Annotated in this window: 57 protein-coding genes (2 of these 57 cut by a window edge); 42 read left to right on the plus strand and 15 right to left on the minus strand. The window is 38.7% G+C overall.

All coding sequences use genetic code 11. The annotated features are described in order from the left end of the window. On the plus strand, positions 1-681 hold the 3' portion of the coding sequence (locus F8B77_RS03755) for a hypothetical protein (RefSeq protein WP_244298192.1). It extends 33 nt beyond the left edge of the window; the window shows 681 of its 714 coding nt (coding positions 34-714); its start codon lies off the left edge, out of view; its stop codon occupies positions 679-681. Here F8B77_RS03755 and F8B77_RS03760 read toward each other — a convergent pair. Beyond that, positions 678-1,598, minus strand: a complete 921-nt coding sequence (locus tag F8B77_RS03760; RefSeq protein ID WP_151653847.1) for a LysR family transcriptional regulator — start codon at positions 1,596-1,598, stop codon at positions 678-680. The two genes, F8B77_RS03755 and F8B77_RS03760, sit on opposite strands and share 4 nt — an antisense overlap. A gap of 210 nt (positions 1,599-1,808) precedes the next feature. Here F8B77_RS03760 and F8B77_RS03765 point away from each other — a divergent pair, with 210 nt between their 5' ends. From F8B77_RS03765 to F8B77_RS03775, 3 genes are all read left to right on the plus strand, one after another. After that, a complete protein-coding gene (locus tag F8B77_RS03765) occupies positions 1,809-2,120 on the plus strand; it encodes an Mg2+ and Co2+ transporter (RefSeq protein WP_069594506.1) in 312 nt (103 codons plus the stop codon). Continuing rightward, entirely contained in the window at positions 2,117-3,148 is a 1,032-nt protein-coding gene (locus F8B77_RS03770; RefSeq protein WP_151653849.1) for an HlyD family secretion protein, read from the plus strand. The genes F8B77_RS03765 and F8B77_RS03770 overlap by 4 nt, the downstream gene beginning before the upstream one ends. A 156-nt stretch (positions 3,149-3,304) precedes the next feature. After that, entirely contained in the window at positions 3,305-3,832 is a 528-nt protein-coding gene (locus tag F8B77_RS03775; RefSeq protein WP_151654118.1) for a lipocalin family protein, read from the plus strand. Between the two features lie 61 nt (positions 3,833-3,893). Here the strand turns inward: F8B77_RS03775 and F8B77_RS03780 are convergent, their stop codons facing one another. Continuing rightward, positions 3,894-5,153 (minus strand): hydroxymethylglutaryl-CoA reductase, encoded by a 1,260-nt coding sequence (locus F8B77_RS03780; RefSeq protein ID WP_151653851.1) that lies wholly within the window; start codon positions 5,151-5,153, stop codon positions 3,894-3,896. A gap of 299 nt (positions 5,154-5,452) precedes the next feature. On the opposite strand from F8B77_RS03780, the gene speA reads away from it, so the two are divergent. Beyond that, entirely contained in the window at positions 5,453-7,363 is a 1,911-nt protein-coding gene (speA, locus tag F8B77_RS03785; protein WP_151653853.1) for a biosynthetic arginine decarboxylase, read from the plus strand. Beyond that, positions 7,363-8,289 carry an agmatinase gene (speB, locus tag F8B77_RS03790; protein ID WP_151653855.1) on the plus strand — a complete coding sequence of 309 codons (927 nt, stop codon included), beginning with the start codon at positions 7,363-7,365 and terminating at the stop codon, positions 8,287-8,289. Before speA ends, speB begins: the two co-directional genes overlap by 1 nt. An 80-nt stretch (positions 8,290-8,369) precedes the next feature. Here the strand turns inward: speB and F8B77_RS03795 are convergent, their stop codons facing one another. Next, positions 8,370-9,242 carry a M15 family metallopeptidase gene (locus F8B77_RS03795; protein WP_425277979.1) on the minus strand — a complete coding sequence of 291 codons (873 nt, stop codon included), beginning with the start codon at positions 9,240-9,242 and terminating at the stop codon, positions 8,370-8,372. Positions 9,243-9,648: 406 nt separating this feature from the next. Between F8B77_RS03795 and F8B77_RS03800 the strand changes: the two genes are divergently transcribed. After that, on the plus strand, positions 9,649-12,702 hold the full coding sequence (locus F8B77_RS03800; RefSeq protein WP_151653859.1) for a DUF748 domain-containing protein: 3,054 nt from the start codon (positions 9,649-9,651) through the stop codon (positions 12,700-12,702). Positions 12,703-12,800: 98 nt separating this feature from the next. Here F8B77_RS03800 and F8B77_RS03805 read toward each other — a convergent pair whose 3' ends face one another. The 3 genes from F8B77_RS03805 to F8B77_RS03815 all read right to left on the minus strand — a co-directional run bounded on the left by F8B77_RS03805 (position 12,801) and on the right by F8B77_RS03815 (position 16,630). Continuing rightward, positions 12,801-13,853: an aldo/keto reductase gene (locus F8B77_RS03805; RefSeq protein ID WP_151653861.1), complete on the minus strand. Its 1,053-nt coding sequence runs from the start codon at positions 13,851-13,853 to the stop codon at positions 12,801-12,803. A 33-nt stretch (positions 13,854-13,886) separates the two neighbouring features. Next, on the minus strand, positions 13,887-14,678 hold the full coding sequence (locus F8B77_RS03810; RefSeq protein WP_151653862.1) for an ABC transporter permease: 792 nt from the start codon (positions 14,676-14,678) through the stop codon (positions 13,887-13,889). A 104-nt stretch (positions 14,679-14,782) separates the two neighbouring features. Continuing rightward, positions 14,783-16,630 carry an SUMF1/EgtB/PvdO family nonheme iron enzyme gene (locus tag F8B77_RS03815; RefSeq protein WP_167512752.1) on the minus strand — a complete coding sequence of 616 codons (1,848 nt, stop codon included), beginning with the start codon at positions 16,628-16,630 and terminating at the stop codon, positions 14,783-14,785. A gap of 600 nt (positions 16,631-17,230) precedes the next feature. Between F8B77_RS03815 and F8B77_RS03820 the strand changes: the two genes are divergently transcribed. The 16 genes from F8B77_RS03820 (at position 17,231) to F8B77_RS03895 (ending at position 35,626) form a co-directional block, all read left to right on the plus strand. Continuing rightward, positions 17,231-18,010 carry a helix-turn-helix transcriptional regulator gene (locus F8B77_RS03820; protein ID WP_167512753.1) on the plus strand — a complete coding sequence of 260 codons (780 nt, stop codon included), beginning with the start codon at positions 17,231-17,233 and terminating at the stop codon, positions 18,008-18,010. A gap of 244 nt (positions 18,011-18,254) precedes the next feature. Then, positions 18,255-21,416 carry a bifunctional proline dehydrogenase/L-glutamate gamma-semialdehyde dehydrogenase PutA gene (gene putA, locus F8B77_RS03825; protein WP_151653864.1) on the plus strand — a complete coding sequence of 1,054 codons (3,162 nt, stop codon included), beginning with the start codon at positions 18,255-18,257 and terminating at the stop codon, positions 21,414-21,416. A gap of 14 nt (positions 21,417-21,430) precedes the next feature. Further along, positions 21,431-22,138, plus strand: coding sequence for an aldehyde dehydrogenase family protein (locus tag F8B77_RS03830; RefSeq protein ID WP_151653866.1), 708 nt, complete (start codon positions 21,431-21,433; stop codon positions 22,136-22,138). A gap of 149 nt (positions 22,139-22,287) precedes the next feature. Then, positions 22,288-23,784, plus strand: coding sequence for a sodium/proline symporter PutP (gene putP, locus F8B77_RS03835; protein ID WP_151653868.1), 1,497 nt, complete (start codon positions 22,288-22,290; stop codon positions 23,782-23,784). Positions 23,785-23,939: 155 nt separating this feature from the next. Further along, complete coding sequence (locus tag F8B77_RS03840) at positions 23,940-24,299, plus strand: glutaredoxin family protein (protein WP_151653870.1); 360 nt, start codon at positions 23,940-23,942, stop codon at positions 24,297-24,299. A gap of 737 nt (positions 24,300-25,036) precedes the next feature. Next, positions 25,037-25,942: a siderophore ABC transporter substrate-binding protein gene (locus F8B77_RS03850; protein WP_151653872.1), complete on the plus strand. Its 906-nt coding sequence runs from the start codon at positions 25,037-25,039 to the stop codon at positions 25,940-25,942. 84 nt (positions 25,943-26,026) lie between these two features. After that, entirely contained in the window at positions 26,027-26,962 is a 936-nt protein-coding gene (vctD, locus tag F8B77_RS03855; RefSeq protein ID WP_151653874.1) for an iron chelate uptake ABC transporter permease subunit VctD, read from the plus strand. Beyond that, positions 26,955-27,905 (plus strand): iron chelate uptake ABC transporter family permease subunit, encoded by a 951-nt coding sequence (locus tag F8B77_RS03860; RefSeq protein ID WP_151653876.1) that lies wholly within the window; start codon positions 26,955-26,957, stop codon positions 27,903-27,905. The genes vctD and F8B77_RS03860 overlap by 8 nt, the downstream gene beginning before the upstream one ends. 8 nt (positions 27,906-27,913) lie before the next feature. Beyond that, the gene (vctC, locus tag F8B77_RS03865) at positions 27,914-28,675 is read left to right on the plus strand and encodes an iron chelate ABC transporter ATP-binding protein VctC (RefSeq protein WP_045104150.1); all 762 of its coding nucleotides are present in this window, start codon (positions 27,914-27,916) and stop codon (positions 28,673-28,675) included. Positions 28,676-28,686: 11 nt separating this feature from the next. Continuing rightward, positions 28,687-29,481, plus strand: coding sequence for a siderophore-interacting protein (locus F8B77_RS03870; protein WP_151653878.1), 795 nt, complete (start codon positions 28,687-28,689; stop codon positions 29,479-29,481). Positions 29,482-30,076: 595 nt separating this feature from the next. Further along, positions 30,077-31,399, plus strand: a complete 1,323-nt coding sequence (locus F8B77_RS03875) for a paraquat-inducible protein A (RefSeq protein WP_151654124.1) — start codon at positions 30,077-30,079, stop codon at positions 31,397-31,399. Positions 31,400-31,409: 10 nt separating this feature from the next. Beyond that, complete coding sequence (gene pqiB, locus F8B77_RS03880) at positions 31,410-33,050, plus strand: intermembrane transport protein PqiB (RefSeq protein WP_151653880.1); 1,641 nt, start codon at positions 31,410-31,412, stop codon at positions 33,048-33,050. 2 nt (positions 33,051-33,052) lie between these two features. Beyond that, positions 33,053-33,622: a PqiC family protein gene (locus tag F8B77_RS03885; protein ID WP_151653882.1), complete on the plus strand. Its 570-nt coding sequence runs from the start codon at positions 33,053-33,055 to the stop codon at positions 33,620-33,622. A gap of 275 nt (positions 33,623-33,897) precedes the next feature. Further along, a complete protein-coding gene (locus F8B77_RS17485) occupies positions 33,898-34,059 on the plus strand; it encodes a hypothetical protein (RefSeq protein WP_167512754.1) in 162 nt (53 codons plus the stop codon). Between the two features lie 119 nt (positions 34,060-34,178). Then, entirely contained in the window at positions 34,179-35,165 is a 987-nt protein-coding gene (locus F8B77_RS03890; protein WP_244298193.1) for a zinc transporter ZntB, read from the plus strand. A gap of 203 nt (positions 35,166-35,368) precedes the next feature. After that, positions 35,369-35,626 carry an HP1242/YdcH family protein gene (locus F8B77_RS03895; protein ID WP_151653886.1) on the plus strand — a complete coding sequence of 86 codons (258 nt, stop codon included), beginning with the start codon at positions 35,369-35,371 and terminating at the stop codon, positions 35,624-35,626. 260 nt (positions 35,627-35,886) lie between these two features. On the opposite strand, the gene F8B77_RS03900 is transcribed toward F8B77_RS03895, so the two are convergent. The 4 genes from F8B77_RS03900 to F8B77_RS03915 all read right to left on the minus strand — a co-directional run bounded on the left by F8B77_RS03900 (position 35,887) and on the right by F8B77_RS03915 (position 38,374). Further along, positions 35,887-36,783, minus strand: a complete 897-nt coding sequence (locus tag F8B77_RS03900; protein ID WP_151653888.1) for a DMT family transporter — start codon at positions 36,781-36,783, stop codon at positions 35,887-35,889. Positions 36,784-36,884: 101 nt separating this feature from the next. Next, entirely contained in the window at positions 36,885-37,331 is a 447-nt protein-coding gene (locus tag F8B77_RS03905) for a copper chaperone PCu(A)C (protein WP_151653890.1), read from the minus strand. A gap of 48 nt (positions 37,332-37,379) precedes the next feature. After that, entirely contained in the window at positions 37,380-37,937 is a 558-nt protein-coding gene (locus F8B77_RS03910; RefSeq protein WP_151653891.1) for an SCO family protein, read from the minus strand. Continuing rightward, positions 37,934-38,374 (minus strand): hypothetical protein, encoded by a 441-nt coding sequence (locus F8B77_RS03915; protein ID WP_151653893.1) that lies wholly within the window; start codon positions 38,372-38,374, stop codon positions 37,934-37,936. The genes F8B77_RS03910 and F8B77_RS03915 overlap by 4 nt, the downstream gene beginning before the upstream one ends. A 117-nt stretch (positions 38,375-38,491) precedes the next feature. On the opposite strand from F8B77_RS03915, the gene F8B77_RS03920 reads away from it, so the two are divergent. The 4 genes from F8B77_RS03920 to F8B77_RS03930 all read left to right on the plus strand — a co-directional run bounded on the left by F8B77_RS03920 (position 38,492) and on the right by F8B77_RS03930 (position 42,189). Continuing rightward, a complete protein-coding gene (locus F8B77_RS03920; RefSeq protein WP_151653895.1) occupies positions 38,492-39,067 on the plus strand; it encodes a DNA-3-methyladenine glycosylase I in 576 nt (191 codons plus the stop codon). Beyond that, positions 39,067-39,204, plus strand: a complete 138-nt coding sequence (locus F8B77_RS17490) for a hypothetical protein (protein WP_167512755.1) — start codon at positions 39,067-39,069, stop codon at positions 39,202-39,204. Before F8B77_RS03920 ends, F8B77_RS17490 begins: the two co-directional genes overlap by 1 nt. A gap of 217 nt (positions 39,205-39,421) precedes the next feature. Then, positions 39,422-40,270 (plus strand): formate transporter FocA, encoded by an 849-nt coding sequence (focA, locus tag F8B77_RS03925; protein ID WP_151653897.1) that lies wholly within the window; start codon positions 39,422-39,424, stop codon positions 40,268-40,270. 323 nt (positions 40,271-40,593) lie between these two features. Next, a complete protein-coding gene (locus tag F8B77_RS03930) occupies positions 40,594-42,189 on the plus strand; it encodes an ABC-F family ATPase (RefSeq protein ID WP_151653899.1) in 1,596 nt (531 codons plus the stop codon). A gap of 104 nt (positions 42,190-42,293) precedes the next feature. On the opposite strand, the gene F8B77_RS03935 is transcribed toward F8B77_RS03930, so the two are convergent. After that, entirely contained in the window at positions 42,294-43,043 is a 750-nt protein-coding gene (locus F8B77_RS03935) for a phosphatase (RefSeq protein WP_151653901.1), read from the minus strand. A 143-nt stretch (positions 43,044-43,186) separates the two neighbouring features. Between F8B77_RS03935 and F8B77_RS03940 the strand changes: the two genes are divergently transcribed. After that, complete coding sequence (locus F8B77_RS03940) at positions 43,187-43,366, plus strand: hypothetical protein (RefSeq protein ID WP_151653903.1); 180 nt, start codon at positions 43,187-43,189, stop codon at positions 43,364-43,366. Here F8B77_RS03940 and F8B77_RS03945 read toward each other — a convergent pair. Both F8B77_RS03945 and F8B77_RS03950 read right to left on the minus strand, forming a co-directional pair. Next, positions 43,363-43,983: a LysE family translocator gene (locus F8B77_RS03945; RefSeq protein ID WP_151653905.1), complete on the minus strand. Its 621-nt coding sequence runs from the start codon at positions 43,981-43,983 to the stop codon at positions 43,363-43,365. The genes F8B77_RS03940 and F8B77_RS03945 overlap by 4 nt on opposite strands. A 108-nt stretch (positions 43,984-44,091) precedes the next feature. Continuing rightward, entirely contained in the window at positions 44,092-44,964 is an 873-nt protein-coding gene (locus F8B77_RS03950; RefSeq protein ID WP_151653907.1) for a LysR family transcriptional regulator, read from the minus strand. 102 nt (positions 44,965-45,066) lie between these two features. On the opposite strand from F8B77_RS03950, the gene F8B77_RS03955 reads away from it, so the two are divergent. The 3 genes from F8B77_RS03955 to F8B77_RS03965 all read left to right on the plus strand — a co-directional run bounded on the left by F8B77_RS03955 (position 45,067) and on the right by F8B77_RS03965 (position 48,344). Beyond that, positions 45,067-46,251 carry a multidrug effflux MFS transporter gene (locus F8B77_RS03955; RefSeq protein ID WP_425277983.1) on the plus strand — a complete coding sequence of 395 codons (1,185 nt, stop codon included), beginning with the start codon at positions 45,067-45,069 and terminating at the stop codon, positions 46,249-46,251. Between the two features lie 220 nt (positions 46,252-46,471). After that, the gene (locus tag F8B77_RS03960; protein ID WP_151653911.1) at positions 46,472-47,128 is read left to right on the plus strand and encodes a 2OG-Fe dioxygenase family protein; all 657 of its coding nucleotides are present in this window, start codon (positions 46,472-46,474) and stop codon (positions 47,126-47,128) included. Next, entirely contained in the window at positions 47,112-48,344 is a 1,233-nt protein-coding gene (locus tag F8B77_RS03965) for a cysteine desulfurase-like protein (RefSeq protein WP_151653912.1), read from the plus strand. The genes F8B77_RS03960 and F8B77_RS03965 overlap by 17 nt, the downstream gene beginning before the upstream one ends. Here F8B77_RS03965 and F8B77_RS03970 read toward each other — a convergent pair. Then, a complete protein-coding gene (locus F8B77_RS03970) occupies positions 48,311-48,637 on the minus strand; it encodes a c-type cytochrome (protein ID WP_151653914.1) in 327 nt (108 codons plus the stop codon). The genes F8B77_RS03965 and F8B77_RS03970 overlap by 34 nt on opposite strands. 290 nt (positions 48,638-48,927) lie before the next feature. Here F8B77_RS03970 and F8B77_RS03975 point away from each other — a divergent pair, with 290 nt between their 5' ends. The 10 genes from F8B77_RS03975 to F8B77_RS04020 all read left to right on the plus strand — a co-directional run bounded on the left by F8B77_RS03975 (position 48,928) and on the right by F8B77_RS04020 (position 56,382). Continuing rightward, a complete protein-coding gene (locus tag F8B77_RS03975; protein WP_151653916.1) occupies positions 48,928-49,539 on the plus strand; it encodes a sigma-70 family RNA polymerase sigma factor in 612 nt (203 codons plus the stop codon). After that, a complete protein-coding gene (locus tag F8B77_RS03980) occupies positions 49,532-50,206 on the plus strand; it encodes a ChrR family anti-sigma-E factor (protein WP_151653918.1) in 675 nt (224 codons plus the stop codon). The genes F8B77_RS03975 and F8B77_RS03980 overlap by 8 nt, the downstream gene beginning before the upstream one ends. 137 nt (positions 50,207-50,343) lie before the next feature. Beyond that, entirely contained in the window at positions 50,344-50,784 is a 441-nt protein-coding gene (locus F8B77_RS03985) for a nuclear transport factor 2 family protein (RefSeq protein WP_151653920.1), read from the plus strand. Then, positions 50,781-51,518, plus strand: a complete 738-nt coding sequence (locus tag F8B77_RS03990; protein ID WP_151653922.1) for an SDR family NAD(P)-dependent oxidoreductase — start codon at positions 50,781-50,783, stop codon at positions 51,516-51,518. The genes F8B77_RS03985 and F8B77_RS03990 overlap by 4 nt, the downstream gene beginning before the upstream one ends. Next, a complete protein-coding gene (locus F8B77_RS03995; protein ID WP_151653924.1) occupies positions 51,518-52,777 on the plus strand; it encodes an NAD(P)/FAD-dependent oxidoreductase in 1,260 nt (419 codons plus the stop codon). Before F8B77_RS03990 ends, F8B77_RS03995 begins: the two co-directional genes overlap by 1 nt. Then, complete coding sequence (locus tag F8B77_RS04000) at positions 52,774-53,523, plus strand: DUF1365 domain-containing protein (protein WP_151654126.1); 750 nt, start codon at positions 52,774-52,776, stop codon at positions 53,521-53,523. The genes F8B77_RS03995 and F8B77_RS04000 overlap by 4 nt, the downstream gene beginning before the upstream one ends. After that, entirely contained in the window at positions 53,513-54,766 is a 1,254-nt protein-coding gene (locus F8B77_RS04005) for an SAM-dependent methyltransferase (RefSeq protein WP_151653926.1), read from the plus strand. The genes F8B77_RS04000 and F8B77_RS04005 overlap by 11 nt, the downstream gene beginning before the upstream one ends. A 77-nt stretch (positions 54,767-54,843) precedes the next feature. Next, the gene (locus tag F8B77_RS04010; RefSeq protein WP_151653927.1) at positions 54,844-55,413 is read left to right on the plus strand and encodes a DUF2878 domain-containing protein; all 570 of its coding nucleotides are present in this window, start codon (positions 54,844-54,846) and stop codon (positions 55,411-55,413) included. Beyond that, positions 55,361-55,864, plus strand: a complete 504-nt coding sequence (locus F8B77_RS04015; protein ID WP_167512756.1) for a chalcone isomerase family protein — start codon at positions 55,361-55,363, stop codon at positions 55,862-55,864. The genes F8B77_RS04010 and F8B77_RS04015 overlap by 53 nt, the downstream gene beginning before the upstream one ends. Continuing rightward, positions 55,864-56,382 (plus strand): DUF3833 domain-containing protein, encoded by a 519-nt coding sequence (locus tag F8B77_RS04020; RefSeq protein ID WP_151653929.1) that lies wholly within the window; start codon positions 55,864-55,866, stop codon positions 56,380-56,382. The genes F8B77_RS04015 and F8B77_RS04020 overlap by 1 nt, the downstream gene beginning before the upstream one ends. 102 nt (positions 56,383-56,484) lie before the next feature. Here the strand turns inward: F8B77_RS04020 and F8B77_RS04025 are convergent, their stop codons facing one another. Beyond that, positions 56,485-57,432, minus strand: a complete 948-nt coding sequence (locus F8B77_RS04025) for a ChaN family lipoprotein (protein WP_151653931.1) — start codon at positions 57,430-57,432, stop codon at positions 56,485-56,487. Between the two features lie 181 nt (positions 57,433-57,613). Between F8B77_RS04025 and F8B77_RS04030 the strand changes: the two genes are divergently transcribed. Next, on the plus strand, positions 57,614-57,671 hold the 5' portion of the coding sequence (locus F8B77_RS04030; RefSeq protein ID WP_099047787.1) for a hypothetical protein. 80 nt of this gene lie beyond the right edge of the window; only the first 58 of its 138 coding nucleotides appear in the window; the start codon lies at positions 57,614-57,616; its stop codon lies off the right edge, out of view.

Here is a 57,671-nt window from a genome sequence, read left to right on the forward strand (position 1 = left end):
GTATTTCCAATTTTAACCCTATGTCTTATTAGTTCACCTTTTGCTCTTGCTAAAGAAAAACATCAAGATGACCCGACTAAAATCGTCACTAAACTTGGTTTTGGGTATAACGATGATTTAACTATTTCTGGTTCTATTGGGTTAGACCCTGTGCGAATGTTAAGCATGAGAACTTCTGCTGATGGCGATGATTGGCGTCTTGGTGGTTCATGGTTATTTCCGGTTGGTATTGTTAATGTCAATTTTAGTCGTACAGAGTATGACCATGGTGCCTATAAAAACAACTACAGCATTGGAACCTTTATACCATTATCCTATTTTGGTATAGAGCCTATGGGGTGGCAGATTTTTCCAATGGCAGGCTATGCTTACAACGATGGAGAATTCGCTGTTGAACAACATAATGAAATACAATCGGGTGATTATGTCTTGATGTCTAACTCAAGTCATAGTGGTTATTTAGGAGCGTTTGCATTAAAACCACTTACAGATACATGGAGTATTCTCGCTTTTGGTGGAGGGGCTTTAGGGTCTGATAATTACAGCAGTTATTGGGGAGGTGGTGGCCTTAGCTATAAGATAAATGAACACCAATCTTTTAATTTCTATGGGGTAATTAGCGAAGATGATTTTGGTCATAATGAAAAAGTAGGCTTCTCTTATACCTATGAGTTTAATTAATGCCTAGTCATCTTCGGTGGTAAAATATTATCCACTAATCGTTCTATCCAATTAAATTTCTCTGAATTCATGTACTTAGTATTGTAGATGAGGCCTATCTTCATCTCATGGCGTTTTAATTTATCTTTAACTTTCACAAGAGCGTATTTTGCTGGATCAAGCACTTCCATTAAGCTCTGTGGAGCGATGAAAAGCATATCTGATTCTTCAAGAGCCTTTAAAATCGGATTAACTTGCTGACAACGAAATTCAGGCTGATGGCTGATGTCTTTATTTGAATATTGAGGCGCTAACATGGTTTTAAAGTTAAATTCAGGGACGATTAATCCTGCCAGTGGGTAGTTAAAGACTTCTTGAAGGTCGATAGTCTGATTTGCCATTGGGTGGTTAATATTACAGATCCCAGCATAAGTAAATAAACCGACTGGTACTTGTCGTAACTCTTTGGAGATATCAATAGGATAATAGTTAAGAGCAAAATCAAGCTCGCCGTTAATTAAATCATCCGCAGTGGTTTGAGTAAAACTGTGCAGTTCAATACTGACATTAGGCGCATCTTTTTTAATTGCTTGGCAGATCTGATACCCATGAGTTTCAATCACAAATCCATTCATTGCGATCTTGATTTGTCCTGTTAGTTGTTTTGGCGAGAAGCTGTCGTTTTGTAAAGTACCTTCAAGCGCTTCGAAGATCTTAGGTAGACTGATCGCCAACTCTTCAGCTTTTGGTGTGAGTTTTAATCCGCGAGACTGTCGGATAAATAAAGGGTCATCAAATTCTTCTCGGATCTTGGCTAGAGTGCGACTTACCGCAGGCTGGCTAGTATTAAGTCGCTCAGCTGCTTTATTGGTGTTTTTTTCTTGCAGTAGCACTAAGAGTGTTTTAAGTAGATTAAGATCAAATTTGGCTAAATCCATTTTATGCCCTTATTGATAGGTATCGATTAACTATAAACTAACGTCATTCATTAGAAATATCAAATCTGTTATATCAGCAATACGTGTATGCCATTGGTAGAGCCCTCCATATTCGTTACCTTCATTACATCGAATTTAGATGTGCCATTTTAAGGAATAAGAGGGCTTTTAAATCTAAGGATAAATAGAATAACGACAATAGGTGTTCCAATGCAGATACATCCTACCAGTTTAGAGTTTGAAAACCTCCCTAGTGTTTATGCACTTCTCGATTCCATTATATTTATGTGGTTTATTGTTTTAGTTACGGTTGCCATTATTTCATGGGTAGCGGCTAAGATTTGGCATATTCATTCTATTCCAAAGCATTTGGCGAAAGAAAAAGGCTTAGCGCAGGCCAAATTGATTTTTTGGATGTGTATTTTAGGTCTAGTGTGGAAACCACTATGGGTGCTGGCAGTTCTGGCTATTGTCACCGATTGGGATAAAGTTCAAGCATGGTTTAAAGGGGCGCAATCATGAAAGAGATAATGTTGCCGTATATTTTAATCGTGTGGTTATTGTTTAAATTTAATGTATTAAAGCGAACTGCGGGGAATTACTTTGTCACCACTTTTGTGGGTGTAATTTTAGCACTAGCACTATTTTTTGGACATCGATTCTATTCGCCAGCGGATTTAACCAATTCGACGACAGTTAAAGCGCCTCACGCTGTGCTGTCTCCATCCGTTGGTCAGCATATTGATGAGATCTACATTGATCATAACCAGCATGTTAAGAAAGGCGATATACTTTATCTGCTTAAAGATGACAAAATTACTTCTGCGATAATCGAGGTTGAGTCTGCTCAATTAGAAGTAGAAAAAAGCATTGAAGCAAAGAAGGTCGCTTTACAGCAAGCAGAGCGTAATCATCAGCGAAACCTAGGAATGAAAGAACATGTATCAGTGCGTGATACGGAAGAATCACAAGACTTGGTTGAAATGTTAATCGCTGAAATTCATGTGTTAGAAGCCAAAGATTTAGGCTTAAAAGCACAACTTACGAATTTAAATTTTGAATTGGATCGTTTAACGATCACCGCGCCTTTTGATGGCATGGTGACACACGTATTTATTGCTGACGGTTCTCGTATCGGTTCACTTCACTTATGGGATACCAGTAAGAAGTTTGTTGAAATGCGTATTCCAGATCAATCGTATAAAAATATTCAGCCGGGGCAATTTAGTGAGTTTTTTGTAACGGCGTATCCGGGGGAAATCTTTAGAGCAAAAGTACACAGTGTAGTCAATGCGACTGGTGAAGCGCAAGGTAGCTTATTACCTCAAGAACAGTTTGTATCTCGTCATATTCAACGTGGTTCGGCACCAGTCGGGCGAACGGTGATTCTTGAAATAGACCAAGAAACGATGGATATGCTACCAATTGGAGCGACAGGCTCTGCATGGATAAGTGCCGAGAAGCCACATTCAATTTTAGGGTTTATGGATATTATTGGTGGAGCGACGGTAAGACTAACAGCTGCAAAATCTTATCTACAAGCTTTGTAGTTATATAATGTAGAGCAACACAATGTTAAAGAAGGCGAGTTAATTTCATTGAGTGAAGTTAGCTCGCTTTTTTATGTATGTACTGATTAACTAAGTGATCTTTTTACGCTAATCTGCCGTAATATTAAAAAGATAAAGTTAATGGAGCTAACGATGATGAAAAAACGTATAACAAAAATAGGTTTCATAGCAACAGTATTATTAATGCTAAGTGGTTGCTTAGGGATGCCAAAGGGCGTTGAACCCGTATCAGGCTTTGAATTAAATCGCTATTTAGGCAAATGGTATGAAGTGGCACGGTTAAATCATTCTTTTGAAGAAGGGTTGAGTAAAGTCAGCGCCGAATACAGCATGAATGAAGATGGAAGCGTTAAGGTCATTAACCGAGGCTATTCAAAAGAAGATAAAGAGTGGAATGAAGCAGAAGGGAGAGCGAAATTCATTGATGCAGAAGACCAAGGGTATCTTAAAGTCTCGTTCTTTGGCCCTTTCTACGGATCATACGTGGTGTTTGAATTAGATAAAGAAAATTACCAATATGCGTTTGTATCAGGCCCTGATCTTGATTACTTATGGCTACTCTCTCGAACAAAAGAAGTTGACCAAGAAGTGATTGAGCGTTTTGTATTAACGGCTCAATCACTTGGCTTTAAAACAAATGAACTTATTTTTGTTGAGCAATAATTAAATTGTCGCGTTAGTAAATGGATATTCTTGGGATCTAATAGGTATCCTTGCCTATTAACTACCGCGCTAACTTATGGTGCGCTCGTGAAAAATGCCCCGCACAAAACGCACCAACTATAGATAGCTCTCCAGCTAAACATAAAGCAGCACATACTTCCGCTAATGCTTGAGATTTACCAGCACCGTGCAATCCCATCAATTCTAAGCAGGCTTTTTGGCTTGGTAATCCAGTTCCGCCTCCAACTGTGCCTAGCATTAAGTTTGGTAAGGTAACACTAGCATATAAGTCGCCATTTTTATCCACTTCAATGCGAGTCATCCCAATGGCTGATTCAGCCACACACGCAGCATCTTGCCCGCAAGCGATATAAAGAGCAGCAAGTGCATTGGCATAATGAGCATTAATACCTATAGTTCCGCTGAGCGTCGCACCAACTGTACTCATTTGAGTGAATTGCATCATTTTCTCAGGGGTGGTGTGTAGGTATTTTTTTATTAGCTCAGCAGGAATATGCGCTTCAGCGGTCACTTTTTTGCCGCGAACACTGCGTAAGGTTTGGCTGCTTGCTTTTTTATCCCCTGATAAGTTGCCATCTAAGTAGGCATTTTCGGGTGTGATAGGGGAGTTCTCCATGATGTAGCTAAACACGGCATTGGTCGCTATGGTGACCATGTTCTGTCCTGAAGCATCACCAGTTAAAAACTCAAAGACCAAATAAACATGATTGCCTTCGATACTGATATTAATGTCGCTGAGTTTCCCGTGCGATGTGGTCGACTCTGCCAGTTGTTTGAACGTGTCGTACTGGGTTACGGCCCACGCTACGAATTGTCCTGCTTCAGCTAAACCAAAAAAAGCAAATGCAGGAGTACGAGTGACCCCTTCGTTTAATAGCATGGCACTTGCGCCACCACTTGCCGTTAGCAGTTGTGCCCCGCGATTATAAGAGGCCACTAAAGCCGCTTCTGTGGTGGCAAGAGGCACTAAGTAATCATCATTGGCAAATAAGCCATTCACGCGTAATGGGCCTGCAAGACCAACAGGCAGTTTAACCGTACCAATAAAATGCTCGATATTTTTCTCGTACACATGGCTTTGGGCCTGGGTGTGCGGGTCGAGTAATTCTGATTGCAGCTCAGGTTTGGCTAGCTTATCCCAACGGCGAGTTAGGTTTTTTTCTGTTAGATAAGGGCTAGGGGTGATTTTATTGATTGGTCTTTCAAAGTGAGGGTTGAGCGATTGCTCTAATTTATCTGCAGAGATATCGCCCCCTAAGATTGAAACATAGTCACGGCGGTGCAGATTCAGTTTTGGCATAAGAACATATTAATTACAGCAAATGTTGAATGAGATTCTACTGTTTCGTATCAGATAAACAAGGATAATGACAAAAAGCGTTACAGTTTTATCTCTCAATTTTGAACTAAGATAACGACAAATATTTTCGATTCTTACGATAAATATTCATTATTGGACTACGTTTAGATAATGTTAGTTAATGCCGTCGACAACTTGTTAGATTACAAGGATTGTTAGGGATAACACGCCCTAGGTTATGCTTCGATATTCCAACGAAGTATTTTCTTTTGATGGCCCTATATATGTGAGGTCGAGATTTGGAACATTCGGTTAATTTGGATCGTATCCGTGCTGAGTATAATGTAAAGCACTGGAGCCAAGGTTTTTACGGTATTGATGATAATGGTGAAGTGTATGTTTCACCGCGTAGTGAATCTGATCATCAAGTCCCATTAAGTCATATTGTGAATCAATTAGAGCAGCGAAATATCGGATTGCCTGCTTTGGTTCGTTTTCCCCAAATCGTTCATCAGCGCGTACATAATATTTGTAATGCATTTAACCAAGCGATTGATGAATACCAATATGAAAACCATTACCTTCTTGTTTACCCAATTAAAGTAAACCAACAAAAAGAAGTGGTTGATGAAATTCTTGCAAGTCAGGCGCAATTAGAGCAAAAGCAATTAGGTCTAGAGGCGGGCAGTAAGCCTGAGCTATTAGCCGTACTAGCATTAGCTCAAAAAGCGAGTTCAGTTATCGTATGCAATGGTTATAAAGACCGTGAGTACGTTCGCTTAGCGCTGATTGGTGAGAAACTTGGTCACAGTGTTTTTATCGTTCTAGAAAAATTATCAGAATTAGATTTAGTTCTGTCTGAAGCAAAGGCATTAGGTGTTAAACCACGCCTTGGTTTGCGTATTCGTCTTGCCTCTCAAGGAGCAGGAAAATGGCAAGCAAGTGGTGGTGAAAAATCTAAATTTGGTTTGTCTGCCTCTCAAGTATTAACGGTAATTAATCGTCTAAAAGCAGAAGACCAACTAGATATTTTAGAGCTTGTGCATTTCCACCTTGGTTCACAAATGGCGAACATTCGTGATGTTCGTAATGGTGTGAGTGAAGCGGCTCGTTTTTACTGTGAATTACGTGATATTGGCGCAAAACTAAAATACCTCGATGTGGGTGGTGGTTTGGCGGTGGATTACGATGGTACTCGTAGCCAATCATCTAACTCTATGAACTACGGTTTGGCGGAATACGCGCGTAATATAGTGATGACTATTGGTGATATTTGTCAGCTTTACTCACAACCAATGCCAGTGATCATTTCTGAATCTGGACGTTCGTTAACGGCGCATCACGCCGTGTTAATTACTAACGTTATTGGTACAGAAAGCTACACGCCAGAAGCAATAGAAGCGCCTTGTGGTGATGATCCTTTGCTATTACATAATATGTGGCGTAACTTAGAGCAGTTAGAAAATGGTGGCGATGATCGCGCATTAATTGAGATTTATAACGATACTCAATGTGACGTAGCAGAAGCGCATAATCAGTTTGCGACAGGCATGATTAACCTGCAACACCGTGCATGGGCAGAGCAAATATCATTACGCATTAATTATGAATTAAGCGTAAAAATGAGCACTAAGAACCGTTACCACCGCCCAATTCTAGATGAATTGAGCGAGCGTTTAGCGGATAAATTCTTTGTGAACTTCTCTCTGTTCCAATCGTTACCAGATGCATGGGGTATTGATCAGGTCTTCCCTGTGATGCCATTAAGTGGTCTTGATAATGCGGATGAACATCGCGCAGTTGTACTGGATATTACGTGTGACTCAGACGGTACGATTGACCAATATGTTGATGGTCAAGGTATTGAAACCACACTGCCAGTCCCGGCTTGGAATCCAGATGAGCCTTATTTGATGGGCTTTTTCTTAGTGGGCGCATATCAAGAGATCTTGGGTGATATGCATAACCTATTTGGCGATACTCACAGCGTTGTTGTTAATGTTGATGAAAATGGTGAAGCAAATATCGATTACATCAATGAAGGCGATACCGTTGAAGATATGATGCGTTATGTGCATATTGATGTGGATTTGATCCGTCAAAATTATAGAGATATGGTAATAGCTAAAGTGTCACAAGAAGAACAGCAAAGCGTGCTTGAAGAGTTAGAGCAAGGCTTAATGGGTTACACTTATTTGGAGGATTTTTAATGAACGATTTATTTACTAAAAAAGATTATTCATTGTATTCAAATGCAATGACCTTCATGCGTCGTCCATTGGTACAAAATCCAGTTGATAACGATGCGGATATTGTTGTATTAGGTGCACCTTTCGACATGGCAACATCAGGTCGTCCTGGTGCACGTTTAGGTCCAGATGCGATCCGTCGTGTATCAGTAAATCTAGCGTGGGAAGGCAAAAAATTCCCATGGGATTTTAATGTATTTGAACACACTAAAGTGATTGATTCTGGTGATCTTGTCTTTGATACGGGCGATGCAGAAGATCTAACCGTTCGTCTTGAAGCGGCGGCGGATGCCATCCTAAATAGTGGAAAAACTCTGTTAGGTTTAGGTGGCGATCACTTTATCACACTTCCATTACTACGTTCTTACGCGAAAAAATACGGTGAGATGGCATTAATTCATTTTGATGCTCACACTGATACTTATAGCCATGGCAGCCGTTACGATCACGGTACCATGTTTTATCACGCACCAAACGAAGGCCTGATCTCACCAGAGCATTCTGTTCAGATTGGTATTCGTACTGAGTATAAAAAAGAAAATCACGGTTTTAATGTGATTAATGCAATGCAAGCCAATGACATGAGTGCAGATGCCATTATAGAGCAAGTAAAGGGTATTGTAGGTGACAAACCAGTATATCTAACGTTTGATATTGATTGTCTAGATCCTGCGTTTGCTCCGGGTACAGGCACACCAGTGTGCGGTGGTTTAAATTCAGATAAGGTTTTAAAAATTATCCGTGGTTTGCAAGGTATTAATATGGTCGGTATGGATGTAGTAGAAGTATCACCAGCTTACGATCAAAGCGAAATCACAGCATTAGCAGGTGCGACGATAGCTCTTGAATTGTTATATGTTTGGACTGCGAACCGTTTAAACAAATAAGCATTATAAAAGCTAAGTAAGATATATAAACCCGCTGAATGAAAGTTCAGCGGGTTTATTCTTTTCAGGATCCAGGATTTTTATTTAAAACAGCGAGATTGTGAAACTTGTGCTTTCTTGTTTATCGCTTGCATAACCGCGTTAGGATTGGCTTTATATAAACGATTTAAAGACGTCGCTGTTTTTAATTCTGTTTGCAAATATGACGTGTAATCTTTGAATGTATTCATCTGCTTAGAACCGTAACTTTGTTGGCATGACTGAACCCAATCAACATAATGGTTAAAAAATATTGAGGCATCTTTGGTTGGCATCGCCGTCATTAAATACGCCATATCTCGGCTGGTTTGAAAGTGCTGAAAATCAATGGGGGTATCCCAATAACCACCCCAGTAGATGAATCCATTTTTAGCAAAAATATGGATTACTCCTTCTGCAAACCCCTTTCTGTCATTTTTTCCTAAACGTTGTAACATTCGGTTTGAATATTCGTGGCCTTTTAATGGTTTGAATGTTGCGGTTCCCCATGATGTAAATTCAACAAATGGATTTTGTAACGGGTTAATATCAATAGCAACACCATAAGCATGTAAAGAGAGGGAAGATTTCCCTGCAATCGGTCGGTAGTTAAATGCTGAGGTGTTATTGGCATCCATGGATTTAACATCATTACCAGCGTAATACTCGATAGGTTTGGCTTGAGCTATTGGGAAGCCTTGCTGATACAAGGTATCAAAAATACGGTTAACATGAGGAGCTACAGCATCCAATACAACCAATTTACCTGTCGTTGTTTTTCCATCAAACGTGTAATGTTTAAAGGTGACATTACGTAAACGGTCACATTGAACTGGCGCTTTAGTCGACATAACGCCATTGCCGATCATGGCTTGGCATTGAGATGAACTAAGTGGAGTTACACTAGCCCAAAGTGGGGTGGAGAAAACAGCCATAGCCACTGCACTTATTATAGAGATTATTTTCATTTATTTAGAATACCTAACCATGAGCGGGGGAAATTATGTTATGTGTTGATAATAAATGCATAGCAGGACTATGGCAGTATTTATTTAGGGATTGAGAGTAAATAATGCACCATTTAGAATGGTGATCTCGCTTCAAAGTTACTTTTGTCGAATTTTGATCATCGATAGAAGGAGATTGGTAGACATCAACAAATACTAGGGATAAAATTTTGTTGATTTACTTAGGGATAAGTAATTATTCTCTTCATTATGCCATTGATGGCTTTTTTAGTTAATCAGGGAAAGATGCGTATCTGGATAAGTTTTAGTGTTAAAGAATATCCAGATGAGTATCTAATCCTTGTCGATATAGACGTAGGAGTATAGAGTCATAATGTCGAACAAATTCAAAACAGCAATTGCAACGTTTCGTGCTTTTCCTCGACGTATTCGCTGGAGTACGTATGCATTAAGTGCTTATCTTTTATATGCCGCATTGTTTGGTTTACTGGTTCCTTATATTGCTAAGCAGCAGGTTCCAGAGCACCTATCTAAACTCATAGAACGCCCAGTGATGTTAGCTGATGTGACGTTTAACCCTTTTACTCTTCAGTTAGATTTAGATCAGTTTTCTATCCAGAGCATTGAGTCTTCAGATTCTTTTGTCAGTTTTGAAAATGCCAGCATTCAAGTTAATTTTTGGGAGTCCATTTTTAATGCCGCTATCACAATTGAATATATTGCATTAGATAAGCCTTATATTGATATTGAACGCCTAAATAACACAGAACAGCTGGTATTTAATTTCAGTGATATTTTAGATGCCGTAAATCGCAATTGGGTTTCAGAAGAAAAGCCTGAACCCAAGATACAAGAGCCCACTGAACGCCATAAGGCACTATTCCCTGTACTGATTAAACAAACCACTCTAGCACAAGGTAATGTTCGCTTCGTTGATGGTGTTACAACAACAGAATTAGCGTATCCCGATATCAATTTCACGTTAGGTACGTTTTCTACTCAAGGCTTATTAACAGATGCAGAGCAAAAGAATAACTACCATGTACAAATTACCGATGCAGATTCGGGCAAGGTAGAGCTGAAAGGCCAAGTGCAATTAAAACCACTAGAAGTGGTTGGTGATATTAATGTTCAGCAGGTTCAATTACCACGCTTATGGAGCTTTATTGAAAAAGACATTATTGCCAAATTAACTTCGGGTAATGTGAATTTTTCATCGAACTATCATCTGGCTCAAACCATAGGTGATACCAAAAGTGATGATACGATGAGCATCACTAGCGACAATGGCCTATTCTCCATTCATAATCTAAATTTTAATGCAGAAGATAAATCTATTGTTTCTTTGCCTGATTTTTCAGTGAATGGCATAGCGGCGAATGTAGAGAAGCAAACCGTTAATATTGTTTCTGTTACTTCTCATGGCTTAAATGTGTCAGCAAAAGTAAACGATAAAGGGGCCGATCTTGTTACCTTATTTACCCCTAAATTTATTACAGAAGAGTCAAAAGAAAAGAAAGAAGAACCTGTAGAAAAAGAGCCAAAATCAACTGTTGATGCACCTTCATGGTTAGTGACACTTGATGGCGTAGAAATTAAAGACTATCAGTTAAACGTCGAAGAGAAAGTCATTACCAAAAAAGCTAATCAATGGCAGATATCTCCAATTAACTTAACGACAAGTCAGATTGTGAGTGATCTTTCTAAACCGATTGATTTTGATTTCTTTGCTTCAGTAAATAGCAAAGGTGATATCAGGGTTAAAGGTCAAGCCGATGCCAAACAACAAGCCGTATTGGCTGATATTGATGTTAAATCATTGAAGTTAGAACAATTCCAACCTTATTTAGCAACCGCTGTAAATGCAACCTTAACCAAAGGGGAAGTGAGTACGCAAGCTAAGTTAGACGCCAATGCAAAAGGTAACGTTGAGGTTAGCGGTGGTGTTCAAGTAAATCATCTTTCGATTCGTGACAATAAACTAAGAAAACCGTTCGTAAAGTGGCGCTCATTAGCGGTCAATAAGTTTGATTTTGATTTGCAAAAAAACAAATTAGCAGTCGATACGTTAAGTTTACGCCAACCTTATGCGAGAGTGGTGATCAATAAAGACCGAACCACCAATATTGGCGACTTAATTGTGACACAGCCGAAAGTCCAAAAATCGACAACAACATCCAAGAAAAAGGATACAAAACCGTTTGATTTGAGAGTTAGAAAAATTGCGTTCAATAATGGTTCAGCATTCTTTGCAGATAACTCCCTTACGCCGAATTTCTCTTCAGGCATTGAGCAATTAAAAGGCAATATCGGCCATGTATCGAGTATTCCAGGTACAAAAGCAACGGTTGATATCAGCGGTAATATTGAAAGATACGCACCGGTAAAAGTGAAGGGCGAAATAAATCCATTGCTTAAACAGCCTTACTTGGATCTTGATGTCATATTCCAAAGTGTAGAACTAACCACGGTAAACCCTTACTCTGGCACGTACGCAGGTCATTACATTGATAAAGGCCAATTAACGCTAGCGCTTAACTATAAATTAGAAAACAACCAATTAAAGGGTGAGAATCACGTAATTATCGATCAATTACAGTTAGGTAAAGCCAGTGACAGTGATTTAGCAACTTCACTACCGTTAGAGTTAGCGATCGCTTTATTGCAAGATAACGATGGAGTGATTGATTTGGGGGTTGAAGTAACTGGAGATGTAAATGACCCTGAGTTTAGCCTTGGTGCGGTGATTTGGAGCACTATTTCAAACATTATAACTAAAGCAGTAACTGCGCCATTCTCGTTTATTGCAGGCCTTGCAGACTCAGATGAAGAATTGAATGTGATTGCGTTTAAATTTGGTGCGAATACGTTAACGACTGAAGAGCAAGATAAGTTAAAAACACTGGGTACTGCACTAGAAACTCGTCCGAAGTTAAAGCTAACCGTTGGAGGAGCAGTCAATGCACCAGAAGACAGTAAAGCGTTAGCCCTAACGCAATTTAATCAACGTCTAGCAGATTCTGCACAGATAATGATCACCGAGTTACCCACAAACTTGACTGCGAGTACAATGCCTACAACAGGTAAGTTATCGGAAGCTCTACAACAGCTGTATAAGCAAGAGTTTAATGAAAAGGCAAATGTAGTAGAAAACAGAATAGAAGACGAGGAAGATAAAAAAGGCGTAGAGTTAACAGATGAAGAGTTAGCGAAACGTTGGCATATTGCGTTATATAACTTGGTACTAAATAAGCAAGAGGTCTCACAAGCACAGTTAGGGCAATTAGCTCAAAAACGTGCTCAAGCAGTAAAAGCCTATTTGGTTGATATCGTTAAAGTTGATGCATCTCGTGTATTTTTACTTGATAGCCGATTCGATATTGAGCAAGACACGAGTAGCGTATTGCTAACACTTGAAGCTAAGTAACCTCAAGTCCAATAGTTACTGGGATTGATTCAGTGAGATAGAAAAATGGCGACCAAATGAATCTGGTCGCCATTTTTATTTGTTATGCAGTCTATTTTTTAGAACGGCATTGGGTACTTTTTAAAGACTAGATTAATATCTGAAATAGCTTCGTCACTTAGTGGTTTTGAAAAAGCGTCAATGTCTTCTTTTAATTGCTCTAGAGAAGTAGCACCAATAATGGTTGATGTAACGCCATCTACTTGGTCACACCATGCTAATGCAAGCTGACAAGGCGTATAACCGTGTTTTTCTGCCACTTGCATATACGCTCGTACTGCTTCATTTGCCACCAGTGTATCTCGAAAAAGACCATTACGCTGTGAGAACGTCCAACGGCTGCCTTCTGGCATCTTTCCATCTAAGTATTTGCCACTTAACATACCGCCCGCTAATGGTGACCACGGCAAATAGGCCACCTCTTCATGAATGCAGTTTTCGATTAAATAAGGCCAATCTTTAGCGTGTAATAAACTGAATTCATTTTGAATTGATACCATTCTTGGTAAATCGTATTTAGCACTCAGTTTAAGGTAAGTGTTGATGCCCCAAGGTGTGTCGTCTGATAATCCGATATGACGGATCTTACCTGCTTTAACACATTCATTTAATGCTTGTAAGATCTCAAGCATATCGGCTTCTTCTTTCTTCGCATCAAAATCACTGAACTTGAATTGGTTAGGAAAATGCTTACCAAAATGTGGAGAAGTACGGTTCGGCCAATGCAGCTGGTAAAGATCAATATAATCCGTTTGTAAACGAGCAAGTGATGCATCAACTGCAGCAATGACGGCTTCACCTGTAATCGGTGCCCCTTCACGAACCCAAGGTAATCCCGGACCTGCGATTTTAGAAGCTAAGATAATCTCTTTACGTCGTTCTGGATTTGTCGCTAACCAATGACCAATAATGGTTTCTGTTTTTCCGTAGGTCTCAGGCGAGGGTGGCACCGAATACATCTCAGCCGTATCAATGAAATTAATACCTTGGCTAAGTGCATAGTCAATTTGTTGATTGGCATCTTCTTGATTGTTTTGCTTTCCCCAGGTCATGCTACCTAAGCAGATACGAGAGACAGAGAGATTGCTGCTGCCAAGTGTTGAGTATTCCATTTGAGAAGGTTCCTTTATTTGATTTTTATTAGATCATTGGTCTAGAAAACGTACCAATACTTTCCCTTCTTTTGAAATATTATATTTGAGGGTCAGTTGTAACGTGATGGTAACTGATATTGTCAGCATAACAAAAATAGCGATTAAAATAAGTAATTGGTATTTAATGGCAACCATTGGGTTTACCCCGCCTAAAATTTGACCTGTCATCATGCCAGGCAGGGTGACTAAGCCCATCGTAGCCATTGATGCCATGATAGGAGCAAAAGCCTTTTGCATCGCAGAGCGAACAAAAGGGAGGGTGGCATAACGAGGCGATGCGCCAAGAGCGATGGCCGCATGGTATTCACTCTCACGCTCTTTAAATGCGGTGAATAAGTTTTGCAATGCAATGATGTTTCCACTGAGACTATTACCCAATAACATTCCAGCCAAAGGGATCACATATTGAGCACTATAAAGTGGTGTTGGTTGAATAATCACAGCGCTAAGTAAAATAACTAAAGGTGAGAGCCCAACCAATAACCCCGTTGCAACAGGAAACAGTAATCGTTTTTTAGGGAGTTTAGCTTTAGAGATGATAGAGCTAGAGCCTATGCCTATCATTAAAATAATCCAAAGTGTATTCAGTAGTGGATTATTCAGCTGGAAAACAAACTCAAGATAAAGACCAATAAAAACCAGTTGTGCCACCATACGAAACACACTAATACCGAGCTCTTTAGCAAGATCCAATTGGTTAATGCGATTAATGGTAAAGGGAATAATGAGAGTGAGGCTAAATAGCCCCATCAATGCCCAACTGATGTCTAAGGATTCTTGCATGCATTTTTCCTAAAGGGGTTAATTAACGTTATTTGAACATAAAAAAACCGCTGATGTCAGCGGTTTTTGTTATTTATGAATTTAGTTAAAGCATATTAATTAACTTACAGAGTTCGTACAACACGGAAACCTGTGTAGTTAGCGCTTGTCGATGGATTTAGCTCTAGAGATTCATACGCTTTTGCTTTTGTTGGTGCAAAGCTCCATGCGCCGCCACGAACAACACCTGATTTAGTGTTTGTCCATTCCCAAACATTACCTGCAGTATCATAGATACCGTAAGGGTTTGCGCCAAAGCTACCTACAGGAGAAGTTGACTTGTTTGCCCAAGATGAACCACCCCAACCCGTGTTTGCGTTGCCTGAGCCAATGTCAGAGCCCCACCAGTATGCTTCTTTACTTCCAGCCCGTGCAGCTACTTCCCACTGTGTTTCAGAAGGCAGTGCGTAAGTAAAACCAGTTTGTTTGGTTAACCAGTTTGCGTAGGTTTCTGCATCTTTTTTAGAAATACATACTGCCGGTGCATTTTTAGATTGTTCAAATCCAGGTTTACGCCAGTTTTGGTTTTGGTGACGTTTTGTTTCACCACCATTAATAGCATTACAACCGGCACCTTTTTCTGCTTCAGTAATATAGCCTGAGCTAGCAACAAACGCATCAAACTGATTAACGGTTACAGGGGTAGCAGCAATAGAGTAGGCTGTTGAAATAGTTACGTCTTTTGCTGCATCTTTACCAATGTGGTAATTACCAGAACCAATCACAACCATTTGTGGTGCTAATTGATTATTGCTTAAACTGTCAGCAAATTTCTTGCCTGGCTTTGGGCGATTTTCCTGAAGTTTCAAGTCAGCCCATACCGTCATGTCTTTAGATAGTGACATTTGACGACTGTATGGTTCAAAGCCTGACTTCTCCACGGTAATCTGGTGCTGACCGGCAGGTAACATAACATCTACAGGTGTGCTGCCGTAGTTTACGCCATTAACAGTTACGTTATCTTCATGACGGTTAGAGCGAATGGTAATACCAACCCATTTCTTCTCTTTTTTGATTTTTTCGTTTGATGATTGTGCTGTGCCATCTTCAATACAGTAACGGTTTTCTAGCCCCAATAATTGACATGCTGCTATTGTGTCTGGACGAGCACGTAATGAAGCTTGCAGCTTAGTTGTGTAGCGATTGCTTCCATTAAATCCACTGTCAATAATTGCACTATCTAATACGTGGATATTTAACGATACATTATTTACGTGTTGTTTTACTGTTTCAGCTTCAGTAAAGCCGTTGATCAACTGTTGCTGAAAGTTGTTAACAGCCTTTTGCATGCTTAGAGTTTTACCTTGGCTTGAACATGCGCTTAATGTCATCGACATCTTACAAGTAATCGTATGAACTACATCTAATGAATCTTGAGTTGCTAGTTCTTCTTGTAGGCGAAGTACACGAGCTTCTTGACGAGATTCACCAAGAATTTCAAGTTCGTCTAATGCACGTTGTCTTTTAGTGCTGTTTGCTTTTAACACTCGAGTTTGTTCTTGAATATCCTGCTGAATGGATAATTTAGCGACTTGGTTCTCTTTTACTTCTTTCCAAGAGTCTTGGTATTGCTTTTGGAAAGGAGTGATATCTAGATCAGGATCATTAATCATTCGATTGTATTGCTCATCTAAATTACGTTGAGCAAGTTTGCGTTTAGAATCCAATTGTGTTGCTTTTTTATCTAAAGTATCACTTTGATTACGCAATTCACGAAGACGACCTTGATCATTAACCACTGTGTTTTCTAGTTGCTTAACTTCATCACGTTTGTGAGTCAGTTTAATATCAATAGAAGCAACAGAATCAATAGTAGGCGTTATTGATTGAGTGTCGGTATTAGCAAGCGCAACAGAGGTAAAAAGCGCCGGCGATAACAGTAGTGCTAGAGCGGGTAGTCCTTTACGGTTCATAATTTTTCTGCTTTTAATAATAGACATAAATAATTTTTTTTGTAATAAATTCATAAAAATTAACCCATCTCCGCACCGCAGATTGAAGAACGTGATATTGCATTTGTTCTTCTTCATTTAGTGAGGGCTAATCGTATATTGATACTGATCTACATACTTCACTTTAATCATACCAACCTATCGCCAATTATCTGTTCAGTGGCTTCTTTAAGGTTGGAGCAAATGATTTATGCAGATAAGTATCTGTTATTCATAGTTTTGACGCCATCCTAAAGGAAGCAATTTTTATACCAACCTTTTGTGTTTGAATGCGTCAAAGATAATCTTAACTTGATCATCGTTTCTATCTGATAGAACAATGATCAAGTTTAAAAATAAGAAAATGGATTATTTATCATTTATCGATTAATTAATTTGTTGTTAATAAAGGTTTTTTTAATTTGCTTAGCGCGCTATCCTGAAGTGAGAAAATTGAAATGACATTGGCTGTATTATCTTAATTCATGATCATGCTTTCGAATGACCATTATCAATAGATTGTTTTTATGATCTTGGTTACACTCTTGTTCATTAGTAATATCAGTGATTAATGGATTTATCATGCAAATGGATTGGATTTTCCCTACACAAATTATCATGCTGCCTGAAGAAAGAGATCTGCATTCGCATGAATATCATCAGCTAGTGATTGGCTTAAAAGGGCAAGCGGAATTTGAAATTAATGATAAAAGCAGCATGATTTATTCTGGTAAGGTGGGAGTTATTCCTGCTAATTTCAAGCATGCTTTTTCAAGTTTGTATCAAGCCGAAGTGTTAGTACTTAATTTTCCTCAGTTTTTTGGGAATGACGAATTGGCAAAGAGGGTAAATGAGCTCTTTGTCGATTGTGGTTATTACCAGTTAGATGTTCAGATTCAAAATTTAATACAGCTGTTGGTATGTGAAATTCAAGCTAGCGTTGATGATCACCTTTTAAATAAAGCATGCAGTGACACGATAATTTCGCTGCTCCACCGTCATTTAATTGATGAAAATACAGAGAAAAAGATTAAACGTTTGAATCAAGAAGTGATCGACAATTTTATAACGCATCATATTGGAAGTAAGATCACGATTTCGCAGTTATCAAGCACAGTTTTTCTTGGAGAGAGTCAATTTTACGCCATTTTTAAGCAAGAGTTCGGAATTACACCGCATAAATATATTGTTGAAAAGCGTATTCAATATGCAAAAACATTGCTTGAAACAAGTCAATTTACGGTAGGTGAAATTGCTCAACAAACTGGTTTTTCAAATCAAAGTGCTTTTAGTCATGCCTTCATGAAGCATACTGGAGGCGCTCCAAGTAAATATCGTCAATTACATGTAAGTGTTAAGTAGCTACCTCTAGAGGGGTACTTGTTCTTAAGTCCATATTTAAATTTTACTTTATTCGTAACTAAAAATTACCGCCTTTGTTCTCACTTTGTAACCGCATGGACGATTTAGCAATTAAATCGGAGTTTTTGACAAGTATTTATTGTAAATAGGAAATAGACTCTTTCGCAACTTGCTTTAATAATAAAAAAACCAGTAGAAGCATAATCGTTTAGTTAATCATGTCAGATAATTAGAGGAAACAGGTATGTTTCATGCGAAAGATGTATTGTCTTCATCCATTATTAATCACTCTTTACCTACGTTATGGTCGGCCATTTCTCCCATTTATATGGTAGATGAAGCTCAATGGTTAAAAGAGCTTATCCCACTAGCTCAACCGAGTGAGCAAGAAGCCAACATGATGAGAGATCAGGCGGCTCAACTTATTCAACGTGTCCGTAATGATAAGCAAGCTGTGCAAATGATTGATGCGTTGTTATTAGAATACAGCCTAGATACTAAAGAAGGCATATTATTGATGTGTCTTGCTGAAGCCTTAATGCGTATTCCTGATGCAGAAACGGCCGATGCACTTATTCGTGATAAGTTAAGTGTTGCTGATTGGAAATCACATCTTAAAAATTCAGATTCGACGTTTGTAAATGCCTCAACGTGGGGATTATTGCTGACGGGTAAAGTCGTCAGTATGGACGTAAAAGCAGATGGTTCACCTTCTAATGCCATTAGCCGTTTAGTCAATAAATTCTCAGAGCCTGTGATCCGTCAAGCCATGAACCAAGCGATGAAGATCATGGGACACCAATTTGTATTGGGCAGAACCATTGAAGAAGCGCAGAAAAAAGGTAAGGCGATGCGCGAGAAGGGCTATACCTACTCCTTTGATATGCTTGGTGAAGCAGCATTAACCCAATCAGATGCTCATAAGTATTTTAAAGATTACATCATGGCGATAGAAAGTGTAGGCCGTGCCGCGAGTATTGCTGGCTCACCAGATCCTACTGTATCTATTAAGCTATCCGCATTGCATCCTCGCTATGAAATGGCGAATAAAGTTCGCGTGATGGGGGAGATGTGCGACACGGTTCTTAAATTGCTTGAGCGTGCGCGTGAATTGGATGTTGGTATCACGATTGATGCAGAAGAGATGGATCGTTTAGAGCTTTCTTTAGCGTTATTTGAAAAGTTATATCGCAGCGACATTGTCAAAGGCTGGGGTAAATTTGGCATTGTAGTGCAAGCGTACTCTAAGCGTGCGTTGCCAGTTCTCGTTTGGTTAACGGCACTCGCAAAAGAGCAGGGTGATATGATCCCACTTCGTTTAGTGAAAGGTGCTTATTGGGATACTGAACTTAAAATATCTCAACAATTTGGTTTTGCACGTTACCCTGTGTTTACACGTAAAGAAGCGACGGATGTTTCTTATTTAGCCTGCGCGCGCTATTTATTAAGTGGTCATGTAAAGGGCAACATCTTTCCGCAATTTGCTAGCCATAACGCACATACTGTTGCAGCGATATCATCAATGGCAACCCATGATGAATTTGAATTTCAACGACTTCATGGTATGGGAGATGCGTTATATGATCATGCAATGGCGATGTTTAATCGCAATGTTCGCATTTACGCTCCAGTGGGAAGCCATAAAGATCTACTGCCTTATTTAGTGCGTCGTTTACTTGAAAATGGTGCAAACAGCTCGTTTGTTCACCGTTTAGTTGATGCCAATTGCCCAATAGACAACCTGACTGAACATCCTGTTGATGCGCTATTAGCTTGCCCTTCTCTAGAGAATCAATTGATCCCATTGCCACCTCAAATTTTCTCGGATCGTAAAAATTCATACAGTATTAATTTAGATGTAGAGAGTGAAGCTCAGCCGTTTGAAGCATTGGTTAAAGAGCAGATGACTACGTATTGGCAAGGTGGTCCAATCGTTAACAATAGCCGTTATTACGAAAGCATGATCAAGGATAATGCTGCTGACTTACACAAGATTACTTCGCCATATGACAGGCGTAATAATGTTGGTTCATTAGTATGGAGCTCTGAAGAGCAAGTCTCAGACGCATTGACTATTGCTCATGATTACTTTCCAACATGGCAGAGTACGCCAGTATCAGAACGTGCTGAGTACTTAGACTTATTGGCGAATAAACTTGAAGAAAACATGCCAGAGTTGGTTGCTTTATGTCATAAAGAAGCAGGGAAAACCATCCATGATAGTATTGATGAAGTGCGTGAAGCGGTGGATTTTTGTCGTTATTACGCCGTTCAAGCCAAACTGAATTTCGCCACCCCTGAAACCATTGTTGGTTTTGACGATGTCTCGCACCAAATTGCGCGTCAAGGTCGTGGTGTCTTTGTATGTATTAGCCCTTGGAATTTCCCATTAGCAATTTTCCTAGGTCAAGTTACGGCAGCACTCGTTGCAGGTAACACCGTGATTGCAAAACCGGCAGAGCAAACATCATTAATCGCGGTTCGAGCGATGGAGATGCTATTAGAGACAGGCATTGCGCCACAAGCGGTTCACTTATTACCTGGGGATGGTAAAACGGTTGGTGCGCCATTAACCTCAGATCATCGTGTAGCAGGGGTTGCCTTCACAGGTTCAACGGAAACCGCGCAATTAATTAATCGCACTTTAGCCAATCGAACCTTTGAAGGTAATGGCGTAGCTCCGGTGCCTTTTATCGCTGAAACGGGTGGTCAAAACGCAATGATAGTCGACAGTACTGCACTGCCTGAACAAGTGGTGCGTGATGTCATGCGATCTGCATTTGCATCTGCTGGTCAACGTTGTTCTGCACTGCGAGTGTTGTTTGTTCAACAAGACATCGCAGACAGAATTATTAATTTAATCAAAGGGGCAATGGTTGAACTAAACGTTGGTTTACCTGAACTGCATTGCACGGATGTTGGTCCTGTTATCGATTTAAAAGCCAAAGAGAAGTTGCTCGCGCATATTGAAAAAATGACATTAGAGGGCAAATTGGTTGCTCAAGCTGAGTTACCAGATTGGTCTGAAAAAGGGGATTTTGTACCGCCAAGTGCGTTTGAAATTGACTCCATTAGCCAATTAGAAAATGAGCAATTTGGTCCTATTCTTCATATTGTGCGCTTTAAAGCCAGTAAGATTGATAAGGTGGCTTCTGACATCAACTCAACAGGGTTTGGTTTAACCCTGGGGATTCATAGTCGTAATGAAGTGACATACACGCGAATTGAGAAAAACATCAAGGTGGGTAACTGCTATATCAATCGTGATCAAGTTGGTGCGGTCGTTGGAGTTCAACCATTTGGTGGCCAAGGGTTATCGGGTACAGGACCAAAAGCGGGTGGGCCTCGTTATTTATTCCGGTACACCCAAGCACAACAAATTTCCCCTGCTATTGGAGCTAAATGAGAAAGGAGAACCTCATGACAACAACTACTCATATTATTAAATCAGCACTTTCTCAAGGTCAACTGGAGTGGCAAGCGGATTCATTCTCAACAAGAATGAAAAAATTATTACGTTGGTCAGAGTATTTAGCGGAGCATCCTGATTTTGGTGTTCTGGCAGCAAAAATGGTACGTTTCCAATGTCAAAGAGCAATGCAGTTAATTTCTGAAACGGAGTTAATGCCGGGGCCAACAGGGGAGAGTAACGAGCTTTACACGGCAGCGAGAGGTGTTTTTTACATCACATCGGATGAAAATTCATCGGTTGTGGCCTTGGTTGGGCAAATAACTGCGGCATTAGTAGCAGGAAACGCTATTATTGTCGCCCTTTCGAGTCAGGATACGAAACTAACTTCAGTTATTCTTGAGGGGTTGCATCAAGCTAAAGTTCCAAGATTGGCAGCTCAGCAGGCAGAGTTTGCAATAACAGACATTAATGATGTTCGTTTAGCTGGCGTCTGCTTTGTTGGTAATGAGCAAAAATCGATAGCGCTCAACCAACAACTTGCAAAACGAGAGGGGTTATTAGCGCAATTGATCGCAGAAACGGATCAAGAGCGTCTATCAAATGTTACCGATCCTCATTTTGTTCTACGCTTTATCACAGAGCGTACACGAACAATCAATGTGACAGCAGTAGGTGGTAATGCCACCTTGCTAGAGCTTGGGGGTGGTAATCACTGATAATTACTATTGATACTAAGTTTGGATAAAACCTTGTCCAGCAGGTATTAGAAATCATCGTCGTTATTGCACCATAATAATAGAGCCTTGATGCTCATATACAGCAATAACGACGTTAAGTTTACTGCCAATAATATAAAGGAAATATAATGATTGAAAATAATTTTGCCATTACAGGGACGTTTATCGCTTACCTGATAATGATGCTCGCAATTGGGGTTTATGCATACAAACGAACAAACAGTTCATCTGATTACTTTTTAGGCGGCCGAACATTAGGGCCATGGCCTGCAGCGTTATCTGCAGGGGCTTCTGACATGAGTGGTTGGTTATTACTTGGTCTGCCAGGCTATGCTTACGCGGCAGGTTTAGAGTCGTTATGGCTTGCCGGTGGTTTATTAGTAGGTACGTGGTTGAACTGGCTCATTTGCGCGAAACGTTTACGAACTTACAGCATAACTACTGATGACTCATTAACACTTCCTGAATTTTTATCACGCCGTTTTAATGATAAATCTAAACTAATTCAAACCATTTCAGCGTTGTTTATTTTGCTGTTCTTCCTTTTCTATACAAGTTCTGGTTTGGTTGCTGGTGGTAAATTATTTGAAACTGTATTTGGTCTAGATTACAAAATAGCGGTGGTTATTGGTACGCTTTGTGTTGTGTCTTATACCTTATTTGGTGGTTTCTTAGCGGTAGCTTGGACTGATTTAGTTCAAGGTCTATTAATGTCTGCGGCGTTGTTGATTGTTCCTATTGCAGCCATGCAAGGTGGTTTTGGTCAGTTGAGTGCGGATTTAGTTGCGATTAACCCAGAGCTTATGACGCTATGGACAGGCATGGATGGTAAACCGCTAAGTGCGATTGCGATTATTTCATTAGTGGCTTGGGGCCTTGGTTACTTTGGTCAGCCACACATCCTAGCGCGTTTCCTTGCTTCTCGCACAAACAGAGAGTTGACGACTGCTCGTCGAATCGCCGTAGTATGGACAGCGTTATCAATGGTTGGTGCTGTGTTGGTCGGTCTTGTTGGTTTACTTTATGTAAATGGCTCAATGGCAGGTCAAGCGATTGATGGCGAAAAAATCTTCATGCTATTAGTGAATGCGATGTTCCACCCAGTTATTGCTGGCATCTTATTGGCTGCGATCCTTGCTGCCATCATGAGTACTGCTGATTCACAATTATTAGTTTCTTCTTCAGCATTATCTGAAGATCTATATAAGCAATTACTGAAAAAAGACGCAACCAGTAAAGAGGTTGTCAGCGTAGGACGAATTGCAGTGATTGTTTTATCACTTATTGCATTAGCGTTAGCGATGAGCCCTGATAGTTCAGTGCTTGGTTTGGTTTCTTATGCGTGGGCAGGTTTTGGTGCTGCATTTGGACCTGCAATAGTGCTAAGTCTTTACTGGAAAGGAATGAACCGTAATGGCGCTCTTGCTGGTATCGTTGTTGGTGGTATCACGATTGTTGTGTGGAAACAGCTAACAGGCGGTTGGTTCGATGTGTACGAAATTGTACCAGGGATTATTTTCGCAACGACGGCAATTATTGCTGTGAGTAAGTTGACAGGTAAACCTGAAGAAGCGGTCGCTCAGCAACATGAGAAATTTGAACGTAACTTGGTTGAGTTTGAATAAACGTTTTTATTAAAACAATATAGATGAAAGCCCCAGAAAGCCTCTTTTTGGGGCTTTTTTGTATGTTCAATGAAATGAAACTGTTACAATCCATGCACTTTAAAAAGAAATAATACTAATGTAACTAATTAGATCGTATTACTAGGAGAGTAAACATGAAATTAATTCGTTTCGTGCTTGGAAAAGTCATTTTAGGTTTGGATTGTGTATTTTCACCTTCAGGTGTAAAACGCGATCCTGCAAAGCAAGCCGAGATAGATGCAGAAACAGCAAACTATTCACTATACCAATTTGAAGCATGTCCATTCTGTGTGAAAGTTCGTCGTACAATTAAGCGTCAATCATTAAAGATCGAACTGCGTGATGCTAAAAATAATGAGCAGCATAGATCTGAATTATTAGCCGGCGGTGGCCGTGTAAAAGTGCCATGCCTGCGAATTGATAAAGATGGCGAAACAACATGGATGTATGAATCGTCAGATATTATGGCCTTCTTAGAGGAAAAATATCCTTAGTATTCACAAGGTTGTGAGTACCCATAAAGTAGTGGTTAAAGGCGGGCTTATTGATAGTTCGCTTTTTAATGTGTTTTTTTTGTAAAATTACAGCTTTTTTATTAATGAAATTTACTTGTTAATAGTTCTATTATTAGCCATTTTTGTACCTTTATGAGACTCAAGTCACAAAATGCTTGGCTTTAAGTTAATGTTAGGTTAAACTTCTCTTCGTGACTTGATTCACAAATAAAATAAAAACACATTAGGCTAGTTATTATGGAAAAAATGAGTATGACTCATAAATGGTCAATTAAAAATTGTCCCAAGGATATAGAGAGCCAAGTTTTATCTGTTATTGGACTAATCGATAAGAAAGGTTCAGCATCTGACATGGATCTCTGTAAGATCTTTGGTGAAGTTCTGTGGAGTGATGGGAAATATTTCAATTCTCATGCATTTCGCTTCTTATTTGATCATGAGACTCTTTCATGTGAAGTAACGAAGAGACACTTACACTAAAGCAAACAAGCTATGTATTTTTAAGGTCATTATTGTTCCCCCGATAATGGCCTTTTTTATTGTCTGTTATAAACCAAACTAACCATTTTCTACTCTCTAAAAAAACCTCTTTGAACGCAATAAACCTTACATTAAGTGCGTCTTTACAATCTTTACTTTTTTATTCTGGTGAATGCGAATCGTTTTCATTATAGTGATATTTAAATACGAACAATTATCACTTGAGTGTAAAGAATATGAAAAAAAGTATCGCTACAATGTTATTTGGTTTAGTGGTTTCTGCATCAAGTTATGCGGAAACTATTACGGTTTCTCACCAACTAGGTAAAACAACGCTTGAGACAAAACCTCAGCGTGTTGTTGTGATTGGAACGGGAACTTTAGATGCCATTGATTACTTTGGTATCAAGCCAGTAGCGGTTACTCAAGCAACCACAATGCCTCCCTATTTATTAAAGTACAAAGCTAAAGAGTTTGCTTCTTCTGGTAGTTTAAGTGAGCCAGATTTTGAAACGATTTATATGCAGAAGCCAGATGTGATCATTATTGGCTCTCGTGCTGTTAAAGCCTACAAAGAGTTATCTGAAATCGCACCAACCATCGTCTTTACTGCGGATTCAGAAAGCTATTGGGAGAGTACACAGCAACAATGGCGCATGCTAGGTAATGTCTTTGAGATTCAAGATAAAGTTGAAGCAAAAATAGCGAGTGTAGACACTGAGTTCAAAGCGATTGCTGAACACAACAAAACAAATAATGTTGCAGCGTTAACAGTAATGAGCGCAGGCGGTAATATTACGACTTTTGGTGCGCAATCTCGTTTTTCTGCTATCTATAAAGATTTTGGTTTTAATGAAGCGGTAGAAGGCATTAAAGAATCTCGCCATGGTGATTTGGTATCGTATGAGTTTATTCGTAATGTGAACCCATCAAACCTTCTTATTGTTGATAAAGATAAGTTAATTAACAAAGATAAAAGCCGAACACGTGAAGAGTTTGCTAACCCATTAGTGAAAGCAACCGATGCCTATAAAAATGACAGCTTAACCTATCTTGATATCAATGCATGGTATCTAGCAATTGCAGGTGTTACCGCAACAGACCAAATGATTGCGGATGTGAAACAGTCTATTCATCTTTAAGTTTGATCATTATTTATTTTTAATTCCACTGTAAAGCGTGCTATTTCTTTGAGATAGCACGCTTTGTGCAGGCTGAGGTTAGCTTTGAAAAAGTTATTGCTTGTTCTTATTGTGCTGAGCTTTGCTTCGGTATTTATCGGTGTTGCTGACTTGCCGTTGTCAGCTATTTTTCGAGGAGATACAGAAGCGCTAGAACTCCTTGTTGTAAGTCGTCTCCCACGTTTATTGGCTATTTTATTATCTGGTGCAGGCCTGAGTATTGCAGGCTTAATCATGCAACAGATCAGCCAAAACCGATTTGCAGCACCATCAACCTCTGGCACCATCGAGTGTGCAATGTTGGGTTATGTATTGAGCTTAGTGATCTTTGGGCATGGCGATAACTTATTGCTGATTTTTGCAATGGCGATTGGCGGTACACTTCTTTTTATTCAATTCATTCATCGTATTCAATTTAAAAACGCCATCTATGTGCCTCTAATTGGCATCATTTTTGGTAACGTTGTTTCTTCTGCTGCAACCTTTGTCGCGTATAAATACGATGCAGTTCAGAACCTTTCTGCATGGACGGTCGCGAACTTCGCTAATATTCTGCAAGGTAACTATGAGCTGTTATACATTGCTGTGCCAATTTCAGTGATCAGCTATTGGTACGCGACGCGTTTATCTGCCGTTGGTATGGGAAAAGATTTTGCGACCAATATTGGTCTGAAGTACAAGCAAATTCTATTTCTCGGTATTATTTTAGTCTCTGTTATGTCAGCAACGGTAGTGATGATTGTTGGTCAATTGCCTTTTCTTGGTTTAATCGTACCAAACTTAGTTGCTCAGTTTTATGGTGATAACCTACGAAGAAACATCCCTCTAACGGCGATTGTTGGCGCGATATTAATTCTTGTGTGTGACGTTGTAGGACGTGTGATCATTTTCCCTTATGAAATTCCAATCTCTATGATCATCAGTATTCTTGGTGGAATGGTGTTTATTTTCTTTATCGTTAAAGGTAAACAAAATGTCTGATTCAATTAAACTAACGGCATTGGCTTTTATAACCGTTTTATTCACCTTTTTGTTTATTGGTATTGGGCTTGATGCTTCTAACTATGAGTATTTTTTGTCTCGTCGAGTGCCTAAAGTATTAGCGATGATCTTAGCCAGTATTGCGATTGCACAGTCGTCTTTGGTATTTCAAACCATTACGCATAACCGTATTTTAACACCAAGTATTATGGGGTTTGATGCCTTGTATTTACTGACTCAAGTATTGGTTGTGGTTATTTTTGGCAGTTTTAGTGTTTTCTTATTAAACCCATTCGTTAACTTTGCTATGTCAGTGGTGATAATGGTCGGATTTTCTTTGTTGTTATTTGGTTTCTACTTTAAGAAAAACAACAGTAACGTAATCACCCTATTATTACTTGGTGTGATTTTTGGACAGCTGTTTTCTAATGTGTCGTCATTTTTTATGATGTTGGTTGATCCAAATGATTTTGCGTCAATTCAATCAAGTATGTTTGCTAGCTTTAATAATATTAACAAAGACTTAGTTTATTTTTGTGTTATCCCATTATTACTCATTAGTGCCGTGTTATTTCGAATGTCTAACGTGCTTGATGTGTTCTGGCTTGATAACGATAATGCGACCAGTTTAGGCGTTGATGTAGGGAAAATAACCAAGCAGGTACTTATTTTAGTGGCTATCTTAATTTCGGTATCCACTGCGTTAGTTGGCCCTGTGATGTTCTTTGGTTTATTGGTGGCAAACTTAGCAAAAGAGTTTTTCAATACCTATCGTCACCGAACTTTGCTACTGGGAAGCAGCTTAATGGCGATGTCGATGTTGCTTTCAGGGCAATGGGCGATTGAGAACATCTTTAAGTTTGAAACGACATTAAGCGTAGTGATTAATTTTATCGGTGGTTTGTACTTCTTATCGCTGTTAGTTAGACAAAAAATTCAATAGAGAAACGTATGATTTCATTATCTCAACTTTCAAAATCATTTGGTCAGCAAAAAGTGGTTGATCAAGCTTCTGCTTCTTTTATTAAAGGTGAAGTGACGTCGATCATTGGACCTAATGGCGCAGGTAAAAGTACTGTGTTATCTATGGCAAGCCGCTTATTAGCCAAAGACAGTGGCAGTGTGCTCATTGAAAACCAAGAAGTGGTGGATTGGGACACAAAAGCTTTAGCGAAAAAACTAGCCGTTCTTAGACAATCAAATAATTTAAACATGCGCTTTACGGTGCGTGAGCTTGTTGCCTTTGGTCGGTTTCCTTATAGCCAAGGTAAGCTAACAAAGCACGATAATGAAGTGATGGATAAGGCGATCAATTATTTAGATCTTGCTCCTATTCAGAATAAGTACTTAGATCAATTAAGTGGTGGCCAGCGTCAATTGGCATTCATTGCCATGGTGGTTGCACAAGATACGGACTATGTCTTTTTAGATGAGCCGTTAAATAACTTAGATATTAAACATTCATTACAAATCATGAAAAACATTAAAACGTTGGCTCATGAATTAGGAAAAGCGGTAGTGATAGTCATTCATGATATTAACTTCGCATCATGTTATTCAGACAATATTGTGGCGCTTAAAAAAGGCAAAGTAGTTGCTAATGGCACGGTTGCTGAAGTGATCAGAAAAGACGTGTTATCAGAAATATACGAAACTGAATTTGATATCCATGAAGTTAATGGCCAACGTATTTGTATGTATTACGGACAATAAAGGATTAAGTTATGAATAAGAAACCTTCTCCACGTGTACTGACCGTGGTTAATAATCTACAGTTTACCGCCAATATGCAGCGCATTACCTTTAAAGCAGAAGATCTTTCAAATTTTGATATGGAAACAGAGGGTGGTTACATTAAGCTGATGTTTAATGAAAATGGTGGAACCGACCTCTCTGGTATCGCTGAAGGCACTCGTCCTATGATGCGTACTTATACTGTGCGTAATTTGAGAAAAGAGCAGAATGAGCTAGATGTGGATTTTGTTCGCCATCATCATGCGAATGCAATGATAAGTGCTGAAACAGGCGGCTTTGCTTCTGCTTGGTCTCAGAATGCGGTAAATGGTGATACGATTTCAATCGCAGGGCCAGGCAGCATCAAAGGGCTTAATCATAATGCGGATTGGTTCTTTTTAGTGGCAGATATGACAGCGTTACCTGCTTTGTCTGCGAAACTTGAAGCACTACCAGCATCAGCGGTAGGCTATGCTGTGATTGAAATTAGCCATCAATCAGATAAACAGACGTTAACTAAACCACAAGGTATTGAGCTAGTGTGGGTTATTAAATCTGATGCACAAGATTTAACAGAGGCGGTTCGAGCACAAGAGTGGAAAGCGGAGCGAGTCTCGGTTTGGTGCGCGTGTGAGTTTAATCAAATGAGAGCGCTTCGTACGTATTTCCGTAACGACAAAGAAGTGGATAAAGACGATCTTTATATCAGTAGTTATTGGAAAGAAGGCTGTACTGAAGATGGGCATAAAGTAGCTAAGCATGAAGATCAACTTGCTGAGGACTAGTATCCCTAGTTTCTCAACATAAGCGACACACGTTTACCAAAAACAACGTCTATTAGGCTTAGATAATCCAGTACTTCTGGACTGCATATTAATCAATAATTGAATATCATTGAGTGCTTTTTTACGTATCTTAGCGATGGACGTTGGCTGATATCGACTCTATCGTGTATAAGCTTAGCCCCTACTAGGCTTCCATTCGTTTAGTCATTTACTCTGGATTAAAATCAAGACTTAGCAGTGCAAGAGTGATTACGGAGTCATTAGTTTCCCCATTCTTGCTGTATACCGACTTTGGGAGCAGCATTGTAGCTCTGATGATATCAATTTATTTTCCCGTTTGAGTTTTTTACCTATTTGACGATCTGAAAAATCTAATTGCATCAGAGCTTCTCTCTGGTATCTTGGAATAAGAGTCAGCTGTTTGTATTTTTTACCAATGTAGCTACCTTGGTTACTGTGTGAGAACTTCAGCCTACGGGCAGCTGGCACGCTTGTCGATACCAAGTGTGTCGGTTGTTCTGAGAATCTAGTGGGGTGATGTACGTTGAATAATGAAATTAAGCCCGCACGAGAAGTGATTGACGCGCAACAATCAATGATGATTGCGTGTGAAGAGTGTGGGTTAGTCGTTAATATCCCTGATTTAGCTCAAGGTGATAAAGCAACCTGCCCTCGGTGTGGGTATACATTAATTAAAGCCGTTAGTTTACCTTTTCAACGTCCAGCTGCTTACGGTATTGCTTGTTTGTTGATGCTAGTATTGAGCCTGTCATTTCCATTTCTCTCTTTTTCAGTTAATGGGATGGAGCATCAAATTACACTGCTAAATGCAACAGAAGCATTACAGCATTTTGAAAATAGTCTATTAGCTATTTTATTAATGGTAACAGTAATTGTTTTTCCTACCGCATATGTAATGCTGGTGTTATATCTTTATTATCACGCTCATAAAGTAAAGAAGGTTGGACATATTTTTCATGCTCACGTCTGGTTAAAATTTTTATGCCGCATCTTATTTACTATTCAACCTTGGTTAATGGTTGATGTTTTTTTAATTGGCGTTTTAGTCAGTTTAGTAAAAATTTCAGCATTAGCGCATATTGGTTTAGGTAATTCATTTTGGGCTTTTTGTCTTTATAGTGTGTTAGTGGTCAAATGTGTGTCATTAGTTGATAGAACATGGTTGTGGGATCAGTTTTTTTCGATGAAGCCAATTGATGGTGTGCGTGCTGGTGATACCCATTTAGATCATAATCATGTTGGTTGCCATGTCTGTAATCAACTTAATCCGCTACCAACGTCACATAAAGCACAATGTTTGCGTTGTGATAGCCAATTACATGCTTTTAACGCTAATCATTCGTTACAATATTCATGGGCTTATTTACTCGCATCGATAGTGTTTTATATTCCTGCCAATTTATATCCAATGATGTATACCGTAAGTTTAGGGAAAAGCGAAGGTTCAACGATTCTTGGCGGCGTTGTTTTACTTTGGAAAATGGGGTCGTGGCCGATAGCAGTAGTGATATTTATAGCGAGTATTTTTATTCCTATGGCAAAAATGTTTACTCTAGCATGGCTTTATTTTTGTGCAGGTAAACACGCGGATGACTCAAGCCATATCGCCATTAAGCGGTTAAAATTATACCGCTTAACAGAATTTATCGGCCGCTGGTCAATGGTTGATATTTTTGTAGTTGCTATCTTAGTGGCTTTAGTGCAGTTACAAAATGTGATGGCGATTTCACCAGGTCCTGCAGCGTTATGCTTTGCGACGGTGGTGATCTTTACGATGATATCTGCGATGAGTTTTGATCCGCGGATATTTTGGGCACCTAAAAATAATATATGCAAACGAGATTCAGAGTTAGATGCTTCTGAGTCCAATTCAGAAGTGCCTAGTGTGCATAAATGAGAAGCAAATTATGAATGATAACCAGCCAACAGAGGCAAAAGTACAACGTTTAAAACAAGTGTCGCCGATATGGATCGTACCATTAGTTGCACTTGCTATTGGTATTTGGATGTTTGTTCAATATCTTACTAGTCAAGGACCCGTGATTACGATTCGATTACCAAATGCATCAGGTATTGAAGTTGGAAAAACAGCAATCAAATCATTGAATGTAAAAGTTGGTGTCGTTACAAAAGTTAAATTAAGTAAAGATTACAGTTATATCACCGTAACAGCCCAGATGGACAATGATACCGGCCGGATGCTTAAAAACGACACTCTATTTTGGGTGGTTAAACCGCGCATAGGTAAAGGGGGAGTATCTGGATTAGATACATTACTCTCTGGGTCATATATTGAAATGCAACCTGGCGAAGGAAAGAAAGATAAAGATCATTTTGTCGCATTAGATGTTCCTCCGGTCGCGCCAGCTGATGCGAAAGGTTTGCGGGTTATTTTAACTAGCCGTCAAGCGGGTAAATTAGGCGTTGGTGATCCGGTACTTTATGACGGCTTTACGGTTGGTCGTGTAGAGAAAGTCAGTTTTGATATCAATACTAAACGCGCTAATTATCAATTATTTATTTTTGAACCTTATGATAGTTTAGTTCGTACCAGCAGTAATTTTATTTTAGCGTCTGGTTTAGAAGTGCAGGTGGGTACTGAAGGTTTTAATGTTAACATTGGCTCTTTAGAATCTTTAATAACGGGTGGTGTGACATTTACAACACCGGCAGATGATCAAGGTACATCACAACTTAAGCAAAAAAGCTATTATCGTTTATATGATAATCAGAAAGCAGTTCGAGAAAAAATGTTTGAGCAACACCTTGATTTTGTGATGCTGTTTAGCGAATCGATTCGAGGCTTAAAAGCAGGAGCTCCGATTGAGTATCGTGGTATTCAAATTGGTACCGTACAAAAAGTACCTTTACGTTTACCGACTAGCCAAGAAGGTTTTACTAGCAAGCAAATTCCAGTGCTGATACGTATTGACTTAGGGCGTGTGTTTGATCATACAGATGAGGGCACACTGGCCTCATTGAAAGAAAATCTTGAAAAAGAGTTTAGGTTAGGTCTGCGTGCAACATTGAAAACTGGTAATTTATTAACCGGTGCATTGTATATTGGCACTGATGTTTATAAAGTAGAAAAACCCATAAAATTAATGACCTATGATGGTTATGCGATCTTCCCAACCAAACCGGGAGATTTAGCCGAAGTACAGAAGCAGCTAACTAATTTACTGAATAAATTTAATAAGTTGCCGGTTGAAGATACGTTAAATTCAATGACTGCGACATTAAAAACATCTGAAAAAACAATGGAGGCGATGCGGGAAGCGATTAACGATTTGGATCGATTATTAAGGCAAAAAGATACTCAAGCATTGCCTGGTGATGTACGTGCAAGCCTTAAGCAGATCCAAACAACCTTTAATGGTTTTGGTCCTGATACTGAGTTATATCAGGATCTAGAAGGTGCGTTAATCCGTTTTGAAGCGGTTATGACTGAGCTTCAGCCGGTGTTACGTCAAATAAATGAAAAACCAAATTCACTTGTGTTTGGTGATGAGAAAACACAAGACCCAGTACCTGTTGGAGGTCGTTAATAATGAAAAAATGGTTCGTCATCGCAGCAATTACGCTAGCCGTTAGTGGCTGTAGTAGTGCGCCTGAAGGGGTAAATACATTCTTATTACCTCCAGGTAAGACGTTAACAGTATCTCACGAAACTCATCAGCCATTATTAATTGTACGACCTGTTGAGGTAGCTGAGCATTTAGCGGGTAATGGTTTGGTTTATCAAACCTCAGCAACTGAAATAGTTGAAGCGCAACAAAATTTATGGGGTGAGGCATTAGCAAAACAGTTAACGCGCCGTATTACTTATGATTTGCGTCAAAAGCAAAATCACTTATGGGCTACACAGTTAACCCCAACATTATCAACTGCGGGAGCGTCACGATTACAAGTACGTATTAACCAGTTTAATGGCGTATATACTGGTGTCGCTAATGTCGCTGGTGAGTGGATGATTATTGGTGCCAATGGTAATTTGCAAACGGTACATCCATTTGAGTTTAGTGTTCCACTTGCAAAAGATGGTTATAGCGCACAAGTGGAAGCATTATCAACCGCTGTTGGTGAGTTAACCACACAGATAGCAAGTGCAGTGAAGTAGTGTATTTGCTTGCTCTAAGCTCAATGGACGAAAAGCTTACCTATTAGTCATAACGGTGGGCTTTTCATTCGTTATTCGTATTTCTGGACCATATATTAATCAATAATCGAATATGACTGGATGCTTGTACTTATCTAGGCGATGGACGTTCGTTTTGGGAAGTAGCGACTAATTAATTCATTACTATTTTCATTTAGCCTTCTTTTCCAAGAATGATAAGGTTTCGAAAAATAGGCTTAAGGTAATAGTATTATGTTATATCGAATGTGTGTGATGTGGGTAAAATTACCAAGAAAGTGCTTATTTCAGCGACTATCTTAATTTCAGCATCTACGGAGGTAGTTGGCCTTGCTATGCTCTTTGGTTCAATGGCGATGACTGTGCCACTTTCAGGGCAAGAGATTATTGAGAATATCTTTAAGTATAAAATGACATAAAGTAGAGTTATCATTAAATATGTGCTTAATCTAAAAATAAACTAAGTTATTATTTTTACCATCGATTTGGTTTGAGAGAGTTAATAAAATATTGTAATGGATATATGAGGACAACATCAGTGAATGATACGAATAATCCGCCCAAAGGTTTTTTTCATGCATTAGTCTTAGATCAAAAAGGTGGTGCTAACAAACTGAGTTGGGAAGATGTCCTTCAATCCTGGAATAGTCAGGATAAGCTTTGGTTGCACCTTGATTATACCGATCAACAATTACATAGCTGGTTGCAAAATAATACAAAACTTAATGATATTATATTAGATACTTTATTTAATGAAGATAGCCGACCGAATGTTATGAGCCGTGATAATGAACTATCTGCGGTGTTTCGAGGAATAAACGTGAATCCAAACTCTAAACCAGAGGATATGGTTTCAATACGGTTATGGACTGATGGCCGTCGTATGCTGAGTACTCGTAAACGTGCCCTGATATCCACTCAAGAAATTGTTACCGACTTAAACAACGGCACCGGTCCTAAAGAAATCCCTCAACTATTGATTTCTTGGGTTGATAAGATCATAAAAGGAATGTCTGAAACGGTAGATACGCTTGAAGGAATACTATTACAGCAAGAAAATGAATTTGATGATGGTGATTTAAGTCTAATTCGTTCGACATTGCATGATACAAGAAAACAAAGTAGTAAAATTCGTCACTTTCTTGCTCCGCAACGTGATGCGCTTAATCGGTTAGTAAACAAACAATTAGATTGGTTGAATGACATGCATCGCTTGAAATTAAATAGTATTGCAGCACAGCAAGTACTACATATTGAAGATATTGATGCAGTAAGAGATCGTATTGTCATGCTACAAGAAGAAATTACGAATGAGATATCAGAGCAAATGAACCAACGGTCGTATGTACTGACTATTGTTGCTGCTATTTTCTTACCATTAAGCTTTTTTACGGGATTAATGGGAATTAACGTTGGCGGTATGCCAGGGCTTGATTCGTCTATTGGTTTTTGGATCGTTTCCTCTATTTGTCTTATTGTATCAGTGGTTATGGTGGGAATATTTATTTGGAAGAAATGGATTTAGCCAATTAGTAATATAAAATACTCAATCATCAATGGTAACAGCAGCGCCACCTCACAATCGAGGTGGTAATATTATTTCTAAAGATAAGTTTTTATTAAGATTAATTTGTTGAGGGTGAAAAATTCACTTTGTGTGATACGCCACATTTCTTTTGATAGATTGCTCCTATACTGGTAAATAATCTGATAGAAAAGGAAGTGCTAATGCTAAATGAAAACCATGCTTTTATCTTAGATTTTCCAGAGCTTAAATTAGACATTGTTCAGCTAAATTATGACGATCCCGCATTCAAAGCAGAACTTCAAAAATACCATCAATTGGATTATGACATTCGACAGTTAGAGATTTCTGGTAGCCCAATTGATGATGAGAACATGAATACACTCAAGCATCAGCGTATGGAGTTAAAAGACATCCTGTATAAGCAGCTGACTAAGCATCATGAGATGGCGAGTAACTAATCTTCATTTAATACCAATCGTAGTAAATAACGGATCATCCTAACTGGTTAAAATACTCGATAACTGCGTTGAAATTTTTGATTGTAGAATAACTACTTATCAAAAAATTTCGTCTTGTTCTCAAGCATTTTTCCTTCGCTATTCCTGATCACTTACTTACTGTGATTGGTATAATTCTTCAGTAACAATTAACGAATACCCACAAAAAAGCCGACTTATGAACAGTCGGCTTTCTTATATCATGTTACTACTAACAATAATTACGCTTTGATAAGTAAGGCTGCTTCTTGCTTGGTTTTTTTGGTTTTAACTTGAGCCAAGATAACACCAGAAATTACCATTAAACCACCCATTAAATGGTAGCTCTCAATCTTCTCACCTAACAGAATCGCGGCAAGTGATACCGCCACTACAGGCAATAAGTTCATGAACATCGCACTTGATTCTGCACCAATGACATCAATCGATTTTACCCACATCCAAGGTGCTAAAATAGACGCAGCAATAGATGCATACATGATTAATGGGATAGAATTTTCTGTTGGTAATAAATTGTCGCTGGATAACCATAATGGCGCTAGCATGGCGACAGCAAACAGCCCTTGCATATAAATTAGCTGCCAGCTAGTGATGGGCATTTTCCAGCGTTTTAGTAATACACAATAAGTCGCATAGCAACTTGCAGCAATGACCATTAAGCCATCACCTTCTGTAATTGGTTGATGTAAGAAGAAAGTGACATCGCCATGCCCAAGCATGAATGTTAAGCCAGCTAGCGAGATCACCGCTCCCACAATACTTAATTTAGAAATACGTTTACCTAGCAGAGGTAAGCTTAAGAAAATACTAATCAAAGGCACTAGCGAGGTAATAAGAGACATGTTGGAAGCTGTTGTTGTTAGGCCAGCGTAATACCCTAGAGATTGGTTTAATACCATGCCAAGTAGGGCTAAAAAAGCCAATTTACTTAAATAGGGACGGATCACATGACGAGATTTGATGACAGAAGGCAAACAAAATGGAGTCAAAATCAGCATGGCAAAAGCCCAACGATAAAAACTCATTGCGCTTGGCTCAATAGCAGAAGCTGCCATTTTATTAATAATAGAATTGCCGCCCCAAATAAGTACGGTGAATAGCGGTAAAAGATAATACATGTGAACTGCATCTCATCAGAGGATAATGGGATGCAGTTTGACAGGTACAATTAATTATATATATCTCTAATCGGACACTTTGATTTATTAGAAAGACATGATTACATTTTGTGCTTCATTCCAGCCATGACTTTTTTTACTGGTGCTTTAAATACTTCTTTATCGCCATTTGCAAAGTTAAGGTTTACGTCAATAAACTCTTCTTCTTTTAATGAACCTGTTAGTTCAAAAAGCATGATATGTAAGCCGCCTGGCTTTAAAACGGTGTCTGAGTTTTTTGCTATGGTGATAGATTCTACTTCACGCATTTTCATCATGCCGTCCGTCTCTATCACGGTATGCAGCTCAACTTTATTTGCGGCTGAGGTCGTGGCTGATATCAGTGTTCGATCTTTATCGCCGTCATTTTTTATGGTCATGAAAATAGCACTATTAACCGCATTGGGTGGCGTTGCACGTGCGTATGGATTTTCAATGGTTAATTCACTTTGAGCAAAAGCGGTAGAGCTAAGTAAAAGAGTAATTAGGGCAAAGATGGTTTTTTTCATCGGATATTCCTTTAAGAAGTAATGGTCCCTTAGGGACACGAGTTATTTTTATTGCGAAAGAGACAAAATCACTCTCACTATTGGATCGGGTGTCACGGTATGAGGTACTTTGGTGATTAACGTCCCATCTGGTGTTAGAAAGTAAAAATAAGAGGAGTGATCAATCGTATACTCCAATGCAGAGTCTTTGAGTTCGGTTTTATGGAAGGTGACGCCGTAACGATCAGTTAACATATTGACCGTTTGTAGTGAGCCAGAGCTGCCTTCTATCCTTTTATGAAAGTAATGTGCGTAATCAGCAGAGTGTTCTGGTGAATCTCTTTGTGGATCAAGTGTGATAAAGATAGGACGGAATTGAGATAATGTGGTGTCGTCTATTTGGTTGAATGCGCCTGATAGCATGGCTAATGAGGTAGGGCAAACGTCAGGGCAGCGAGTAAAGCCGAAATAGACAATGCGAATACGTGGATCGCTAAGATCAAACAGATCAATGGCCTTATTGTTTTCGCCATAAAGAGAGACATCATCAGTGAGATTTGCTAAGTAGATCTGTTTTAACGCAAATCCTGCGAATACGATCGCGATGATGAGTAAGAGTTTTTTCATTGTTGAGCCTTTAATGAAATAGTGACTTCTGTATTTCCATCAGTGAGGGTTCCTGTCCACACCATGGTATGTTGAGTACAAATAGGTAATAGGATCTCGCCTTCAAATGTGTTGTCGTTGGTTTTGGTTAGTTGAAATATAGGATTGCCCATTTCCATCTCTAGCCCTTGAAGAGAAAGAAGGAGTTTTTCTGAGTTCGTATTTGGCCATGTAACGGTAATAGAGCTAGGCTCTAAAGGTGTAAGAGTGCCTTTTTGTAACTGAATATCAACCCCATTTTGTCTGCAGGGTTGAGTCGATAGCTGACAAGTATCTTCAATCGCAATGTTTGGCTTCATTTGGTTTTTAACAAAATGCGTCATGTCAGAGAAAAAGAAGCTGATAAGTAATAAGGCAACAACAAATAATATTTTGAATACAGTAGAAAGCATTTTCATACAGACAGCAACTCAAGAAAAAAGTGTGCAAAGGGTAGCATAATGAAAATACAGGATAGAGTACTAGTTACTGTAGTGTGAGCTCAGTTAAGTTGTCTAAGAAAAGAGGTTATAACGATGGATAAAAAGCGTTGCGAATGGGCAGAGGTTTCTGATTTAGATAGAGATTATCACGACAATGAATGGGGTGTACCGGTTTATTCTGATGATGAATTATTTGAGTATTTAACTTTGGAAGGTGCGCAAGCAGGGTTAAGCTGGTCGACGATTTTAAAGAAGCGAGAAGGATATAGGGTTCTATTTGATCAATTTGATATTGAAAAAATCAGTCAATACGATCAAGACAAAGTAGAAGCGTTAATGCTAGATGTGAGAATTATACGCAACCGACTTAAAATTAAATCTACAATTACTAATGCTCATGCTTTTATTGGCATACAAAAAGAGTTCGGCAGTTTTTCTAATTATCTATGGGGTTATGTCGACCAAACGCCTATTCAGAATCATTGGAAAAGCATGTCTGAGGTACCAGCAACAACTGAGTTATCAGATAAATTAAGTAAAGATTTAAAGAAACGCGGCTTTAAGTTTGTCGGTTCAACTATTTGCTATGCCTTTTTACAAGCGACTGGGGTAGTGAATGATCACTTAGTTAGTTGCCCTTGTTATAACAAAGATAGTAAGGAAAAGTAATGAATAAGAAATCATTACCTGATGTAGAAGAAAATATTATTGATACGCTGGATGTGGGCGATACATATCAAGAAGTGTTACTTAAGAAAAAGGAAGGTCGAAATTACTCTTCTAAAGCTATTTTGTCTGAGAGATGATTTAAGCAAGATCGTCGTCATAAAGATAAGATAGACATCAAAATTTAAATCTTATATTTACTTAATGAGCGTGAACCATGTCACATTTTGTATTTTTTGGAAATAGTTGTAAATTTTCTCAATTTTAATGCTTTCAGACCAGAAAATTGCTTGTACTCGCTACAAAATAGGAGGATTATCCGACATTCCTATTCACTTGTATCAAAATGTTTCTATTATGAACCAGTTCGACTCTTTATTACCGCCACAAATGGCTGAACGCGCTGCTGAAGTTGGCGTAGCAAAAGCAACTAAAGACCCATTCAAATCATTTTTATTAGCGATCACTGCTGGTATTCACATCGGTATTGCTTTTATTTTTTATACCACAGTAACGACGGGTGCTGAGTCAATGCCTTGGGGTATGTCTCATTTTATTGGGGGCCTTGCCTTTAGCCTTGGTCTTATTTTGGTTGTCGTTACTGGTGGTGAACTATTTACGAGTTCAGTATTAACATTGGTTGCCCGTGCAAGTGGTAAAATTAGCTGGAAAAACCTGTGTGCTAACTGGGCTGTTGTTTATGTTGGTAACTTTATTGGTGCTATGCTACTGGTTGGTATCATGCTAGTTGCAAAGCAATACATGAATGATGGTGGCGCGGTTGGTATTAATACGATGAAGATTGCTCAGCATAAACTTCATCACGGCTTTTGGCAGGCGATTGCGCTAGGCCTTATGTGTAATGTTTTAGTGTGTGTGGGTGTGTGGATGACATTCTCTGGCCGTACATTAACAGATAAGATCTTAGTTATGATCCTTCCGGTTGCTATGTTTGTTTCTGCGGGCTTTGAGCACTGTATTGCAAACATGTTCCAAATTCCAATGGCTGTCGGTATTAAAACATTTGCATCTCCTGAGTTCTGGGCGGCAAGTGGTTATTCTGCGTTAGATTTTGCTGACTTAACATTAAGTAATTTTGTTATTAATAACCTTATCCCCGTGACGATTGGTAACATCATTGGTGGTGGTATTTTTGTTGGTATGGGTTACTGGATCATCTATCTACGTGAGCCAAACAATCATTAATTTGATTCGTTAAACTGCGTATGTAGATTTTACATAGATATTAGATAAAGAGAAGGAGCGTTTTGAACGCTCCTTTTTTGTTTGCCCAGCAAAGCTGGCAAACCCATCTGCTTGCAAGATAGTAGAGTTACCCCGACTAAGGGGAAGGCATTTATTTCCTATTTTAAAAAAAACTAGGGCAGACACCTCTAGCGTTTATTAAGCATAAACAGAATAAAAAGTGATGGAAATCACAAATGCTGCTATACTCCCCCTAAATTTGAAAAGCTGGACATATGGGCCAGTTTTTTTATGTCTATTTGAATAACTAATTGGAATGTACTGTGCTAACGACTGCTAACATCACAATGCAATTTGGCGATAAGCCACTGTTTGAAAATATTTCTGTTAAGTTTGGTAATGGTAACCGTTACGGTTTAATCGGCGCGAATGGCTGTGGTAAATCTACCTTTATGAAAATCTTAGGTGGAGAGTTAGAGCAATCGGCTGGTACGGTATCGACTGATCCTAATGAGCGTATGGCTAAATTAGGTCAAGACCAGTTCGCATTTGAAGAATTCACAGTAATTGACACTGTTATCATGGGTCATAAAGAACTGTGGAAAATCAAAGAAGAGCGTGACCGTATTTATTCTTTACCAGAAATGTCTGATGAAGATGGCATGCGCGTTGGCGATTTAGAAACTGAATTCGCAGAGATGGACGGCTACTCAGCTGAAGCTCGTGCGGGTGAACTGCTATTAGGTCTAGGTCTTCCTGAATCACAACACTTTGGTCTAATGAGCGAAGTTGCTCCTGGTCTTAAAGTTCGTGTTCTTTTAGCACAAGTTCTGTTCGCAGAACCAGATATCATGCTTCTTGATGAACCAACGAACAACTTGGACATGCACACTATTGCGTGGTTAGAAGACGTTCTTTTAGCTCGTAATTGTACAATGATCATCATCTCGCATGACCGTCATTTCTTAAATGCAGTATGTACACACATGGCTGATGTAGATTACGGTGATATTTGTCTGTTCCCTGGTAACTACGACGAATACATGACAGCAGCAACGCAAGCTCGTGAACAACTTCAGGCAGATAACGCTAAGAAGAAAGCGCAAATTGCTGACTTACAAACGTTCGTAAGCCGTTTCTCTGCAAACGCATCAAAAGCAAAACAAGCAACGTCTCGTCAGAAACGTTTGGATAAAATTGAACTAACAGAGATTAAAGCATCAAGCCGTCAATCTCCGTTCATTCGTTTTGACCAAGAAAAACCACTTTTCCGTAACGCATTAGAAGTTGAAGGTCTAAAACAAGGTTACGGCGAAAACATTTTAATCAATGGTGTAAACCTGATGGTTGAAGTGGGTGAGCGCATTGCAATCATCGGTGAAAATGGTATCGGTAAATCAACGTTCCTAAATACATTAGCTGGCGAGATGGAACCAATGTCAGGCATGGTTAAGTGGTCTGAAAATAACAACATTGGTTTTTACGCACAAGACCACGGCCATGATTTCGCTGAAGATCTAAATCTATTAGATTGGATGGGTCAGTGGAAACAAGAAGGCGATGACGAGCAAGTGGTTCGTGGTATTCTTGGTCGTATGCTTTTCTCTCAAAGTGATATTAAGAAATCAGTAAAAGTGATTTCTGGTGGTGAGCAAGGTCGTATGTTATTTGGCAAGCTAATTATGCAAAAGCCAAACATCCTATTAATGGATGAACCAACAAACCACATGGACATGGAATCAATCGAAGCATTAAACTTGGCGCTAGAGAACTACAAAGGCACATTAATGTTTGTATCTCATGACCGTCAGTTTGTATCTTCAATTGCAACACGCATCATCGAAATCACAAAAGATGGCGTGAACGATTTCCACGGTACTTACGAAGAGTACTTAGCAAAACAAGGTCTAAAAGGCTAATTCAGAAACCTAATATTCTGGATAATCAATAAAATGGAAGACTAGAGATAGTCTTCCATTTTTTATGCCTGTCGTAAGTGAATTTCAGTTACTTCAACTTAAGATTATTTAGCAAATACGTTAAACTCTGGAATAGTTGCACGTCCACGTAGTGCTAAGAACTGAAGAAACTGTTTAGGTGTATGAGTAATTATTTTCTCAACGGGAAAGTCTACAGTATCCATAAGTAATTCTACCTTTTCAAACTTACCAATATCCGCACAAAAATGAGCATCACTTCCCGTAGTGATATAAGCGCCTAGATCATTCGCGATTTGGGCAATGGTATAACAACGGTCAATACTACCAATACGACTTCCCCCTTTAAGCGAGGTATTGTTGATCTCTATAGCGACGTTGTTATCAACCGCACATTGTATGACTTCTTCAAAATTAAAATCAAAATTTGGATTACCCAAGTGACCTAAGGCATCAATTCGACCAGATTCTATAATCTTGATTAATGCTTGCGTGTGTACTAACTTATTTGTAGGAGGAAAAACAGGTTCATGAAAACTTGCAATAACCCAATCAAGGTTTTGATCTACAGAGGGTGGGATGTCTATATCACCTTCAATATTACAAATGTTAACTTCACAGCCTCTTATTATGGCAACACCGTGGAGAAAACGAGGTAACACTCTCTGATTACTAAAAAACCAGTAATGAGGAGCACCTGGCATAGAAGAGGCGTGATCAGTCGTGCAAAACATAGGTAAACCAAGCTGAGAAGCTGAAAATGCATTTTCACTGATAGTGCTATAAGCATGACCACTAGCGTAGGTATGGGTATGAGTATCTACTTGAATGCGCATTAGTTTTCTCCTTTTAACTATTAATGCGATCAGTATAACCGATTTTTGCAACTTTTAGCTTTGACATTTGTCTGACATAGTATGAAAGAAAGAGAAGTAACATTCATGTTATTAATGAATGCGTTAAAAAGATCGAGGTTGTAATGATGAAAATAGAAATATTAAACGGTGATTTAAATCAGCTAACAGTCTATCAATTACGAAATCTTCAGCATGCAGTAAATAAAAAGCTGAAGGAAAAAACATCATCGAAAATTGAGTTTAGTGGTGAACTCTTAACTGATGAAGAACTAGATATGTTATCTGAGGTTATGAAAAACTAACCCACAAATAACCAAACAGCGACACCAATCATCAAACTGCCTGAAATTCGGTTCATTATTTTGACGTTATTGGAATGGCCAAGCACGCGTTTAAGTCCTTTACCGCCAACGGCATAAAGTGTCATACATAAGAACTCACAGATTAAAATAATAGATACAAGTGCAATTAATTGCGGTGCAATGGCATTACTTCCGTCAATAAAGGGTGGCAGTAGAGAAACCATAAATGCCCAACCTTTCGGGTTAGCAATTGCCGTAACAAAACCTTGAACCACTAAATTCCAATCTTTTCCTTTTGGCGCTTCCGTAGTCTCTCCAGTCATAGCAAGCTTTCCTTTTGAACGCCACATTTGAACGCCGATATAAGCAAGATAACTAGCACCTACCGCTTTAAATGCAGTAAACAACCATGGATAATTAAGCATTACTGCTGCCACACCTAATACTGCTGAAACAGCAACAATAGCTACGCCAACGAGCTCTCCCATCATCATCCAAAGTGTGCGTTTATAACCGATGCTCATTCCGAGGCTAAGGGCTAACGTCATGCACATGCCTGGAGTAACAGAGACGAAAAAAAAGGTAGGGACAAAAGCCCATAAAATAGTCGTATTCATTCTGATTAATAGATAAAAAGTATAGAAAAACAGAGTACGGAAATTAAAGTGAAATGCAATGTAAATGTTTGCATCATAGTGTTAATTTTATTAATAGTGTTATATATATCAACTTAGTTTATTTTTTAAATAGCGAATAAAAAGCTGTGTTCGTGTGTGTTCATAATCTAATGTTGGGTAGTAAGCATTGACCGATATGTGATCAGTTGTCATCTCAGGCAAGACTGCAACTAGATTACCCGAGTCAATGTCATCAGTTAGCATTTGCTTACTGGCTAATAAAATCCCCATTCCTCGTTTTGCGGCATGGAATAGGGCTTCAGGGTTGGTCGTTGCAAAATTACCTCGTAGAGTGACTCGCTTTCCATTCGCCAGTTTTATTTCTCGTACTGGTCGTTCGCCCCAAATCAACATATTATGACGTTTTAGTTCATCGACATTATTTGGTAAACCATGCTTAGCGATATATTCTTTTGAAGCAAAAAAACCAGAGTGATGTTCAAAAAGAGGCGTAGATTTATAACTAAAGGTATTGAGTTGTTCTAGCTCACGACTGATAAAAACATCGACATTATTTTCAGGCACTTGCCCTGGTAGCGTTGTGATTAACTGAACTTTAATTTTTGGGTAAGTTGCTAGAAATTCATCTAAATATTTGATGATAAATTTGGACCCAACAGCAAGTGTTGCGCCTATTTTTAATAACCCTGTTGGTGTCTGGTTGATAGCGCGAGTTTCATCAACTAAATGCTGCCATTGGTCCAATTGTAGCCGGGCGCGTTGATAAAATAGAATGCCAGCTTCAGTTTGATGAACAGACCGAGTCGTTCGAGTTAATAACTGCACTCCAACTCTGTCTTCAAGCCAGCTGATGCGTTTACTTATAGCGGAGCCTGAGGTGTTCATTTGAAAAGCCGCGGAATTGAAGCTGCCTTCTTCTACCACTTTTATGTAACTTCTAACGCACTCTATCCAATCCATGATTGATTCCTATTGGGACGCAATGTGATTCCTCTAGTTGCTATTATCAATGATATTGATTGAATGTAAACTGGCTAAATGAATAAAAATAAGACACAAACGTTGCCATCAGGTCGCTTAAATAAAACGCCATTACTTCTTGCTATGATGATCATTGCGACGGGGCAAGTCGGTGTGAGCATTTATTTGCCATCCCTTCCGCTAATAAGTCAAGAACTTGGTGTTTCGTCTTCTGATGCTCAACTTCTAGTCACGCTTTTTTTAGTTGGCTTTGGCAGCTCACAGTTGTTTTATGGCCCTTTGTCTGATGCACTTGGACGACGTCCAATATTCATTTTAGGACAGGGGATTTACTTGTTAGGGACATTAGTCTGTTTCGCTATGACAGATAATTTTACCGCGTTAGTGTTTGGTAGATTACTTCAAGGCCTTGGAGCGGGCAGTGCATCGGTACTTGGCCGAAGCGTGCTAAGAGACAGTTACAGTGGACATCACTTAACAAAGGCAATGTCTTATATTTCGATAACCGCGTCGATATTACCGATACTTGCGCCGGTAATTGGAGGTTGGATCGCTTGGCATTTTAGCTGGCAGTGGGTGTTTGGTTTTGTGCTTATTTATTTAATGAGTATTTTGACTATTGGTTATTTTATCTTGCCTGAAACATTGCCGTATAAGCCAGAGAAGTTCAGTATCCTTCAAACATTACGAGACTATGGTTCTTTATTTAGTAATGCTCAAGTGATCTCAAGTGCAAGTTTGAATTGGGTGAGCTATTTAAGTAGTTTGGTTTCGGTCTCTTTATTGCCCTTTTTACTTCAAGATGGGTTAGGGCTTACAGCGGCTGAATATGGAGAAGTAATGATTATCCCATCAACAGGGCTCATGATCGGTAGCTTTATTCTCAATAGTTTAAATAAACGTTGTAGTGTTATTCAATTGATGGGAGTAGCGCTCGGGATAATGACAGTATCAGGTTTATCATTGGTGTTTTTTGAAACCTCACTGTTTTCACTGGTTTTTGGATTCACATTGCTTGCAGTAGCTCAGGGCATTTCATTCCCACTCTCTATTAATTTATTACTGGCTCCGCATACCAAAAAAGTAGGGACAATCTCGGCCTTATCAGGCTCTGTTCAAATGTGCTTAGCAGGATTACTTGGCGGTTATTTGGTGAAGGCTTGGGTGACTGACCAAAACAGTTTAGGTTTATTTTATTTACTGATCACAGTGTGCATGCTCGTTGTTTTATTATGGAATAAGCAAGTTCAACCTAATAATAGCTAATAATATCAAATGATTACTAATTATTCAGTGAAGAGTTCTAGCTTTCTTTGTATAAACAAAAGCTATTCAGTGTTAAAGTTCATAAAACCAATCATTTATGATTTTATATATCGATTTGTTTATTTTGCGTGAAGTAAAGCACTACATAGTTTGATTTGTTAGCATTTCTGCGTAAATAATAAAGATGTAAATCATTTGTTAACTTACTGCAGGAGGCATCATGTTACATTCACATAGTACAACATTGCAGCTGACACAATTAAGTCATGCTGCGGTTCATCAACTCGCACCTTCATTTTCTGGATTACCTAAAACGTTGCACGCTGATGGTAACTTCCGTTTAAGACGTTATTCCGTTATTCGAATGGTAAACGAGGAAGTGGTGGAGACGAACCAGCATAACTTTGTGCAAAGTGAAGAGATTAACCATTACCAAGGTGATGTTATTCGTGAGTTTGAAGGCATTGAAAGTGATATTTTGCACAGTGAAGGCATGGCTGAAATGTGTCAGGTCTTTATGGGTCTTAATCATTTACCAAATGGGCAAGAAATTGAAATACATCAAATGCGTATTGCCGCGATTTATGAAGAAACTCAAATTGCTCCAGAAGGTGTTCACCAAGATGGTTTCGATCATATCGCCTTGATTGGTATCGATCGTTCAAACATTGAAGGGGGAGAATTACTTGTATACAAAGATTCAAACGAAGAACCATTTTTTAGGAAAATTTTAGAAGATGGTGAAGTTGCTATGGTTGATGACAGAAAACTATGGCATAACGGCAAGCCAATTCGATTGATTGAACAAGATCATGAAGGGCATATGGATGTATTTGTATTAACCGCAAAGGATAATGTTAATGACTTTCACGCCTGAGCAAGCCCGTTTGCAATTTCCATCTTTAGCGCAAACAACTAATGAGCTTCCGATTGTGTTTCTAGATGGCCCCGGAGGCTCTCAAGTGCCCAATTCTGTGCTAACTGCGATGACAGAATACCTTGGTTATTCTAACTCTAATCTAGGCGGTCATTTTTTTTCAAGCCAAATAACGAATAGTGTGATGGATACTGCTCGCTCTTCTTGTGCTGCGTTAGTAAATGCACCAAGCAGTAATAATATTGTCTTTGGTGCTAATATGACGTCCTTAACGTTTCAGTTAAGTCGAGCGATAAGTCGAGAATGGAAAGCGGGAGATGAGATCATCGTTACGGCATTAGACCACTATTCGAACGTATCAAGCTGGCAGCAAGCCGCAGAAGACAAAGGGGTCATTGTTCACCAAGTTCGCGTTAGTACCACTGATTGCACGTTAGATATGGATCACTTTTATTCGCTGCTGTCTGATAAAACCAAGTTGGTTGCCACGACATTCGCTTCTAATACCACAGGCTCTTTAGTTGATGTGAAGTCGATGATTAACGCTGCACATGGTGTTGATGCGATGGTGTATGTTGATGCGGTTCACTACGCCCCTCATCATTTAATTGATGTGCAAGATCTTGATTGTGATTTTTTAGCCTGTTCAGCGTATAAATTTTTTGGCCCCCATGTCGGTATTGCTTATGTGTCTACCAAATGGTTACAAACGCTTTCGCCATATAAAGTTGAACCCGCCACAAATATAGGGCCAGGCCGATTTGAGACGGGCACACAAAGCTTTGAAGGGTTGGCTGGCGTTACAGCAGCTATTGAGTATTTGGCTCAATGGGGAGCAAAAGAGGCGAGTTTACGAGAAAGACTTATCTCTAGTTTTATTCAGTACGAGCAACATGAATTAGCACTGACGCACTATTTTGTAAATAAATTAGAGAGTAGGCCTTGGATTTCATTGTTTGGTATTAGTGATCCTGAAAATTGCATTAATCGGACCCCAACGTTTGCTATTCGACTTCAAGGGAATTCTCCAGAAGCAGTAGCCAAAGCATTAGGTTTGCATAACGTATGTGTATGGAATGGGCATTTTTATGCACTTGGCTTAGTGAAGCAGTTAAATCTAGAAGCGTATGGTGGTGTTGTTCGTATTGGATTTATGCACTACAACACCGTAGATGAAATAGACTACTTATTTTCGTTATTAGATGCACTGGTATAAAACGCAGCAATATCTTTTAAATCTTGATCATTGAGTCGTTGTAACTGGGCCTTCATCATTTGTGCTAGGGGCCCTTTTCGCTCGTCATTTTGATACGATTTCATTGAGTTATATAAATACATTTCATTTTGCATATCTAAATTAGGGTAGCTTGAATTCATCGCCTTTCCTGTTTCACCATGACAAAAAATGCAACTTGGTGCTTTTAATTTGCCTTTAACAGGATCACCTAATGTATTTGCGTAAGTGGTGTTTGAAGCACAAAGCAGAGCAAGCAAAATCCATTTAATCATTATCGTTAGTTTTAACTGATATTAAGGTTGATTTTTATATTAAATTATTATTGGTGAACGAACAATGAAAATTGTCAGTTTTTTAGCTATATTTACTACTAAATTAGATAAGCTAACATCTTGTTTCTTTGATAAAATAAATCGAATGATCACCATTGTTTTTTTTTGAGAGCGAGCTTTGAATTCTGTGTATTAATTCAAGATATAACAAATTAAAACGGTCTATAGTTTACAGAGTGATCCAAATAGTAATCTCTTCCGTAGTAGTATGAATTATTATGGAGGTAGATATGCAAACTCAGCACATAGAAGTGAGCAATCGATTGAACTCTAGTTATAAGCCAATACAAAATGAAGAGGATGTCGCCAAGCTAGATTATTGGTTAAATCTAGTGGGAGAAACTCAAGATAAATTGGCATTTTCACAGTTATTTTCATGGTTTGCGCCCAAGATACGCGCCTACGGAATTAAAAAATTTAATGATCCTACTTTGGCAATGGATTTAGTTCAAGAAACCATGACGTTAGTGTGGCGAAAAGCGGCTCTGTTTAATCAGACTAAAGGGAATGCATCAGGGTGGATTTTTACCGTGATGCGAAATCACAGCTTTGATATGTTACGTAAAATGCAATCAAATAAGGAAGATACAATAAGTAGTGATTTATGGCCACTATTTGATAAGCAAGTAGAAACAATAGAAACCGATTGGTTAGAGTCAAAACAGTTACATCGTTTAGTCAGTTTGCTACCTGAGGCACAAAGAGTGGTTGTCGAAGGCTTGTATATTCAAGGGTTAACTCAACATGAACTGTCAGAGCACCTTGACCAGCCCATAGGGACGATAAAATCCAGACTACGCCTAGCATTGAGTAAATTAAGACAGGAGTATGAGAATGACTAATATTACTTACCATCCAAGCGATGAGCTGTTGCGTTCTCATGCCAATGGCGAATTACCGGAGTCTCTTTCTGTTGCAGTGTCTCTACATTGTGAGTTGTGCTCAGAATGTAAAAACAAGGTTGAGGCTATCAGCCAAGAGTTAGCAAAAATGACATGGCAAAGTAACAGCCAGCCTATGTGCACAGAAAGTAATGAACCAACGGTTGACTATACAACAATGTTGGAAAGCATCATGCAATTAGACGCAGGCGACTCTTATCTTATGTCTACACCGACACATCATGTCTTTATTGCTGATAAAACCTTTGAAGTACCGTATTTATTGCATCGATATGATGACTTGAAATGGAATCAATTAGGCGCAGTGAGCCGTGCTCGTCTTATCGAAGAGCAAGATACACGATCAAATTTATTGCATATTGCTGCAGGAGGAGAGATCCCAAACCATACCCATAAAGGATTTGAGTTGACCTTGTTACTTGATGGCAGCTTTCAAGATGAATCTGCTCATTATCAAAAAGGCGATTTCATTTGGTTAGACGCATCACACGAACATAGCCCCAAAACGACGGAAGGTTGCTTGTGTTATACGGTTCAAAATGCTCCGCTGCATTTTACAAAAGGATTGAGTAAATTATTTAATCCCATTGGCGGCTTATTGTATTAAAGATCACAGGAAGTGAACCATTTTATCAGCGGTTACGTATCTATAAGTAACTAATAAGTAAATAATTGCTGATAAAAATATTGGCAGTGAGCGTGAATTGAATAATGGCTCACTGCACTAACACAAGGACGCACATAATGATCTATTCTCCTTTTGTTGAAAGGTTCATAAAGTTATATGGAGATCTAAATAAACAAACTCTTCATTACTTAGCTGAGCTTTATACTCAAGACATTCAGTTTATTGATGCAGTGCATGAAATCAATGGATTAAACGATCTCGAAAGTTACTTTGAACATTTATACAGTAATCTGAAAGAGTGCCATTTCCAGATTCACCATGTTATTGAAAAAGAAACTCCAACAGGAGGGGAGGCCTCTCTTTATTGGACTATGCGCTATATTCATCCTAAGATAAATAAAGGACAGCAAATCACGGTTGACGGAACAACCCTGATAAAATTCACCGACAAGGTGTATTACCATCGTGATTATATTGATATGGGACAGATGCTTTATGAGCACCTTCCAATTATTGGCCCAATGGTGAAGTTCATCAAAAAGAGGGTGCAATCATGAAAACAGTTTTGATTACAGGAGCAACGTCAGGCATAGGGTTATCCCTTGTGCATGCTTATCTAAAAAAAGGAGATAAAGTATACGCCTGTGGTCGAAACTTCAGTGCTTATGAAGAATCAGAATTCTTATTAGAAGCAAAGCAGCAGTTGCAATTGATGGAAGTGTCTTTTGACTTAACCGAAAGTCAATCAATTTTAACTTCACTCAATGGTATTGAGTCACTGGATATCGCCATTTTAAATGCAGGCACCTGTGAGTACATTGATGATGCTGAGCATTTTGATGCAGCCTTGTTCGAGCGAGTAATTCAAACCAATGTCATTTCAATAGGTTATTGTTTACAAATATTGATACCGAAGATGAAGTATGGAGCCCTTCTTGCGCTAATGGGGTCAAGTGCTTCTTATGTCCCATTTCAGCGAGCTGAAGCCTATGGAGCCAGTAAAGCGGCGATCCATTACCTTGCAAAGTCTTTGCAATTAGACATTCCTGCAGAGCGCTTAACCATAAGTGTGATTGCACCAGGGTTTGTTAAAACCCCATTAACTAATAAAAATGATTTTCCAATGCCAATGTTGATTGAAGTAAACCAAGCGGCAACGCACATCATTAGTGGCATTAGCAAAAATAAAAAACATATTCATTTTCCATTTCCATTTACTAGTTTTCTAATTGTTATGGGCAGTTTGCCTGATCGTATTTGGCAGTGGGTCGCATTAAGGATGAAACGATAATGAAGAAAATTGCAATAGTAGGTAGTGGCATTTCAGGGCTAGTATGTGCCTACGTACTCAGTCGTAAATATCATGTTACCTTGTTTGAAGCCAATGATTATATTGGAGGCCACACCGCGACAAAGCGAGTAATTGCAGAAGGAAAAGAGTGGGACATTGATACCGGGTTTATTGTTTTTAATGACCGAACCTACCCTAATTTTATCGAATTGCTCTCGCAACTTGGAATTAAAGGCCAAGATAGCGAAATGAGTTTCAGTGTTAAAAACGTGATTTCAGGCCTTGAGTATAATGGACATAATCTAAATACATTATTTGCACAGCGATCTAATATTTTCAATACTAAATTTTTGTCATTAATCAGCGAAATATTACGCTTTAACAAGCAGTGTAAAGAGCTATGGGAAAGAGAACATATTAATACTGATAGCACCCTAGGTGATATGCTTTATGATGATGGTTACAGTACCTACTTTGCTGAGCATTATATTTTGCCGATGGGTGCAGCAATTTGGTCATCTAGTCTGCAAGATATGAAGGCATTTCCACTGCACTTCTTTATTCGATTTTTCCATAATCATGGATTACTAGATATTGCCAATCGTCCACAATGGTACGTTATTCCTAATGGTTCGTCTTCCTATATTTCTCCTTTAATCGAGCGTTTTAAAGATAACATTCATCTAAATAGCTCAGTAACAGGGATTTCTCGTCATAGCGAGGGCGTGTCATTAACCATAAAAAATACAGAGATCCATGAATTTGATGAAGTGATCTTAGCCTGTCACAGCAATCAATCCTTAGCGATGTTGACGGATGTCACCAACCGAGAAAAAGAGGTGCTATCTAAGCTTACCTATCAAGAGAATGAAGTGGTGTTACATACGGATGAAACCTTGCTACCTATGCAAAAGCGTGCATGGGCAGCGTGGAATTATCACCTTGATGTTACAGACAAAAATAGACCATCAAGCGTCACTTATAATATGAATATATTACAAGGTCTTAGCACAGAGGAGACAACGTTCTGTGTCACCTTAAATAACTCTCCATTGATCAATGAAAGCAAAATTTTAGGATCTTATAAATACGATCACCCAGTATTTAACGCAGATACTATTTCATCACAGCAGTGTCGAAATGAAATTTGTGGGCATAATCATACGCACTTTGTTGGTGCATATTGGTATAACGGGTTCCATGAAGATGGAGTCAGAAGTGCGTTAGATGTTTGTCAGCGATTTGGCTTAAGTTTATGATTCATTCTTGTCTTTATCATGGAGAGGTGAGGCACAGACGCTTTCAAACCAGAGCGCATAGCTTTAGTTATGAGATGTTTTTTCTCGCCCTCGATTTGGATGAGTTAGAAGATTTTGAATCCATCGGTTGGTTTAAAAAAAACAAATTTTCCCCTCTCTCTTTTAATCGGTGTGATTACATAGGCGAAGAGCAGGAGCCACTAAAAAATTCAGTATGGAATAAAGTCGCTGAGTTAGGCGGGAAGCCATTAAATACACGGGTGCTATTTGTTGGTCAAGTGCGTTGTTTTGGTGTCTATTTCAGCCCCATTAACTTGTATTATTGTTACGATAAAAATGATCAGTTAACGTATTTATTAGCGGAAGTGAGTAATACACCATGGAATCAAACCCACTATTATTTGATCAAGATGAAATCAGATAAAGTGATAGATAAAACTTTTCATGTTTCTCCTTTCTTAAACCTTGATATGAAATATCATTGGATGATTAAAGAGCCTAATAAGCACCTTTCACTCCATTTAGAAAACAGAGGGTTAGAGCAACAAGAGAAGATTTTTGATGCAACAATAGCCATGACCCGAAAATCACTGTCATCAAAAAATATTCAACAGCAAGTGATCTCAATCCCGATAATGACCGTAAAGATAGTATATGGAATTTACTGGCAGGCACTGAAATTATTTTTAAAGCGGGTCCCTTTCGTGCCTTATCCAAAAATTAAGGAGAACAGCGATGTTGAATAATCAAGACGCATCAGCGATTCAAAAAAATGAAACCAAGCCAGTGGGCTGGGTAGATAAAATGACGCGTAAAGTATTACTCGACTATTTAGCCAAAATGACACAAGCATCACTAACGATTAATGATGAGTTAGGACAGGTTATTTTAGGTAATAAAGAAGCAAATCTAGCTGCCGTTGTTGAAATTCATAATATGGAAGCATACAGGAAAATACTATTTGGTGGTGGGATTGGAGCAAGTGAAGCGTATGTTTCTGGTTTGTGGACAAGCCCAAATTTAACAAAAGTGATTCAAGTATTAGGGCGTGAACAGGGTGTATTGGATAGAGTAGAGAGTCGATTTAGTAAGGTTATTCAGTTCTTTAATTTACTTAATCACAAGCGAAATAAGAATACCGAGGAAGGATCAAAGAAAAATATACTTGCCCACTATGACTTGGGTAATGAAATGTATAAAATGTTTCTTGATAAAGAGATGCTCTATTCAAGTGCTATTTACCCAAATGCAAATGCTGACCTTGAAGAGGCCCAATTATTTAAACTGAAGACAATCTGTGAGCGTTTAGAGCTTAAACAAGGGGAAACATTACTTGAGATTGGTACTGGTTGGGGGGCATTAGCTATTTATGCCGCGCAGCATTATGGTGTAAAAGTGACGACCACAACTATATCTGATGCCCAATACGAATTCGCAGAGCAAAAAGTAAAGTCTTTAGGATTAGAAGATTCTATTACACTATTAAAGCAAGATTACCGAACCTTAGAGGGTCAATACGATAAATTAGTGTCAATTGAAATGATCGAAGCGGTTGGACATGAATATTTAAGTACCTTCTTTAATGTGTGTAGTCGCCACTTAAAACCAGAAGGTAAAATGTTAATTCAAGCGATAACTATTTCAGATCAACGTTATGATAGTTATCGTAAAAGTGTCGATTTCATTCAACGCTATATTTTCCCCGGAGGTTGCCTACCTTCAGTTAGTGTCATGGCGAATAAAGTCGCAGAGAATACCGACATGGTAATCACATCGTTAAATGATATCGGTCTAGATTACGCTAAAACCTTGAATCACTGGTACCAACGTTTTGATAAGTCGGCAGCAGAGCTAAAACAAATGGGTTATGGCGACGACTTTATCAGATTGTGGAAATTTTATCTTTGTTACTGCGAAGGGGGATTTCTAGAACGTAAAATCAGTACGGTTCATCTTGTCGCTGCTAAACCACAACACGGGGTGTGTTAGTTGACCGCTATTTAAATTATCAATCTGGATAAACTTTAAATGATAGTCTATCTAGGTTGGTATTGTAGGAGGCTTCAATGTTACGTTATTTCCCTATCATTAATGCAGTTTGGTTTCAATTGGTTTGGTTTTCTGTAATCCTTTATCAACAACAAGCGATACCATTTTTATTGGTTTCAATATTACTTCATCTTTTCGTATCACCAACACGGAAAATAGACTTTTGTTTGCTCATTTTAATTTCTTTGTTAGGTGTTTTTGGTGATGTATTATTGTCATTTGCCGGTGTGTACCAATTTGCTAACAATGCACTTATTCCTGTTTGGCTCATTTTATTATGGTGTCATTTTGGGTTCGCTATTAATCACAGTCTAGGGTGGTTATCTCGCTTTCATCTAGGTTTAGTTGCTTTAATTGGGGCGATTGCTGGACCATTAAACTATTTAGCTGGCCATCGATTCGGCGTTGTGGATTTCTCATATTCTTATCAAATCACTTTATTTATAATCGGAGTGATCTGGGCAGTTAACCTGCCCGTATTTATTCTTATTCAAAGACGCTTAAGGGAAAGAATGAATAATGAGGGAAAGAGTTATGAAACAATTAATAAATATTCTCATAATAGTAAACCTGTTAACAATAAATAGTGCAGTTGCCGTACCATTACAAGGTTTACAAAGTAGCGGTAAATCAGAGCTGTCATGGTTTTTAATTTCAGTGTATGAGGCGCAATTGTTTACTAGTTCAGGAAAATTTATATATGGTCAATATCCACAGGCGATCGAGATTGAATATTATCGTAACATCACTAAAGAAAATTTAATTAAAGCGACCAAAGAACAATGGGAAGATCAGTCAATTAAACACCCTGACTTAGATTCGTGGTTGATTGAATTAGAGCAGGTATTGCCTGATGTGAAACCTGAAGATAAATTAGTTTTTAGCATTGATGAGATAGGGAATAATCAGTTTTTTCTAAATGATAAACCGATTGGAAAAATCGCGAGTAAAGACTTTTCTCAACTGTTCCTTGATATTTGGGTATCTGAAAAAACTACGTATCCAGATCTACGTCTTGAATTGATAGGAGATAAATAATGAAAAAGATAGTCCTATTTATTTTTAGTATTCTATTAGTAGGGTGCTCTTCTCAAGACATTAATGATTACGCAGGCACTAGCCCTGAATTTTCAATGAGATCTTTTTTTCAAGATGATTTAAAAGCAGAAGGGATAGTAAAAGACTTCAATGGCACGGTTATTCGAACATTCACTGTCGATCTTCAAGCTCAATGGAATGGAGACACATTAACGCTAGACGAGCAGTTTTTATTTAATGACGGTGAAGAGCAAGAACGAACGTGGACTATTCAAGATCTAGGCGATAATTCATACACAGGAACCGCCAGTGATATTCTTGAAACTGCTTATGGAAAAAGTGCAGGAAACGCTCTTAATTGGAAATACTCGATGATATTAAAGGTAGATGATTCACACTATGAAGTTGAATTTGATGATTGGATTTATCAAATTTCAGATAATGTTGTTATTAATCAAACAGAAATATATAAGTGGGGTATACAAGTTGGTGAAGTTGTACTTGTTATCCGAAAATAAAAGTAATTAGTAACTAGCTTGAAATCAAAAATGACACTAAGCCAAAACCACTCACTTTAATTCCCTCGTCGAAGTGAGTGGTTTTTATTTCTTATTGTTTAATCATTTACATACAAGATCATGGTTACGACTTTTAATTGCTTTGTATGCTTTCATCATGTTCTCTTGTTTCACAAAGCGTTTTGGTGGAGCTAAAACTTCCAGTTGATAGTCAGAGCCTTCATTAGTAGCTTCTTTTGTCGGAGTGATAACCACGACATTAAGCTTAGGGTCTAATTTTACTATTTCTGACGCAGTGCCTAGACCATTCTCGATATGAAATTTTCCTGCAATATGCATGACTTGCGATTTAGGATGCAAAACTAAGTAATTAACGATACTTTCAGCCATGGTTGCATCCCACGTCATTTGGGCTGCAAATTGTTTCTGAGTTTGTTCTTCATTACCATGATGCATCGAAGATAAGAACTTTGATTTATAAGCAGAATCAGCAAGGTCTATGTTTGTAGCTAACCATGACTTTTCATCAATATCGAGTTTATCTAAATAGCGAATACCCTGTTGGCCAATGCATTTTACGATTGGTTTTGGGGCATTTGCAGCGATAACATCACGTCCTTCAGCCTTTGCGATTTCAACTAATGGACGATAATCACTTTCATAATTAGGCCATGCCTTAGCTTCTGACATTAATGTTTGTTCGCCAATTTGTCCTGTTAAATACTCATCCACAACCATCTGTTTATCACGACTGAATTGCTCCATAGATAATGCTAACTTAGGCTCTGTTGCAGAGAGTTGCTTAAATAAATCCGTTTGAAAGCGGTGGATAGCGGCATGAGTGTGCCATTCACCAATAAGAATTACATCAGCATCAATTATCTCTTGAGGTAAAGTATTAAGGGACAGAGGTGAGCCTGCTGGTGAGAGTAATTGATAATCATAGAAACTGGTGATAGCTTGAGAGGGTATTGGTGTTGGCTGAATTTGTTGGCTGCAACCTGACATTAAAAGTATCGAAACAAAAGAAAATAAAACGGTGGATTTCATAATAGAGATTCAGTAGAGAACAATCTTATAGATTAGGATAAAACGAGAGATAATTCAATCTTAATGATAATCATTACCACTTGTGGTGGTGTAATTTGAATTCGTTCTTCTATCTCTGTCACAGTATTGCAACTCAAGACTCGTATAATCGGGATCTTGAAACTCACATAAGGATATTAATATGAGTGCAAATTACCTTGAGAAAACTAGGTATCACGAAGAAGTGGAATTAGAGTGGC

The sequence above is a fragment of the Aliivibrio finisterrensis genome (genome assembly GCF_008933155.1).
GTDB classification, from domain to species: domain Bacteria; phylum Pseudomonadota; class Gammaproteobacteria; order Enterobacterales; family Vibrionaceae; genus Aliivibrio; species Aliivibrio finisterrensis.

Coding starts and splice junctions, on each gene's coding strand:
- F8B77_RS03870 (WP_151653878.1), top strand. CDS start 28,687: ATGAATAAGAAACCTTCTCCACGTGTACTGACCGTGGTTAATAATCTA.
- F8B77_RS03910 (WP_151653891.1), bottom strand. CDS start 37,937: ATGAAAAAACTCTTACTCATCATCGCGATCGTATTCGCAGGATTTGCG.
- F8B77_RS03915 (WP_151653893.1), bottom strand. CDS start 38,374: ATGAAAATGCTTTCTACTGTATTCAAAATATTATTTGTTGTTGCCTTA.
- F8B77_RS04010 (WP_151653927.1), top strand. CDS start 54,844: ATGTTACGTTATTTCCCTATCATTAATGCAGTTTGGTTTCAATTGGTT.
- F8B77_RS04020 (WP_151653929.1), top strand. CDS start 55,864: ATGAAAAAGATAGTCCTATTTATTTTTAGTATTCTATTAGTAGGGTGC.
- F8B77_RS03995 (WP_151653924.1), top strand. CDS start 51,518: ATGAAGAAAATTGCAATAGTAGGTAGTGGCATTTCAGGGCTAGTATGT.
- F8B77_RS03810 (WP_151653862.1), bottom strand. CDS start 14,678: ATGCAAGAATCCTTAGACATCAGTTGGGCATTGATGGGGCTATTTAGC.
- F8B77_RS03875 (WP_151654124.1), top strand. CDS start 30,077: ATGATGATTGCGTGTGAAGAGTGTGGGTTAGTCGTTAATATCCCTGAT.
- F8B77_RS03965 (WP_151653912.1), top strand. CDS start 47,112: ATGACTTTCACGCCTGAGCAAGCCCGTTTGCAATTTCCATCTTTAGCG.
- F8B77_RS03950 (WP_151653907.1), bottom strand. CDS start 44,964: ATGGATTGGATAGAGTGCGTTAGAAGTTACATAAAAGTGGTAGAAGAA.
- F8B77_RS03985 (WP_151653920.1), top strand. CDS start 50,344: ATGATCTATTCTCCTTTTGTTGAAAGGTTCATAAAGTTATATGGAGAT.
- F8B77_RS03900 (WP_151653888.1), bottom strand. CDS start 36,783: ATGTATTATCTTTTACCGCTATTCACCGTACTTATTTGGGGCGGCAAT.
- F8B77_RS04005 (WP_151653926.1), top strand. CDS start 53,513: ATGTTGAATAATCAAGACGCATCAGCGATTCAAAAAAATGAAACCAAG.
- F8B77_RS03905 (WP_151653890.1), bottom strand. CDS start 37,331: ATGAAAAAAACCATCTTTGCCCTAATTACTCTTTTACTTAGCTCTACC.
- pqiB (WP_151653880.1), top strand. CDS start 31,410: ATGAATGATAACCAGCCAACAGAGGCAAAAGTACAACGTTTAAAACAA.
- F8B77_RS03830 (WP_151653866.1), top strand. CDS start 21,431: ATGACAACAACTACTCATATTATTAAATCAGCACTTTCTCAAGGTCAA.
- F8B77_RS04000 (WP_151654126.1), top strand. CDS start 52,774: ATGATTCATTCTTGTCTTTATCATGGAGAGGTGAGGCACAGACGCTTT.
- F8B77_RS04025 (WP_151653931.1), bottom strand. CDS start 57,432: ATGAAATCCACCGTTTTATTTTCTTTTGTTTCGATACTTTTAATGTCA.
- F8B77_RS03920 (WP_151653895.1), top strand. CDS start 38,492: ATGGATAAAAAGCGTTGCGAATGGGCAGAGGTTTCTGATTTAGATAGA.
- F8B77_RS17490 (WP_167512755.1), top strand. CDS start 39,067: ATGAATAAGAAATCATTACCTGATGTAGAAGAAAATATTATTGATACG.
- F8B77_RS03800 (WP_151653859.1), top strand. CDS start 9,649: ATGTCGAACAAATTCAAAACAGCAATTGCAACGTTTCGTGCTTTTCCT.
- F8B77_RS03935 (WP_151653901.1), bottom strand. CDS start 43,043: ATGCGCATTCAAGTAGATACTCATACCCATACCTACGCTAGTGGTCAT.
- F8B77_RS04015 (WP_167512756.1), top strand. CDS start 55,361: ATGAAACAATTAATAAATATTCTCATAATAGTAAACCTGTTAACAATA.
- F8B77_RS03840 (WP_151653870.1), top strand. CDS start 23,940: ATGAAATTAATTCGTTTCGTGCTTGGAAAAGTCATTTTAGGTTTGGAT.
- F8B77_RS03780 (WP_151653851.1), bottom strand. CDS start 5,153: ATGCCAAAACTGAATCTGCACCGCCGTGACTATGTTTCAATCTTAGGG.
- vctC (WP_045104150.1), top strand. CDS start 27,914: ATGATTTCATTATCTCAACTTTCAAAATCATTTGGTCAGCAAAAAGTG.
- F8B77_RS03980 (WP_151653918.1), top strand. CDS start 49,532: ATGACTAATATTACTTACCATCCAAGCGATGAGCTGTTGCGTTCTCAT.
- F8B77_RS03945 (WP_151653905.1), bottom strand. CDS start 43,983: ATGAATACGACTATTTTATGGGCTTTTGTCCCTACCTTTTTTTTCGTC.
- F8B77_RS03940 (WP_151653903.1), top strand. CDS start 43,187: ATGATGAAAATAGAAATATTAAACGGTGATTTAAATCAGCTAACAGTC.
- F8B77_RS03775 (WP_151654118.1), top strand. CDS start 3,305: ATGAAAAAACGTATAACAAAAATAGGTTTCATAGCAACAGTATTATTA.
- F8B77_RS03820 (WP_167512753.1), top strand. CDS start 17,231: ATGCAAATGGATTGGATTTTCCCTACACAAATTATCATGCTGCCTGAA.
- focA (WP_151653897.1), top strand. CDS start 39,422: ATGAACCAGTTCGACTCTTTATTACCGCCACAAATGGCTGAACGCGCT.
- putA (WP_151653864.1), top strand. CDS start 18,255: ATGTTTCATGCGAAAGATGTATTGTCTTCATCCATTATTAATCACTCT.
- F8B77_RS03885 (WP_151653882.1), top strand. CDS start 33,053: ATGAAAAAATGGTTCGTCATCGCAGCAATTACGCTAGCCGTTAGTGGC.
- F8B77_RS03760 (WP_151653847.1), bottom strand. CDS start 1,598: ATGGATTTAGCCAAATTTGATCTTAATCTACTTAAAACACTCTTAGTG.
- F8B77_RS03960 (WP_151653911.1), top strand. CDS start 46,472: ATGTTACATTCACATAGTACAACATTGCAGCTGACACAATTAAGTCAT.
- putP (WP_151653868.1), top strand. CDS start 22,288: ATGATTGAAAATAATTTTGCCATTACAGGGACGTTTATCGCTTACCTG.
- F8B77_RS03815 (WP_167512752.1), bottom strand. CDS start 16,630: ATGAACCGTAAAGGACTACCCGCTCTAGCACTACTGTTATCGCCGGCG.
- F8B77_RS03970 (WP_151653914.1), bottom strand. CDS start 48,637: ATGATTAAATGGATTTTGCTTGCTCTGCTTTGTGCTTCAAACACCACT.
- speB (WP_151653855.1), top strand. CDS start 7,363: ATGAACGATTTATTTACTAAAAAAGATTATTCATTGTATTCAAATGCA.
- F8B77_RS03805 (WP_151653861.1), bottom strand. CDS start 13,853: ATGGAATACTCAACACTTGGCAGCAGCAATCTCTCTGTCTCTCGTATC.
- F8B77_RS03795 (WP_425277979.1), bottom strand. CDS start 9,242: ATGGCTGTTTTCTCCACCCCACTTTGGGCTAGTGTAACTCCACTTAGT.
- F8B77_RS03975 (WP_151653916.1), top strand. CDS start 48,928: ATGCAAACTCAGCACATAGAAGTGAGCAATCGATTGAACTCTAGTTAT.
- F8B77_RS03990 (WP_151653922.1), top strand. CDS start 50,781: ATGAAAACAGTTTTGATTACAGGAGCAACGTCAGGCATAGGGTTATCC.
- F8B77_RS03765 (WP_069594506.1), top strand. CDS start 1,809: ATGCAGATACATCCTACCAGTTTAGAGTTTGAAAACCTCCCTAGTGTT.
- F8B77_RS03860 (WP_151653876.1), top strand. CDS start 26,955: ATGTCTGATTCAATTAAACTAACGGCATTGGCTTTTATAACCGTTTTA.
- F8B77_RS03850 (WP_151653872.1), top strand. CDS start 25,037: ATGAAAAAAAGTATCGCTACAATGTTATTTGGTTTAGTGGTTTCTGCA.
- F8B77_RS03770 (WP_151653849.1), top strand. CDS start 2,117: ATGAAAGAGATAATGTTGCCGTATATTTTAATCGTGTGGTTATTGTTT.
- F8B77_RS03895 (WP_151653886.1), top strand. CDS start 35,369: ATGCTAAATGAAAACCATGCTTTTATCTTAGATTTTCCAGAGCTTAAA.